At 64.9% G+C, this 57671-nt stretch carries 56 protein-coding genes and 2 pseudogenes (1 of these 58 running past the window's edge); 33 read left to right on the top strand and 25 right to left on the bottom strand.

From position 1 onward, the window contains the following. A protein-coding gene (locus F6B43_RS19105; protein ID WP_150450643.1) for a DEAD/DEAH box helicase crosses the window boundary here: on the top strand, positions 1-451 show its 3' end. It extends 911 nt beyond the left edge of the window; only the last 451 of its 1362 coding nucleotides appear in the window; its start codon lies beyond the left edge, outside the window; it ends in the stop codon at positions 449-451. 413 nt (positions 452-864) lie between these two features. On the opposite strand, the gene F6B43_RS19100 is transcribed toward F6B43_RS19105, so the two are convergent. From F6B43_RS19100 to F6B43_RS19090, 3 genes are read right to left on the bottom strand one after another with little or no spacing between them, the layout of a single operon-like run. After that, positions 865-2274, bottom strand: a complete 1410-nt coding sequence (locus tag F6B43_RS19100) for a DUF2079 domain-containing protein (protein ID WP_150450641.1) — start codon at positions 2272-2274, stop codon at positions 865-867. Continuing rightward, entirely contained in the window at positions 2271-2738 is a 468-nt protein-coding gene (locus F6B43_RS19095; RefSeq protein WP_150450639.1) for a hypothetical protein, read from the bottom strand. Before F6B43_RS19095 ends, F6B43_RS19100 begins: the two co-directional genes overlap by 4 nt. Further along, positions 2735-3331: an RNA polymerase sigma factor gene (locus F6B43_RS19090; protein ID WP_170285756.1), complete on the bottom strand. Its 597-nt coding sequence runs from the start codon at positions 3329-3331 to the stop codon at positions 2735-2737. The genes F6B43_RS19095 and F6B43_RS19090 overlap by 4 nt, the downstream gene beginning before the upstream one ends. Before the next feature lie 184 nt (positions 3332-3515). Between F6B43_RS19090 and F6B43_RS19085 the strand changes: the two genes are divergently transcribed. Next, on the top strand, positions 3516-4082 hold the full coding sequence (locus tag F6B43_RS19085) for a beta/gamma crystallin family protein (RefSeq protein WP_170285755.1): 567 nt from the start codon (positions 3516-3518) through the stop codon (positions 4080-4082). Beyond that, complete coding sequence (locus tag F6B43_RS19080; protein ID WP_150450634.1) at positions 4079-4591, top strand: hypothetical protein; 513 nt, start codon at positions 4079-4081, stop codon at positions 4589-4591. Before F6B43_RS19085 ends, F6B43_RS19080 begins: the two co-directional genes overlap by 4 nt. Before the next feature lie 131 nt (positions 4592-4722). Here the strand turns inward: F6B43_RS19080 and F6B43_RS19075 are convergent, their stop codons facing one another. Both F6B43_RS19075 and F6B43_RS20060 read right to left on the bottom strand, forming a co-directional pair. Continuing rightward, positions 4723-5235: a hypothetical protein gene (locus tag F6B43_RS19075; RefSeq protein ID WP_150450632.1), complete on the bottom strand. Its 513-nt coding sequence runs from the start codon at positions 5233-5235 to the stop codon at positions 4723-4725. Positions 5236-5245: 10 nt separating this feature from the next. Next, positions 5246-5371 carry a hypothetical protein gene (locus tag F6B43_RS20060; RefSeq protein ID WP_281349574.1) on the bottom strand — a complete coding sequence of 42 codons (126 nt, stop codon included), beginning with the start codon at positions 5369-5371 and terminating at the stop codon, positions 5246-5248. 1074 nt (positions 5372-6445) lie between these two features. Here F6B43_RS20060 and F6B43_RS19070 point away from each other — a divergent pair. Beyond that, complete coding sequence (locus F6B43_RS19070) at positions 6446-7624, top strand: sensor histidine kinase (protein WP_170285754.1); 1179 nt, start codon at positions 6446-6448, stop codon at positions 7622-7624. Further along, positions 7621-8286, top strand: coding sequence for a response regulator transcription factor (locus tag F6B43_RS19065; protein WP_150450628.1), 666 nt, complete (start codon positions 7621-7623; stop codon positions 8284-8286). Before F6B43_RS19070 ends, F6B43_RS19065 begins: the two co-directional genes overlap by 4 nt. A gap of 338 nt (positions 8287-8624) precedes the next feature. On the opposite strand, the gene F6B43_RS19060 is transcribed toward F6B43_RS19065, so the two are convergent. After that, on the bottom strand, positions 8625-10790 hold the full coding sequence (locus F6B43_RS19060) for an MMPL family transporter (protein ID WP_246160062.1): 2166 nt from the start codon (positions 10788-10790) through the stop codon (positions 8625-8627). 681 nt (positions 10791-11471) lie between these two features. On the opposite strand from F6B43_RS19060, the gene F6B43_RS19050 reads away from it, so the two are divergent. Continuing rightward, positions 11472-11870, top strand: coding sequence for a hypothetical protein (locus F6B43_RS19050; RefSeq protein ID WP_150450624.1), 399 nt, complete (start codon positions 11472-11474; stop codon positions 11868-11870). Positions 11871-11990: 120 nt separating this feature from the next. Here the strand turns inward: F6B43_RS19050 and F6B43_RS19045 are convergent, their stop codons facing one another. The 4 genes from F6B43_RS19045 to F6B43_RS19030 form a co-directional block, all read right to left on the bottom strand. Further along, on the bottom strand, positions 11991-13244 hold the full coding sequence (locus F6B43_RS19045; protein WP_150450621.1) for an alpha-hydroxy acid oxidase: 1254 nt from the start codon (positions 13242-13244) through the stop codon (positions 11991-11993). A 66-nt stretch (positions 13245-13310) separates the two neighbouring features. Then, positions 13311-14297, bottom strand: a complete 987-nt coding sequence (locus F6B43_RS19040; protein WP_211368213.1) for a transketolase family protein — start codon at positions 14295-14297, stop codon at positions 13311-13313. 2 nt (positions 14298-14299) lie between these two features. Further along, a complete protein-coding gene (locus F6B43_RS19035; RefSeq protein WP_150450617.1) occupies positions 14300-15181 on the bottom strand; it encodes a transketolase in 882 nt (293 codons plus the stop codon). Continuing rightward, positions 15181-16332: a glycerol dehydrogenase gene (locus tag F6B43_RS19030; protein ID WP_150450616.1), complete on the bottom strand. Its 1152-nt coding sequence runs from the start codon at positions 16330-16332 to the stop codon at positions 15181-15183. The genes F6B43_RS19035 and F6B43_RS19030 overlap by 1 nt, the downstream gene beginning before the upstream one ends. A gap of 168 nt (positions 16333-16500) precedes the next feature. On the opposite strand from F6B43_RS19030, the gene F6B43_RS19025 reads away from it, so the two are divergent. The 3 genes and pseudogenes from F6B43_RS19025 to F6B43_RS19965 all read left to right on the top strand — a co-directional run bounded on the left by F6B43_RS19025 (position 16501) and on the right by F6B43_RS19965 (position 18238). After that, entirely contained in the window at positions 16501-17433 is a 933-nt protein-coding gene (locus F6B43_RS19025; protein ID WP_150450614.1) for a 2-hydroxyacid dehydrogenase, read from the top strand. After that, a pseudogene (locus F6B43_RS20150) lies at positions 17430-17936 on the top strand (glycerate kinase); the annotation flags it as partial. The gene F6B43_RS19025 and the pseudogene F6B43_RS20150, both read left to right, overlap by 4 nt. Further along, positions 17885-18238, top strand: a complete 354-nt coding sequence (locus F6B43_RS19965; protein ID WP_343030109.1) for a glycerate kinase — start codon at positions 17885-17887, stop codon at positions 18236-18238. The pseudogene F6B43_RS20150 and the gene F6B43_RS19965, both read left to right, overlap by 52 nt. A gap of 176 nt (positions 18239-18414) precedes the next feature. Here F6B43_RS19965 and F6B43_RS19015 read toward each other — a convergent pair whose 3' ends face one another. Further along, complete coding sequence (locus tag F6B43_RS19015) at positions 18415-19275, bottom strand: alpha/beta fold hydrolase (protein WP_170285753.1); 861 nt, start codon at positions 19273-19275, stop codon at positions 18415-18417. A 254-nt stretch (positions 19276-19529) separates the two neighbouring features. Here F6B43_RS19015 and F6B43_RS19010 point away from each other — a divergent pair, with 254 nt between their 5' ends. The 5 genes from F6B43_RS19010 (at position 19530) to F6B43_RS18990 (ending at position 24515) form a co-directional block, all read left to right on the top strand. Further along, the gene (locus F6B43_RS19010) at positions 19530-21050 is read left to right on the top strand and encodes a sugar ABC transporter ATP-binding protein (protein ID WP_170285752.1); all 1521 of its coding nucleotides are present in this window, start codon (positions 19530-19532) and stop codon (positions 21048-21050) included. 1 nt (position 21051) lies between these two features. Beyond that, positions 21052-22125 carry an ABC transporter permease gene (locus F6B43_RS19005; RefSeq protein ID WP_150450607.1) on the top strand — a complete coding sequence of 358 codons (1074 nt, stop codon included), beginning with the start codon at positions 21052-21054 and terminating at the stop codon, positions 22123-22125. Between the two features lie 31 nt (positions 22126-22156). After that, on the top strand, positions 22157-23173 hold the full coding sequence (locus F6B43_RS19000) for a substrate-binding domain-containing protein (protein ID WP_150450605.1): 1017 nt from the start codon (positions 22157-22159) through the stop codon (positions 23171-23173). A gap of 70 nt (positions 23174-23243) precedes the next feature. Then, positions 23244-24002: an SDR family oxidoreductase gene (locus F6B43_RS18995; protein ID WP_150450604.1), complete on the top strand. Its 759-nt coding sequence runs from the start codon at positions 23244-23246 to the stop codon at positions 24000-24002. Between the two features lie 93 nt (positions 24003-24095). Further along, entirely contained in the window at positions 24096-24515 is a 420-nt protein-coding gene (locus F6B43_RS18990; RefSeq protein ID WP_170285751.1) for a winged helix-turn-helix transcriptional regulator, read from the top strand. Between the two features lie 924 nt (positions 24516-25439). On the opposite strand, the gene F6B43_RS18985 is transcribed toward F6B43_RS18990, so the two are convergent. Beyond that, positions 25440-26204 carry a TetR/AcrR family transcriptional regulator gene (locus F6B43_RS18985; RefSeq protein ID WP_150450600.1) on the bottom strand — a complete coding sequence of 255 codons (765 nt, stop codon included), beginning with the start codon at positions 26202-26204 and terminating at the stop codon, positions 25440-25442. Between F6B43_RS18985 and F6B43_RS18980 the strand changes: the two genes are divergently transcribed. Next, on the top strand, positions 26194-27552 hold the full coding sequence (locus F6B43_RS18980; RefSeq protein WP_150450598.1) for an MFS transporter: 1359 nt from the start codon (positions 26194-26196) through the stop codon (positions 27550-27552). The two genes, F6B43_RS18985 and F6B43_RS18980, sit on opposite strands and share 11 nt — an antisense overlap. 84 nt (positions 27553-27636) lie before the next feature. On the opposite strand, the gene F6B43_RS18975 is transcribed toward F6B43_RS18980, so the two are convergent. The 3 genes from F6B43_RS18975 to F6B43_RS18965 all read right to left on the bottom strand — a co-directional run bounded on the left by F6B43_RS18975 (position 27637) and on the right by F6B43_RS18965 (position 30436). Further along, positions 27637-28101 carry a winged helix-turn-helix transcriptional regulator gene (locus F6B43_RS18975; RefSeq protein WP_150450596.1) on the bottom strand — a complete coding sequence of 155 codons (465 nt, stop codon included), beginning with the start codon at positions 28099-28101 and terminating at the stop codon, positions 27637-27639. 52 nt (positions 28102-28153) lie between these two features. Then, positions 28154-29011 (bottom strand): LuxR C-terminal-related transcriptional regulator, encoded by an 858-nt coding sequence (locus tag F6B43_RS18970; protein WP_170285750.1) that lies wholly within the window; start codon positions 29009-29011, stop codon positions 28154-28156. A gap of 138 nt (positions 29012-29149) precedes the next feature. Continuing rightward, positions 29150-30436, bottom strand: coding sequence for a zinc-binding dehydrogenase (locus tag F6B43_RS18965; RefSeq protein WP_211368212.1), 1287 nt, complete (start codon positions 30434-30436; stop codon positions 29150-29152). 119 nt (positions 30437-30555) lie between these two features. On the opposite strand from F6B43_RS18965, the gene F6B43_RS18960 reads away from it, so the two are divergent. The 8 genes from F6B43_RS18960 to F6B43_RS18930 all read left to right on the top strand — a co-directional run bounded on the left by F6B43_RS18960 (position 30556) and on the right by F6B43_RS18930 (position 38841). Then, complete coding sequence (locus tag F6B43_RS18960; protein WP_150450592.1) at positions 30556-32469, top strand: acetate--CoA ligase; 1914 nt, start codon at positions 30556-30558, stop codon at positions 32467-32469. 280 nt (positions 32470-32749) lie between these two features. Next, complete coding sequence (locus tag F6B43_RS18955) at positions 32750-33019, top strand: P-loop NTPase fold protein (protein WP_150450591.1); 270 nt, start codon at positions 32750-32752, stop codon at positions 33017-33019. 80 nt (positions 33020-33099) lie between these two features. After that, entirely contained in the window at positions 33100-33684 is a 585-nt protein-coding gene (locus F6B43_RS20145) for a P-loop NTPase fold protein (protein WP_150450589.1), read from the top strand. Positions 33685-33923: 239 nt separating this feature from the next. After that, on the top strand, positions 33924-34076 hold the full coding sequence (locus F6B43_RS19710) for a hypothetical protein (protein WP_170285749.1): 153 nt from the start codon (positions 33924-33926) through the stop codon (positions 34074-34076). A gap of 39 nt (positions 34077-34115) precedes the next feature. Further along, a complete protein-coding gene (locus F6B43_RS18945) occupies positions 34116-35207 on the top strand; it encodes an MFS transporter (RefSeq protein WP_150450587.1) in 1092 nt (363 codons plus the stop codon). Between the two features lie 100 nt (positions 35208-35307). Next, complete coding sequence (locus F6B43_RS18940) at positions 35308-36234, top strand: alpha/beta hydrolase (protein ID WP_150450586.1); 927 nt, start codon at positions 35308-35310, stop codon at positions 36232-36234. Positions 36235-36238: 4 nt separating this feature from the next. After that, entirely contained in the window at positions 36239-37855 is a 1617-nt protein-coding gene (locus tag F6B43_RS18935; RefSeq protein ID WP_150450584.1) for a GMC oxidoreductase, read from the top strand. An 11-nt stretch (positions 37856-37866) separates the two neighbouring features. Continuing rightward, a complete protein-coding gene (locus tag F6B43_RS18930) occupies positions 37867-38841 on the top strand; it encodes an MDR family oxidoreductase (RefSeq protein ID WP_150450582.1) in 975 nt (324 codons plus the stop codon). An 82-nt stretch (positions 38842-38923) separates the two neighbouring features. Here the strand turns inward: F6B43_RS18930 and F6B43_RS18925 are convergent, their stop codons facing one another. Further along, positions 38924-39628, bottom strand: coding sequence for an SDR family oxidoreductase (locus F6B43_RS18925; RefSeq protein WP_150450580.1), 705 nt, complete (start codon positions 39626-39628; stop codon positions 38924-38926). Positions 39629-39715: 87 nt separating this feature from the next. Further along, positions 39716-40429: an SDR family oxidoreductase gene (locus F6B43_RS18920; RefSeq protein ID WP_150450579.1), complete on the bottom strand. Its 714-nt coding sequence runs from the start codon at positions 40427-40429 to the stop codon at positions 39716-39718. 224 nt (positions 40430-40653) lie between these two features. Here F6B43_RS18920 and F6B43_RS18915 point away from each other — a divergent pair, with 224 nt between their 5' ends. The 3 genes from F6B43_RS18915 (at position 40654) to F6B43_RS18905 (ending at position 43428) form a co-directional block, all read left to right on the top strand. Then, on the top strand, positions 40654-41265 hold the full coding sequence (locus F6B43_RS18915) for a TetR/AcrR family transcriptional regulator (protein ID WP_150450578.1): 612 nt from the start codon (positions 40654-40656) through the stop codon (positions 41263-41265). Between the two features lie 249 nt (positions 41266-41514). Then, positions 41515-42510: an NADP-dependent oxidoreductase gene (locus F6B43_RS18910; protein WP_150450577.1), complete on the top strand. Its 996-nt coding sequence runs from the start codon at positions 41515-41517 to the stop codon at positions 42508-42510. A 57-nt stretch (positions 42511-42567) separates the two neighbouring features. Beyond that, the gene (locus F6B43_RS18905) at positions 42568-43428 is read left to right on the top strand and encodes an alpha/beta fold hydrolase (RefSeq protein WP_150450576.1); all 861 of its coding nucleotides are present in this window, start codon (positions 42568-42570) and stop codon (positions 43426-43428) included. A gap of 199 nt (positions 43429-43627) precedes the next feature. Here the strand turns inward: F6B43_RS18905 and F6B43_RS18900 are convergent, their stop codons facing one another. Next, a complete protein-coding gene (locus tag F6B43_RS18900; RefSeq protein ID WP_246160065.1) occupies positions 43628-44671 on the bottom strand; it encodes a diaminopropionate ammonia-lyase in 1044 nt (347 codons plus the stop codon). A 611-nt stretch (positions 44672-45282) separates the two neighbouring features. Here F6B43_RS18900 and F6B43_RS18895 point away from each other — a divergent pair. Continuing rightward, complete coding sequence (locus tag F6B43_RS18895) at positions 45283-46020, top strand: haloacid dehalogenase type II (RefSeq protein ID WP_150450575.1); 738 nt, start codon at positions 45283-45285, stop codon at positions 46018-46020. 282 nt (positions 46021-46302) lie between these two features. On the opposite strand, the gene F6B43_RS18890 is transcribed toward F6B43_RS18895, so the two are convergent. Beyond that, a complete protein-coding gene (locus tag F6B43_RS18890) occupies positions 46303-46638 on the bottom strand; it encodes a hypothetical protein (protein ID WP_246160059.1) in 336 nt (111 codons plus the stop codon). Positions 46639-46649: 11 nt separating this feature from the next. Further along, entirely contained in the window at positions 46650-46949 is a 300-nt protein-coding gene (locus F6B43_RS18885) for a hypothetical protein (RefSeq protein WP_150450574.1), read from the bottom strand. A gap of 367 nt (positions 46950-47316) precedes the next feature. Here F6B43_RS18885 and F6B43_RS18880 point away from each other — a divergent pair, with 367 nt between their 5' ends. From F6B43_RS18880 to F6B43_RS18860, 5 genes are all read left to right on the top strand, one after another. After that, on the top strand, positions 47317-48702 hold the full coding sequence (locus F6B43_RS18880; RefSeq protein ID WP_211368210.1) for an MFS transporter: 1386 nt from the start codon (positions 47317-47319) through the stop codon (positions 48700-48702). A 259-nt stretch (positions 48703-48961) separates the two neighbouring features. Further along, positions 48962-49303: a PadR family transcriptional regulator gene (locus F6B43_RS18875; protein ID WP_150450573.1), complete on the top strand. Its 342-nt coding sequence runs from the start codon at positions 48962-48964 to the stop codon at positions 49301-49303. A 1-nt stretch (position 49304) separates the two neighbouring features. Continuing rightward, positions 49305-50285 (top strand): hypothetical protein, encoded by a 981-nt coding sequence (locus F6B43_RS18870; RefSeq protein ID WP_150450572.1) that lies wholly within the window; start codon positions 49305-49307, stop codon positions 50283-50285. 79 nt (positions 50286-50364) lie between these two features. Further along, entirely contained in the window at positions 50365-51018 is a 654-nt protein-coding gene (locus tag F6B43_RS18865; protein WP_150450571.1) for a hypothetical protein, read from the top strand. Between the two features lie 194 nt (positions 51019-51212). After that, entirely contained in the window at positions 51213-51719 is a 507-nt protein-coding gene (locus tag F6B43_RS18860; RefSeq protein ID WP_150450570.1) for a hypothetical protein, read from the top strand. A gap of 273 nt (positions 51720-51992) precedes the next feature. On the opposite strand, the gene trpS is transcribed toward F6B43_RS18860, so the two are convergent. After that, the gene (gene trpS / locus F6B43_RS18855) at positions 51993-52934 is read right to left on the bottom strand and encodes a tryptophan--tRNA ligase (protein ID WP_150450569.1); all 942 of its coding nucleotides are present in this window, start codon (positions 52932-52934) and stop codon (positions 51993-51995) included. A 356-nt stretch (positions 52935-53290) separates the two neighbouring features. On the opposite strand from trpS, the gene F6B43_RS18850 reads away from it, so the two are divergent. Then, entirely contained in the window at positions 53291-53938 is a 648-nt protein-coding gene (locus tag F6B43_RS18850) for a hypothetical protein (protein WP_150450568.1), read from the top strand. 832 nt (positions 53939-54770) lie between these two features. Here the strand turns inward: F6B43_RS18850 and F6B43_RS18845 are convergent. The 4 genes and pseudogenes from F6B43_RS18845 to F6B43_RS18830 all read right to left on the bottom strand — a co-directional run. Then, entirely contained in the window at positions 54771-55079 is a 309-nt protein-coding gene (locus tag F6B43_RS18845; protein WP_150450567.1) for a hypothetical protein, read from the bottom strand. A 125-nt stretch (positions 55080-55204) separates the two neighbouring features. After that, entirely contained in the window at positions 55205-56575 is a 1371-nt protein-coding gene (locus F6B43_RS18840) for a hypothetical protein (protein ID WP_150450566.1), read from the bottom strand. Between the two features lie 2 nt (positions 56576-56577). Beyond that, positions 56578-56907 carry a PadR family transcriptional regulator gene (locus tag F6B43_RS18835; protein WP_246160058.1) on the bottom strand — a complete coding sequence of 110 codons (330 nt, stop codon included), beginning with the start codon at positions 56905-56907 and terminating at the stop codon, positions 56578-56580. A 105-nt stretch (positions 56908-57012) separates the two neighbouring features. Continuing rightward, positions 57013-57671 (bottom strand): annotated as a pseudogene (locus tag F6B43_RS18830) (hypothetical protein); the annotation flags it as partial.

The raw sequence follows: 57671 nt of genomic DNA, 5'->3' as shown, positions 1-57671 counted from the left end.
AGACAGCGTGTCGCAACCCGTCACGCCCGTAACAGCCGGCGATATTGGTGAGCGAATGATCCTCGCGCCGCTCGAGATCAATCCCGACCTCAGCGCTGAAAAGATCCGCGCGAAGATCGTCAAGCTCAGCAAGACATACAACACAGTCGTGCTAGTCCCAAGCGAGAAGTGGGCCAAAGCGTGGGAGCCGGACGCAGCGATCATCGCCACGAAAGACGACATCGATGAGGCCGTCGAGAAATTGCGTGGCGAAAAGCACGTCGGTTTAGTCGTCTTGGTGAACAGATATGACGGCATCGACCTTCCGGACGACGCTTGCCGCATCCTTGTATTGGACGGCCTACCAGAGGCATTCAGCCCGGAGGAGAGGCTCGACGCACTACTGGTTAGCATGGCGAGCAGCTGCGGCGTACCAGGGTCCCAAAGACGACACTGGATGGCCACCCAATGATCGTTCACTCGAGATCGTACTGCGACGAGACGACTGGACATGGGTGCGGGCTCAACTCAATCGCTGGGAACCATACGAAGACCCAAACGAGCACTTCGTAGAACTGCGCAACCTGATCGAGGCGAATCTCGGAGGTTAGCGAGCTTCAGTTTCCGCGGCATCCCCTTAGGTGTCGTAGAACCCGCTCGATTGCGCCGAAGAGACTGCGATCTGGAGTGCCGTCCGATCGCCGCACGCGCCGGCCGTGCCGTTCGGCATCGCTGACCGCGACCGGGGACAATTCTTCACCCCATACACCGTGGCGCAGCTCATTGCCGAGATACAGCTCGCCGATACTCCCACCCCGAGCGCCCCACAACCCTGACGATCTACGAAAGGCAAGATTCTGCGTGAATGGACGTAGACGACGTCAGTCACTGGCAGGCAAGCTCGTACCCGCTCTGCGTGGCGATGGCGTGGTAGGTCGCTCCTGGATGGAGTCGGGTTGCGACGTCGAGGGCGCTGCCCCACTCGTGTGGTGTGCCACCGGCTATCCGGTCGATGAGGATACAGTCCGGGGTGGGATTGGAAATTCCGAGCCAGTAGGCGTCGTGGTCGTCGACGAGGTAGGACATGAGACCGATGTCCGTCTCAACGGAGGCACCCCCAGGTATCGCGTCAAGGATTGTGGTTGCTGCGTCGCCCCGCTCCGGCGGGTCCCACGAGTTGGGTGTGAGAAACGACCAGAGCGGGAGTGTGGGTAGGAGCACTGCTGCTGCAGTGACGGCGATCGCGGCGCCGTGGCGGCTGTAGTTGCGAAGCCAGGCCCACCGGGCGGTGGGTCCGCGGTTGATGGCGTCCAGGAGCGCGACGAACACGATCGGCATGAGTACGGCGCTGTAGTGCCAGCTTGGCCCCCAGTAGCCATGGTTGCTGGAGAGGAATCGCCACGCGAGGGTCGGCAGGAGGCCGAGGGCGATTGGTGACCGGAGGATGAGCCCGCCGCTGATCACCAGGAGCAGCGTGAGGGTGAGTCCTTTCGATGGGTGGAAGAGCGCGCCAGGACCGGCGAGGAGCGTCAGGGGGTTGGCGTTGCTGGCGTAGGCCCAGGAACCTTGGGGGTTGAGGATAGGGAGCACGATGAACACGGCGATCGCGAACCAGCCGACGCCCCAGACGGTGAGCCAGATCCCGAGCGGCTTGCGGGAGCGGTAAGCGACAAGGAGTCCGATGATCGCGACGGTGAGGCCGAGGTCTTCCTTGACGAAGACCAGGGGTGCCGCCCACAGTACGGTGGCGAGATCGCGGCGCTCGAACAGCGCACTGAGCGACAGGGTGATCAAGGGGACGGCGAGGGCGATCTCGTGGAACTGTGCTTCGGCGGCGTATTGCAGACCCCAGCTGAAGCCGAACGCGAGCCCGATAAGGACGCCGCCCGCGACGGTGCCGAGGCTATGGGTCGCGGTGCGGGCGAATACCGCTGCAGCAACCGCGAAACACACTGCTTGGACGACGAGAAGAGTGAACGCGTGAGGCGCGATCGCGTACACGGGAGCGATCAGCGCAAGAAGTGGGTGGAAGTGATCGCCTAGCAGGTTATATCCATCGCCCTTGATGTTCACGATCGGCGGCTGCACCCGGGCGTAGCTGTCGAGCAACTGGGTGAAGATACTTAGGTCCCAGGACTTCACAACGAACTGCGACCATTGCCAGGCCGCGTAGACGATGTACGTCGTCGCGACGATCACCCCAACGACGCACGGCGCAATCCATCCCGTAGCCCGGTGCCGACCGGGCATCCCGGTCACCGTCGTGGGCAGCGCCCGGATCGGGGTGATCGTCACCGGGGCGGCTCCATGCCCAGGTCGCTGCAAGCTGCGCCATTCTGCTCCGGGAAGACCGCGAGCGTCCCGTCACGTTGCGCGCAGACGAACAGCTCGGGCACGGGATGGATCCGCCCGTCGTTGGGGGGCGGTCCGTCGTTGTCCCCACCGAGCACGCCGATGCGCCACACGGATTCACACAGGCCGATCGCGCGGGCAACGCGGTCCTTTCCCACCGGGGAAGGATCCCCCACCTGCTGAACGCGGCTCTGCAATGAGGCTGATTCGTGGCAGTACGCGGAGTTGTGTCGCAGTTCCGCGGATGCAAGGGCGATCAACGCCCCACCTGTGGTGACAGCGACGAGCACCCCGGCGCCGATGAAGACGCCGACCCGCTTCCGGGTCCGGTTCCGGTCTGTGCGTCGCCGCACTTCCCGCATGAGATCGTCGCGCATTCGGTCGTAGTTCGGCTCGTCAACGGTCATCGGTCCATCTGCTTCCTCAACGCTCCGCGCACCCGGGACAAGCGGTTCCGCACGGCCGAGTGACTGGTGCGAAGGTGGTGCGCGGCCTGCTTGTAGCTGAGCCCTTCGACCATGCAAAGCCGAAACACGTCCTGGTCGATCTGCGGGAGGGCCGCAACGATCCTTCGGACCTGTTCGAGCTCCATGTTCCTCGCTGCTTCGGCGTCCACCTCGCGCGGGGAGGCGAGATCGTCTTCACTCAGGGCAGTCGTGACACGCTGCGTTCGACGCCTACTCGCCCGCTGAACGTTGAGGGCCAGGTAGTTCGCAGTGGTCAGCAACCATGGCAAACAAGATGTGCCGGCCAGGTCAACACGACGGCACTTGCGCCACAACAGCAGGAACGCGTCCTGGGTCACCTCCTCGGCGTCTGACGCGGAGTCAAGCTTGCTCCGCGCGAGCAAATACACCGCTCGGACGTGGCGCTCATGGAGTTCACTCAGCGCGGTGTCGTCCCCGTCACGCAGTCGCAGCAACAATGGCACATCGTCCTCGACATGATCAGCCGAGGCGAGGTGCTGCCGATCCTGGGACGCGCGCGCGGGCTCCACCACCTGCCACTCCCTCCGACACACGACTCTTTCTAGTACCCCATGTTCCCTCACCGGGTGGATCTGTCGGAGTGGCTGTCCGTTCGGACCAAAGGGTCTCAGTATTCGTCGAGGTCTGGCGTGTGAGCAGCGATCGTCGCAAGGCTCTGAACGAAGATCCTCGATCCGAAGGGAACAGACCAACATCATGAAACGTCCACTCGCTGCCCTCGCCGCATCCCTGCTCATGATCGGAGCCGCCGCAGTGACGGCCCCCGCGGCAACTGCCGACACCATCGACCGCACTCAAAGCTGTTGGCAGGAGCTCGACACCGGGAAGTCCCTGTGCGTCGACGCCGACGACAACCTCGCGGACGCCGTGTACGAGACCTACGGCATCGTTCTGTCCACGCCTGACGGCGCGCTCGAAGTCAGCGACGAACTCCTCAGCGACTCCGGCAGCGCTCGCTCCGACGTCACGCCGCTGGCAAGCACCGTCATCGGCATCTTCTACGAGAACAACAACTACGGCGGCGCCTCCTACGCAGCGAGCGTCACCCAGAACGGCTGCTACGGCTACGCCCACGGATACACCAGCCTCTCCAGTATCGGATGGGACAACCGGATCACGTCGTTCCAGTCGTACTCAAACTGCAAGACCGCGATCTTCGAGAACAACAACTACGGCGGCGCGTCCTACGGGTACTACGTGAATTCCAGCAACGTCGGCGCCGCGATGAACGACCGCGCCTCGTCCATCCGATGGGCAGCGTGACCCACGTCACCGCGACGGCGACGACCGTGCGCCCTCGCCTCATCGCCGCGGCCGCCGCACTCCTTTTCGTCGTCGCGTCCGTGTGGGCAGGACTCCCCGCCAGCGCATCCGTGGACGATAACCCGCTCAGCAACTTCACTCAAACTGAGCGAGACCTGTTCGAGTCCGGTGAGCCGGCGATCCTGACCGTGGACCCCACCACCGGCGACTTCGTGGCGATCGATGCCGCACCGTCGCAGGTTCAGCCGTTCGGCGTGGTGCCGAACTGCAGCGGTGACCGGGCCTGCTGGCAGGGCTACCTGTCACCGCACCTCTGGTACGGATTCGACGGTACCGGCGCCAGCGGAACCTGGCCCAACCGGGGCAACTTCAAGAGCAACAACTATCGAGCGAAGCTGTGCTGGTCGTACGCAGGCAACAACCCCTGCATGTCCGGATACAGCGGCCTCAACCAGACCATCACTTTCGGGACTGAAGTGACGGGCAAGAGCGTCGAACTCACTCGATAGCCGAGCAAGATTCGGCGGAGCGAGACACCATCGCAAGGGGTGGCCCGCTTCGCCGTTTCTTCATCGGTCACCGAATCTGATGCTGGTGACGTTGGCGGGCTGCCCGGTGACATGGATGGCGGTACGTTCCACTACGAGATCGTCCTCGAGACTACGGACTTGTTCGCGCAGTTGCGAGACGACGCGGAGCAGGTCGGCGTTCTGGGCGAGGAGTCGTTCGATCTCATTGCCGCGATGCTCATGGAGCTGACGCAGCCTCTTCTCATCCGGAGCTCGAGCTGCGCGGCAAGACCGGCCTCGAGCCTCCGATTCAACTCGCGGGCTTCACCCTTGAGTCGTTTGATCGTGTCCTGCGCGTTGACCAGGTCCGCGGCGCGGGCCGCGTGGAGGGGGCGGTCGCCTGCGGCTGGGTATCGCTCCTGGTGCCGGCGCAGCCCACCCATGATGTCAGGCTGGCTGTAAAGGACCTGACGGCTCACGCCGGCCGAGGCCGCGAGAGTCGAGACCGTGAGAGCTTGCCCGCGGTCTGCCGCGGCGTGCAGGGTCGCGACGACATCACGGCGCTTGCGGGCGCTGGCCTCGGCCCGCGCCCGGGCCAGCGCGGCGGGGTTCCCTCGGGACGGCGTGGGCGCGGTGCTGGTCATATCTCTTCAGCTACATGCGCCCGTTCGCGATGCCGACCTGCCGGCCGTGACGATCATGCGCGAGCGGGGCGAGCGTGTTGACGGCCTTCCGGCGCCGTTTCGAGCTGACCTGGTAGTAGCCCATCGTGGTGCTCAAACGAGACATGATCCATCAGATGCCGCAGCACGTCCGGGTTGGTGCCGTTGTCCGCGTGACGTTGCGCGTAGGCGCGGCGGAAGCCGCAAGCCTGCACCGTGTTCAGGTCTAAGTCGACCGGGTGCCCGTCCGCGTCGGTCACCGGGCCGAGGACCGGAGGGAGGTTCCCGGCGAACTTGTGCAGGATCTTGCCCAGTTAGCGTTCACCGATCGGCGTCGAACTGGCGAAGGACTGGCGTTCGCAGTGTTGCCAGGGCGATCACGGCCGGCATCGCCGCGGGAGTGCTGGCCGTCTATGCGGCGCCGCTCCGCGGACTGTTGAACCAGGCGTACGACCTGTGAGGTGATCACCACCCCGACCATGACCACGCCCGTAGCGGCCAACATGCCGGCTTCTGCGACGCCCGACCTAATGGCTCTGGCGCGTCCACCAGCCTGACGCGAGGCTACGCCCGAGGTCACGCCGGCACCGACTGAGTAAGAGCACTGCTCGGGGCCAGCACAAAGCTACTGACGTAGCCCGTCGCCTGTGTGCCTACCTGCAGTAGCGTGCCGGAAACGAACTCCAACAGAGTGGAGCCCGGGTCCCCCGGGCGTGGGGCAGTCGAAGACGAGGTCGGGGCGAGGGGCGAGGTCGGCATGTCGGAATCCTTCGTGAGGAGCTGGGTGAGGTTGCTTCCAGCTTCCCTGCCCGTTGGATTCGGAGCATCATGCGCACGGATGAAATCGCGTCATCCACATGTAGTACATCCTCGGTTGGCTTGCCAAGAGCTGCGACCCACGCTCCGACGCCGCAGCCAAAGGTCCTTGTACTGCATCCGCAGTAGGCGGCGCAGTCCGTCCGGACGATTCACATCCCCTCGACGCCGGGAACACTGGGCATACACTTCGCGACGGTGTGTGCTATCGGCGTCACCGTGGCGGAGTGGTCGCTGCGATCGGCACCGCTCTCGGTATCCGCAGCACCGGGGCGTCACCTGAAAACCGACATCGTAGGGAGGGCGCGGTGTACTGCGACCCTGACCCCCGCTGCCGCTCTCACTACCACGCATCGAGATGCCGGATGATTGGGCCATGAACCCCGACACCCTGCCGCCGGACGTCGCATGGCCGAAACAGTCGTGGTTCTTGCGAGGTCCCATGCTGTCCACAGCGGTGATGATCGCCGCCATCACGGCCCTCGTCACCGAGCTGTGCGTCATGCTCTTCGCCGGCGAGGAATCCCTCGGTTACGTTGGCATCGGACTGTCCGCCGCGGGGCTCCTCGTCATCTTCCGCGCCCGCTGGGTTGGACTCGCACTCACCACCGTCGGCGGGGTTGCCAGCGCCCTGTACGCCACCGAATACATCGGCGTGTGGACCGTCACCGTGTTCGCCATGTTCCTCTTCGCCAAACAGGGCCGATACGTCATTCCGGCGATGGCCATCAGCGCCTCCTCCCTGTATCTGACACTCGTTCACCGGGACGATGGTCAGTTCGACGCCCCGGTGGCACTGGTCGCGGCGACGTTCTGCGTTGCGGCAGCGGCAGCGGGAAGCGTCGTGCGCCTGCAGACCGAGTCGTGGGACGCGGCACGAAAGCGCGCCATTGACCTGGCCGCAGCGCAATCCGTGGAACTGCGTCAAGCGGTCACCGACGAACGACTGCGCATCGCCCGCGACCTGCACGACGTTGTCGGACACGAACTGGCCGTTGTGAACATCAACGTCGGCGTCGCCGAAGTGTCCCTCCCCTCCGACGCCGGCAGCGCGCGGGAGGCCCTCCGCGCTGCCCGAGAAGGACTCCAGCGCACGCTTCAAGAGACGCAGCAGATTCTGGACTTGCTGCGGGATGTGGATAGTTGGACGGCTGATCGGTCGGAGCTCGCCCTCCTCGAGCACATCCCCTCCCTGGTCGCCCGGCTCACTGGCGCTGGCGCCCAGATCGTGGCGCAGCTGGACCCCGATCCACCCGAGCTCGACGCTGATGTATCGGCAGCGGCGTACCGAATCGTGCAGGAGGCATTGACCAACGCCGGTAAGTACGCGACCGGCCCGGCGCGTCTCACGATCGGAAAGGCCGACAAACAGCTGATCATCGACATCCGTAACCCGCAGACACTGCGTCCACTATCCGGCGAAGAACGCACCGGGTACGGACTCGTCGGGATGCGAGAACGCACCCAAGCCGCCGGCGGCACCATCGAGATAACGCGGTCCGAGGACACCTTCGGTGTTCACGTGGAACTGCCAACGAAAGCGAATACACCATGATCCGGGTACTGATCGTCGATGACCAGGAGATGATCCGGGCGGGGCTTCGCACCATCGTCTCTTCCAGCCCTGAGATCGAGGTCGCCGCTGATGTCGGCGACGCGTTCGCAGCGCTGGACTATCTGGAAAACAACCCAGTCGACGTGGTCCTGATGGACATTCGGATGCCCGGTATCGACGGGGTCGAGGCGACCACCCGAATCCGGCGCACTCACACGTCTGAGCAGGTCAAAGTCATCATTCTCACCACGTTCGAACACGACGAGAACGTCTATGCCGCGCTCAGCGCCGGCGCCAACGGGTTCCTCGGCAAAGGGGTCGGACCCGTCGAGCTCATCGCGGGGATCACCGATGTGATGACCGGAGGTGGTGCCTTGTCGGCCGCCGCTGCGGCCGCGGCGATCAGCCGAGTCGCCGAGGCACCCTTACAACGCGTTGACGAATCCTTGGCGCGCCGGTTCGAAGCGCTCACACCACGGGAACGCGACGTCGTGATCGCCGTCACCCGCGGGATATCCAATGACGAGATCGCCGCCGAGATGTTCGTATCCCCGTTCACGGTTAAGACCCACGCCAACCGGGCGATGGCGAAAGTTGGGGCACGAGATCGTGCCCAGCTGGTGGCGTTCGCCTACCAGGCCGGGATCGTCGCCGACCGCTGACGCACGACCCTCCATACGCGCGGGCATACCGCCCCCGATGGTGTGAGAACGGCTCAGGTGGTCTCACGTCAGCGTGGAGGCTGCCGCGGCGCGGCCTGCATACAAGCGAACATCTTCGGAGCATTGCCGTGCTAGCGACCCTCACTGTTGTTGGGGTGGTGGATTCGGTCAGCGCTGTGCGGAGAATCGTGCTGGCCACGCGCCGAGGTCCAGCCGGATCGTCCGTTTGCATCACCCGCCGAGACCGACGTGTGGCGAAACGTCGAGACCGATGCGTGACGAAACGTGAAGAACGGGGCCCCTGCCTGGCTGGCAGCGGCCCCTTCTCCTTGTGAGTGTTAGCCGACCAGGGCCGGCTGCCTGTGTTCTTCGTCCTTCGCGTCGAGGGAGTGGCCCTCAACGTCGATGTCCGGGAGGATCTTGTCTAACCACTTCGGGATCCACCAGGCGGACTTGCCGAGCAGGGACAGCGCTGCGGGCATCAGTACCAGTCGGACGATGAACGCATCTGCTGCGACTCCGACCATCAGGCCGAAGGCGATGGACGCGCCGATCGCGAAGTGGCTGGTGGCGAACCCGGCGAATACGACGATCATGATCGTCGCGGCGGCGACCAGGACGGGGCCGGAGCGGGCGAACCCTTCCCGAATCGCGGGCTTGGGGTCCATGCCCTTGCGGTGCATCTCCTGGATCCGCGACACCAGGAACACCTGGTAATCCATTGCCAGACCGAACAACACACCCACCAGCAGCAGTGGCAGCAGACTCATCATCGGATCGCCCTGGGGGGCGGTGATAAGCGGGTCGAGCCATCCCCATTGGAACACGGCCACGCTGGCGCCGAACGCGGCGGCCACCGAGAGCAGGTATCCGAGTGTGGCGATCACCGGGATCAGTAGCGACCGGAACAGCACGATCAACAGGATGATGGAGATGACGACGATGACGACGATGTACTTGATCAGCGCCTGCATGAGTTGCTCGTCCTGATCGATACTGATCGCGGTCTCGCCGGTGACTTCGAGATGCACGCCGGAGACGGCGTCCGCGTTGTCCCTGACCTGGTGGACGAGGTCTTTCGTTGCGTCGTCGATCGGGCCGCCCTCGGGGATCACGATGATGCGCGCGTAGGTGCCGTCCGCGCTGGTCTCCGCCGGAACCACCCGCTGCACCCCGTCGAAGCCTGCAAGGTCGCTTTCGATCTTCGCGGTCTCGTTCGCGATGTCGTTGCCCTCGGCGAGAACGATGAGCGGGCTCTGGACTCCCCCGAACTTGTCCATGATGAGGTTGTATGCGGCACGTTCGGTGCTGGACGGGTCCGAGCCGCCGGGAACGATGAACGCGGTCTTCATACTGAGCATCGGCAGCGCGACGACGATGAGGATGAGGACACCGGTGAAGAGCGAGATGATCGGCCTATTGACGACGACACTGCCCCAACCGCGCATGATGCCACGCTTCTGCTTCTGGCCTTCCGTCCACAGTTCGCCCCGCTCGAGGGCGCGGCGCTGCTTCCTAGAGAGCGCACGGAACCCGAGGAACCGCATGAGCGCCGGGAGAAGCGTGAGTGCCAATAGAACTGTCACGGCGACCGCGACCGCAGCGGCGAAGCCCATCTCTGTGATGTCGCTCAGGTTCGCCACGAGCAACGCCACGAGAGCGACGATCACGGTGAGACCGGCGAAGACGACGGCCGTGCCGGCCGTGCCTGTCGCGCGGGCGACGGCGTCATCCACTGATCGTCCTCCGCGGAGCTCGTTGCGGAAGCGGGACAGGATGAACAGGCTGTAGTCGATGCCGACTGCGAGACCGAGCATCGCCGCGAGGATGATCGTGTTGTCGCCGATCGGAAACAGCGTGCCGTACGCGAGAGTCCCCACGAGACCCACACCGACCCCGAACACGGCGATCAGAAGGTTGACTCCTGCGGCGAGCAGCGACCCGAAGGTCAGTGCAAGCACCACGAACGCAATGATCACACCTACGGCCTCACCCGGCCCGGGAGCGGGCGCGCCGAGGGGAACAAGGTTGCCGCCGAGCTCAACACCCAGCGCGGGCGGCGCGTTTTCCTGGAACTCCAGGGCCGCGTCGTAATAGTCCTTCTCCTCATCTTCTGTCAGCTCCCCGAAGGTCAACGTCGCGGCTGCGAGAGTGAGGTCTTCAGAGATGTAGGGGCGTGCCGGGTCGAGGGGGTTGCTCACCGACTGCACACCGGGCAGGTCCTCCGCGTCGGCGAGAACCGATGCGATCTCGGCTGCGGTAGCGGCGGAGGTCACCTCCCCGCTGTCCGGGTGGAACACCAGCTGCAATGTTGCGCCGGGGGAATCGAGTGCCGGGAACTCCTGATTCATCCGCTCGAGGGCGAGCGATGCCTGGGAATCCGGGATGGAAGTCTCAGCCTTCTCCGTGGATCCGGCGCTGCTACCGGCGGCGAGCACGGCGATCAGGGCGGCGAAGATCACCACCCAGGCGACGACCACCACCCATCGGAATCGGGCACTCAAGCGCCCGACATGAGACAAGAACGTTGACAAGGGAGTTCCTTCGCTAGGTGGGTGGAACAAGTTCGATTTCAAGACTCCCGACGAACGCGCCGGCGGGAACCGTCTGTGCGGACGAACCTGACTACTGCGTTTGCAGTACACCTGCTGCCGTTGCAGGACCCGGATCGATCCATCCGGCCGACGCGTCGAGACCCTTCGCGAAAGCCTGGAAGTTCACTGGAGCCCAAGCAAGGAGTCGACCCACGAAGGACCGACCGCTCACCACCCACTACTCGCTCAGCACCTGGCGGAAAGACCCCACCGCCGGCCCCGCGCTCCGCGAACCACTGGCACAAGGAGGTCACGATGAGAGCAAGCCCCGGCCTGCATGGCTCCAGTCTCTCGATAAGCCCGTCGCGATTAGCAAGGGCCGATTCTCGCGGTCGCTCATGGATGAGTTGCCGCACGCGTCGGCGGCGCCGCCGCGCCTGATTCGGCTGACGATGCGACGTAGGGTGGTCGGCTACAGTGTCAGCTGCTGGTCGGTTCTCCTGCGGCACCACTATCGTCACCGGTGCCGTCCGGGTTCGGTCGCCGCACAGCCAGCCGCGTCGCCGCCGAGGGCGGGCGCGCGATCGCCGTGGACCTTTCCATCCCCGGCCTGGAAGCACCCGCCGCCGGCGTCGCTAGGTTCGACGACCTATGACGCAGCGTGTTCGCCGTGAACGTGGACGGCGCGTTTCTTCTAGGCCGGGGCAGTCCTCACGGAAACTGCTCGCCACCGGCGCGGGTTCCATCGTCAACGTCGCCTCCGGAGCAGCACTGCGAGGAAACGCCGCCGGCACTCTGCTGCAACTTTCCACCGAACGACTGGTCATGCGCGTCTCGCGCGGGCAGCAGAAGTTCGAGTCTGAAGTGCCCTCCCTGCAGGAAAACACGGCCGCCCGTGCTCTCACCGACAGGGACGATCAGACGGTACTCGACGGCCTACGACCTCGTCCCCTCCAGCCACCGGCACAACATCTGGCTCCTTGCGGCGAGCAGGTTGCTGAACGTCGCGCACACCTCACAGATGCCTTGATCGACAACGTCACCGACTAAGACCCCAGTGTCGCCGAAACCCCGCTCACCACGCTTGCAGGTAAGCGAATTCCAGTCCCTTGGCGATCACCCGGCCGCGCGTCACCGGATGCGCCGCGGCGGCGACCTGCATCGCGCCACTCATGCTCGTCGAACCCGTGGACGCATGGGCGCGAGCCGGTCGAGCTGAGTGACGTGGGCGGGAGTCAGCTCCTCGAGGCGGGTGACTCCGAGTAGGCGCATGGTGCGGGTGACCTCCGACCCGAGGATCTCGATCATCCGATCCACGCCCTCGCGCCCCCCGGCCATCAGGCCGTACAGGTAGGCGCGCCCGACCATCGTGAAGCGGGCACCGAGCGCGATTGAGGCCACGATGTCGGCGCCGGTCATGATGCCGGTGTCGAGGTGCACTTCGATGTCGTTTCCGACCTCGCGCACGACCTCGGGAAGCAGATGGAATGGGATCGGTGCGCGATCGAGCTGGCGGCCGCCGTGGTTGGAGAGAGTGATCCCATCCACGCCGAGATCGGCGATCCGGCGGGCGTCCTCGACGGTCTGCACGCCCTTCACCACCACCTTCCCGGGCCACTGCTCCTTGATCCAGGCGAGGTCGTCGTAAGTCACCGTCGGATCGAACATCGTGTCAAGAAGCTCGCCTACCGTGCCCGACCACTTCGAAAGCGATGCGAAGGCGAGTGGCTCGGTGGTGAGGAAGTTGATCCACCATGCGGGGCGGGGGATGGCGTTGACCACCGTCTCCAGGGTCAGCTGTGGCGGGATCGAGAAGCCGTTGCGCTTGTCGCGCAGTCGGGCGCCGGCGACGGGAACGTCGACCGTGACCAGCAGTGTGTCGAATCCGACTTTCGCGGCGCGGTCGACCAGTGCCATCGACCGGTCCCGGTCTTTCCACATGTACAGCTGGAACCAGTTGCGGCCCCCGGAGCCACCCGCGGCTGCGACGTCTTCGATGGCGGTGGTGCCCATGGTCGACAGGGCGAACGGGATGCCTGCGGCCGAGGCCGCTGCGGCGCCCGCGCGTTCCCCCTCGGTCTGCATCATGCGGGTGAACCCGGTCGGAGCGATGCCGAACGGCAGGGCGACTCGCGAGCCGAGTACATCCCATCCGGTGTCGACGTGCGAGACGTCGCGCAGCACGTGGGGGTGGAATTCGATGTCGCGGAACGCTTGCCGTGCGCGGGCGAGCGAGATCTCGGCCTCCGCTGCACCCTCGGTGTAGTCGAATGCCGCGCGCGGCGTGCGCGCCTGCGCGATGCGGCGGAGGTCCACAACTGTCAACGCCGACTCCAGCCGGCGTTTCTTCGCGCTCAGCTGCGGCTTTTTGAACTGCATCAGCGGCAGGAGGTCTTTCGGACGGGGGATCTGGTGCTTCACCATGAGGTCTCCGAGATTCTTCTCGAGCAGGTCGGCGGCGGGGTCGCCGCGGGGATCAGTGTCGGGTGATCAGGAGTGCGGCGCCGCGGCGGCGAGCCACGCGTCCACCGACTGCGCAATCTGTGGGGCGGTGAGTCCGAAGTGGGTGAGCAGCTCGCGGGGTGCTCCGCTCTCGCCGAACCGGTCGCGGATGCCGATGCGGTTCATCAGCGTGGGGAGTCGTTCTCCGAGTATCTCGGAGACCGCGCCCCCGAGGCCGCCGGCGATTTGGGCTTCCTCTATGGTCACGACCCGCCGCGTGCGGGCTGCGCTCGCGATGATCGCCTCGTCATCGAGCGGCTTGATCGTGGCGCAATGCAGCACATCGGCACGGATGCCGCGCTCGGCGAGGATCCTCGCGACGCTCAGCGCCTCGTAGGTCATCGTGCCGGTCGCGACGATCGTGACGTCGTCTCCGCTGTGCAACAGCAGCGCCTTGCCGATCTCGAACGGCGTGTCCGGCCGGGTGAACACTGGCGTCTTGTCGCGTGCGAGGCGAAGATAGCTGGGCATGTCGTTGAACGCGATCGCCCTCGTCGCTTTCTCCGCCTCGATGCTGTCGGCCGGAGCGATGACCACCATGTTCGGCAGCACGCGCATGAGCGCGATGTCTTCGAGCATCTGGTGCGTCGCGCCGTCCGGGCCGACGTTGACACCCGTGTGGGCACCGATGATCTTCACCGGGCGGTCGTTCAGCGCCGCGGTGGTCTTGATCTGCTCCCAGTTGCGGCCGGGGCTGAATGCCGCGTAGCTCGTGGTGAACGGGATGAAGCCCGCGTGGGCGAGTCCAGCCGCGACGGTGACGAGGTTCTGCTCGGCCACGCCCACTTGGATGAAGCGATCGGGGAACGCATCGCGGAAGAGATGCATCTGCGTGCTCTCGGTGAGGTCGGCGCACAGGGCGACGACCCGATCCGACTCCCGACCGGCCGCGAGTAGGCCGGTGCCGAATCCGCTGCGGATGGTCTGCTGCGCACTCTTCGAGTAGTCCTGGTGATCGACGTCGATGACCTGCACGATCACGCCTCCCCGGACATGCGGGACAGGGATCTGCGGGCCAGCTCGGCCTGAGCGGCATCGGGTGGCATCCCGTGCCAGCGGTGGTCGTACTCCATGAAGTCCACGCCCTTCCCCGGGATCGTGTGGGCGATGATCATCGTCGGCTGCCCGGTGACGGCGCGACCGAGAGCGGCGGCCCGAACAATGGCGTCGGTGTCGTTCCCGTCGATGTCGAGCACGTGCCAGCCGAAGCTCTCCCATTTGGCGGTTAGATCTCCCAGCGGCATGACAGCGTCGGTGGTGCCGTCGATTTGGATGTTGTTGCGGTCGATGAAGGCGATAAGCTGGCCGAGCCGGTACTTGGCGGCGAACATCGCGGCCTCCCAGACGTTGCCCTCGTTGATCTCGCCGTCGCCCATCACGATGTAGACGAATCGGTGCGGCTGGTGGGTGAGGTGGCGCAGCGCGTAGGCATATCCGGCCGCCTGCGACAGACCGGAACCCAGCGGCCCGCTCGTGCTCTCGAGGCCGGGTAGTGCGGTGCGCTCGGGGTGTCCCTGCAGCCGCGAGCCCAGCCTGCGCAGCGTCGAGAGCTCTTCAACGGGGAAGTAGCCGCTCTCGGCGAGCGCGGCGTACAGCACCGGCGCCGTATGCCCGTTGCTGAGGAAGAAGACGTCGCGCTCGTCCCAATCCGGGTCGCGCGGATCGTGGCGGAGGATCGAGAAATAGAGGGCAGCGAGGATGTCGGCCATGCCCAGGGGGCCCGCACTGTGGCCGCTGCCCGCTGCCTCGAGCATGTCTACGATGCGCACGCGGATGGTGTCGGCCGTCGCCGCCAGCTCCGCCCCGTCGAGGCGGCGCGGCAGCAGCCGGGCGGCCTCGGTGATCGTCGGCGCCGCCATCAGTGGCGCCGCTCGTACTTCACGGGAGCAGGCAGGCCTTCGCGCTCGCGCACCGCCCGGGAACGCCGCTCGACCTTGGTGAGCGCGTCGATGATGATCTGGGGGGTGACGGGAAAGGGCATGTTGTGGACGAATTCGCCTTTAGCGGTCGTCGCGGCGGCCACTGCCTGCAGCGTTGCGGTGTCGTCGACGCTCAGCCCGAGCTCGGTGAGTGAGGTCGGTAGGCCGATGCGCGCCGTGAAGGCGATGAAGTCGTCGATCTCGTCATCGGGGGCGCCGTCGAGGATGAGCTGCACGATCGATCCCACGTTGACCTTCTCGCCGTGTTGCAGACCGTGCGTCTGCTCGGCCACCGTCAGACCGTTGTGCACGGAGTGTGCGACGGAGAGCCCACCGGCTTCGAAGCCCATGCCCGAGAGCAGGATGTTCGCCTCGATGACGGCGTCCAGCGCTGGGGTCACGGTGTGCCGCTGCACGTCGTCGACGGCCTGTAGGGCGTTCTCCCACAGGATCTTCCAAGACAGTTCGGCCATGGCCAGTCCGGTCGCGGGCGCTTGGAAGCCCGATACCAGCGCGTGCCCGGCCCCTCCGGCGGCCCGAGCCTCGAGCCAGGTGGACAGTGCGTCGCCGATGCCGGCGATGAGAAAGGATGCCGGTGCGTTGGCGACGTATTGGGAGTCCACGAGCACGAGCGTGGGGTTCTTGCCCAGGATCCGGAAGTAGTGCAGCACGCCTTCATCCGTGTAGATCACCGACACGCCGGTGCCCGGCGCGTCGGTGGAAGCTGTCGTGGGCACCGTCGCCCACAGGATGCCGGCGTCCGACCCCGCGGCTTTCGCCGTGTCCAGGGTTGAGCCCCCGCCGAGCCCGACGACCAGGTCGGCCCCAGCTTGGGTGAGCTGGGCGGTCACGGCGGCGATCTCGCGGTCGGTGACTCTGCCGCCGAAGGCGATCCGGTTCACGGTCAGGCCGGCGTCCTGCAGAGAGGCGGTCACGGCATCGCCTGCGAATCCCCAGACGGTGTCGTCGGCGAGGATCACGGGCTTCGTCGATAGGGGTGCGATCAAGTCGCCGAGCAGAGCGATCGCCCCGGCTCCCTGCACGTACCTCGGCGGGCTGACGAAAGACCGGAATGGACGTGGTTCTGACATCAGAGTCTCCTTTGACTGGGCACCGGCAGGATGGCTGCCCTGTCGCTGTTGGTGCGTGATTGACAAGAGGCTACCAGGTGGATTGGATATTCCTATCCACTAGTTTCCCGCATCCGGATGATGTCGTTCGCATCACCGTCCGAGTGCCGTTCGATGGAGGTCGATGTGATGACGGAACCAGCTCACGCGGGTCCGGTGACGGTGAGCGTCCCAGATGGGCCGCTCGTCGAGGCAGTGAGCACCTTCGAGCACGCCACCGTGACGGTGTGGGATATCGACCGGCCGGCCGAGGGTCACATCGACCTCGTCGTGCTTCCGTACATGAATCCGCGCATGCGCCTCAGCCTCCTCGCCACGGCGACGCCGCGACTCGTGCAGACTCAGACGATCGGCGTCGACGACGTGCTGGCCGGTGCGGCGGCAGGCTTCCCGGTCGCCAACGCGGCGGGTGTGCACGAAGCCTCCACCGCAGAGCACACCCTCGCCCTCGTCCTGGCGTCGCTGCGACGCATCCCGGAGTTCCGTGACGATGCCCGACGGGTCGGCTGGCGTCACGAGGTCACTGACAGTCTCATCGACAAGCGGGTTCTCCTGGTCGGCACGGGAGGTGTCGGGCGAGCCATCGCGTCCCGGCTGGGGCCGTTCGGCGTGCACCTGACCACCGTCGGGCGAACGCGAAGAACCGTCGAGGGGGCGGTCGTGCACGCGGTATCCGAACTCACCGAGCTGGCTGCCGAGGCCGATGTGCTCATCATCGCGGTTCCCCTGAGCGAACTCACAAGGGGGCTCATCGATGCGACGGTCCTGGAGCGGATGCCTGACGGCGGCCTCGTGGTCAACGTCGCCCGAGGACCGGTGGTGGACACTACAGCCCTGCTGGGCCAGGTTCGCACGGGCAGGCTGCGGGCTGCGCTGGATGTCACCGACCCCGAGCCGCTGCCGCCGGATCACGAACTCCTTCGGCTCGCAAACGTGCTGGTCACCCCGCACGTCGGAGGCGCCTCCTCCGCGATGCTCCCGCGCATGATCGCGCTCGTGCGAGACCAGATCGCACGGCTCGCCGAGAATCGCCCCCCTTTCAACGTCGTGCACACACCGTGACCGTCGGGCGTGGCCAGCGGTCGATCTCCGTCGAGACCGTCATTCTCATCGCTCCGAACAAGTTCAGCGGAAGCATGACAGCGCCGGAAGCAGCCGATGCGATTACCGGCATACACCGGGTACTGCCTGCAAACCGGCTTCCTATCGCCACTGTCGCCGACGGCGGCGAGGGCACTGTCGATGAGTTCATGCACGCCCGCGGCGAGCGTCGACTCGCGCAGGTGCGCGGCCCGCTCGGCACGGAGAGACTCTCGCCGCGTACGGTCTACGTCGGCGCAGCGCACTGGTCGAGGCGTCGGAGGCGGTCAGCCTGCGACTGGTCGATCCTTCGGCACGCGGAGTCGCCCTCGACCGACGTGACCGTAGCCCTCGGCGGCACGGCCACCAGCGACGGCGGCATCGGCATGACCGCCGCCCTCGGCATTGAACTGATCGGGCGTGACGGCTCTCTATTCGACGACACACAGTCCGACCTGCTCGAGGTCGCCCGAATCCGCGCCACCGAAGCCACCGCTCCGCGAGATGTCGAAGTGATCGAGGCGCGCGCCTGCGCACGCAGACACGCACGGGTGCCGAGCCTGTACTGGACTTGCTCGGAATCGACGGACTGCCGAGGGAGGCCGATCCGGTCGTCACCGGCGAAGGGTCGCCGGACGCGCAGACCCTCTCGGGCATGGCCCCCGCAGAGGTGGCGCGACGCGCGCACCTCAGGCGACTGCCCGTCTTCGCGGTCGGCGGAATCGCCGAACCGGCGTCAGGGCGGTCGCTGGCCTCTTCCCCACGATCCACCAACTGCATGCCCTGACGCGAGACGGCGAGGACTCGTTCCGCGATGCGATGATCCCCGCCCGGCGCGCCAGGGTGCTCATCGCCGAGATATTGCCGCCGGGCGAGCGACGGCGAGCCTGGTGCCGTGACTCCGAAAGCGCCGCGCACTTAGCCCGGGGGTGCACGTGCGAGGCGCTCCTGCACCGCGAGGCGTCAGTCGGCAAACGTGTCGTCGTCGAGGAATTCCTGGGTGAGCTTCGCGAACAGGTCGGGGTACTGGAAGAGGAACGCGTGACCCGAGCGGCTGAACAGCGTCATGACGGCGTTCGGGAGCTTGCGCACCATCTCGAACGACTGCACTGAGTCCTCCATGATGTCGTGCGAGCCGTTGGCCACAAAGGTCGGCTTGGTCAACTCCTCCAGTCTGTTCCAAGCGGAGTTCTCACCGGCGTTCCATGCGTCGATCGCGATCGCCTGGTTGCGCCACGACGATTCCTTGGTGAACCTCACCTCACCGGATTCGTGGTGGTAAAACCGCTCGGTCGCTTCCCGACCGACGCGGCGACCGTCTTCGTCGTCGGGATAGAATAGAAGCAACGTCTCCTCCAGCAGCGGCGCGACCTTCGGCCGGATCTCGAGCGACCTCGGGTCCTCGGGCGGGCGGATGCTGGGCTCGCCCGGTCCGGAGCCGGCGACGACGATGCGCCGTACGAGCTCGGGGTGGTTCAGCGCGACCATCTGCGTGACGAATCCGCCCATCGACCAGCCCAGCAGGTCGACGGTGGCAAATCCCGCCGCGCGCAGGAAGTCCGCCACGCCGTCGGCCATCGCTGCGGCGTTGTCGGGCGCGTCTCCTGTCGAGTAGCCGACACCGACGTTGTCGACGGCGATCACGTGGCGGTCGGCCGACAGCAGGTCGAGCAGCTTCGGATCCCAGTCATCGAGCGTGCCGCGATAGCGGTGGAGGAGGACGAGGGGCACCCCCGTGCGCGGCCCGAACTGCCGGTATCCGTATCGGGCCTGTTCGCCGTCGACGTACTCGACGTCGACTGTTTCTGAGATGTAGGTTGCCACGTTCAAACTCCTCCTCGAGTGGATGACCGAGTGGATTTGCTATTCATACCCAGTCGTTCGTTGACCATAAGCGGCTGAAGGGGCGCCCGTCAAGCGCACGGTCATCGGCGAGGGCGAGGTGCTGCCGAGTCCGCTCAAAATTGGCCCTTGGCGCCGATCGACTTCTGCCCTATAGTGAGTCCGCAAGTCCAACCCACTCGCCGGAATCAACCCGTCGAATGGTCCCTGAACGTCAACGTCGACGAGAGACAGGCATGACCAGCGACACGCTCACGCCCGCACTGCACCTCACAGGCATCCAGAAGTCCTACGGCGCCACCCGCGCACTCCGCAACGGAAACCTCACCGTCTACCCCGGCGAAATCCACGCGATCGTCGGCGAGAACGGCGCCGGCAAGTCCACCATGATGGACATCATCTCGGGGGCGGTGGCACCCGATGGCGGCACGATCCTCATCGACGGTCGAGAGGTGTCATTCCCCGGTCCCCGTGACGCGACTTTCTCAGGGATAGCGATCGTCCACCAGGAACTGGCGCTGTGTCCTGACGTCTCGGTCGCCGAGAACGTCTTCCTCGACGACATCCCCACCCGGGGAGGATTCGTGCGCTTCGCGGAGATCAATCGGCGCACGCGCGAGCTCCTCGCCCCTTTTCGCGCCCAGATCAGCCCGCGGGCCCGCACCGGCGACCTGCCACTGGCCGACCAGCAGGTCGTCGAGATCGCCCACGCGTTGGCGCACGACTGCCGGGTTGTTATCTTCGACGAGCCGACGTCGAGTCTGACAGAGCCCGAGACCGTGGTCCTGCACGCTCTGATCCGCGATCTCAGTCGCCGCGGCATCGCCTCGATCTACATCAGCCACCGACTGAGCGAGGTGTTCGATCTCGCCGACCGGGTCACGGTCATGCGTGACGGATCATGGGTCACCACCATCTCCGTAGCGGAGACCTCTCCCGACGCCCTGGTGGAGCGGATGGTCGGGCGTTCCGTCGACCACCTCTATCCACCGAAGGCGCTCACCGCCGGCGACGAGGTGCTGACCGTCGAGAACCTCTCCGGCGCGAGGTTCGACGACGTGTCCTTCACCGTTCGCTCGGGCGAGATCCTTGGCGTGAGCGGACTCATCGGCTCAGGGCGCACCGAGCTCATGCGCGGCGTGGCGGGCATTGACAAGCGCAGCGGCACCGTAACACTCGCGGGGCGTACGGTCGCCGGCTCCTTCCGGGCATCCATCCGCTCCGGGCTGTCGTACATGTCGGAGGACAGGAAAGAAGACGGCCTCTTCCTCAACCTGTCGATCCAGAACAACGTGATCGTGACGATCCTCGATCAGGTCTCCCGCCTCGGGCTCATCGGCGGGGGCGGCGCCCGAAAGCGCGCGCTGAAGGCCACCCAGCAGTTGGGCACAAAGATGGCCGATCCCGACGAGCCGATCTCGGCGCTCAGCGGCGGCAACCAGCAGAAGACGATGATTGCGAAATGGCTCGTCGCCGGCCCCAAGGTGCTGATCCTCGACGAGCCCACCCGCGGAATCGATGTCGGCGCGAAGTTCGAGATTCACAAGCATCTGCGGAGCCTCGCCGCGGGCGGGATGGCTCTGGTCATCATCTCCAGCGACCTCGAAGAGGTCATCGGCCTGAGCGATCGCATCCTCGTGATGCGTGAAGGTCGGCTTGCCGGAACCCTCGACGGAGAAATCGACGAGGCCGACGTGATCTCGCTGGCCGCCGGTGCCGCTGGCGCCACCCCCCGCACGACCGATTCCAAGGAGTGACATGGCCATTTCCACCGTTCCCCCGCAGGCGGCTCCAGCGGGCACCGTCGTCGAGCCGCAGAGCCCGCGTCGCATCATCCGCCGCCTCTTTGGCCGGAACGAGATTCCGGTCCTGGCGATCATCATCGTGATCATCGTCGCGATGTCGATCACCTCGCCGGCCTTCCTGACCGCCACCAACCTCACCACGCTGCTCATCGGGCTCTCCGCGCAGGGGATCGTCGTGGTGGGCATGACGATCGTGCTTGCGTCGGGGGGCATCGACCTGTCGGTCGGTACGGTGCTTGGGCTCAGTGCGGTCGTCACGGCGATGGCCTACACCGCCGGGGTCAACATCTGGCTCGCCGCCCTCGGCGGACTGCTCGCGGGCGGGTTTGTCGGTCTCGTCAACGGCCTCCTCATCAGCCAGCTCAAGATCGATCCGCTGATCGCCACGCTCGGTACCCTCACGGTCGGCGGCGGAACAATCTACGTCCTCACCAACGGCGCGCAGATTTCCGTCATCTCGTCCCCGGCGGGGTTCCTCAACCTCGGTGTCGGACGCATCTTCGGAGTCCTTCCGATCATCGTCGTGCTCTTCGTCGTCGTGGCGGTCATTGCCGACATCCTGATGCGTCGTTCGGCGGCGCTGCGGCGCGTGATCTACGTCGGCAGCAACCAGAAGGCCGCCCGGCTGTCGGGAATCTCCGTCACGCGGGTGCAAATCGCCGTGTATATCACGGCCTCCGTACTGGCCGCCCTCGCCGGCGTGCTGTCGCTCGCCCGCTTCGGCGTGGCCACGCCTCAGATGGGCGTCGGCATCGAACTGCAGGTGATCGCCGCGGCCGTGATCGGCGGAGCAGCCATCGGCGGCGGATCCGGGTCCATCCTCGGGTCCGTCCTGGGCGTCGTGCTGCTGAGCCTCATCAACAATTCGCTCGTGCTCCTCGGGGTGTCCGTGAACTGGCAGAACGTCGTCTTCGGCGCCATCCTCCTCCTCGCGGTCTCCATCGATCAGCTCTCCCGTCGTCGCCGCACCACCCGTCTGGCGTCCCGCAAACCGGAAGCAGTCGGGCCTGCCCAGGCCTCGCGCTGACTCACCGGCCACATCTACAAAGGAGTACACAGTGCCTCGCAAAAAGTTCCTGCGCTCGGCCATGGCAGCCACCGCAGCCCTGGCCATCGTCGGCCTGATCTCAGCCTGCACGGGTGGAGACACCTCGAACACGGCCTCCGGAGACTCGGAGAATCCTTGGGTCGGTGACAAGTCGGAGGTGTATCAACTGATCGATTTCGCCCCCAGTTACACGTTCTTTGTAGATGTCTACGCCGGGTTCCAAGCCGCGGCCGATCAGCTCGGCGTATCGGTCGAGCACGGCGGAGGACAGCAACTCGACGTCGGCGTGCAGGTCACCGCCTTCGAGCAGATGGCGGCGAAGAACCCCGCTGGCATAGCCGTGTCGCCGTTCGACGCTCAGGCCTTCACCGGTCCGATCAACACGGCGATCGAAGCAGGGGTGCCGGTCGTCACGTTCGACTCCGATGCGCCCGACAGCAACCGCTCCACCTACATCGGCACCGATTCCTATGCCGGTGGCGTCGCGGCGGCCGACGCTCTCGCGCAGTTCTACCCCGATGGCGCGAACATCGGTATTGTCACCCTCGTCGGGTCCACGAACTTCGAGACGCGGTTCCGCGGCATGCAGGACAAGATCGCCAGCGACTACCCCAACCTCAAAGTCGTCGCGACGGCCAATGGGGGGCCCGACGCGAACTCGTCCGCTGCCGCGACGCAGAGCATGCTGCAAGCGAACCCTGACATCGACGTCATCGTTGCCGGCACGACCTCGTTCCTCGTCGGAGCGCTGCAGGCGGTCAAGGAAGCCGACCTGTCCATCAAGGTCAACACGTTCGACGGGGTCGAGCCGACAATCGACTCGATCCGCTCGGGTGTGACCGACTTCGCCATCTCGCAGGCGCCGTGGAGCATGGGGTACTGGTCGCTCATCAACCTCTATGCGCTCAAACACGACCTGGTGAATCCCTTCCCCAACGGCGGGGACTTCGGCATCTCGCCTCTTCCCGAGTTCACCAACACCGGCATCCAGACGATCACGAAGGACAACCTGGACGCTTTCGAGTGACCCCTCAGCGCGCCGGGCACAGCCTGTGTCCGGCGCGCGCCACCGTGTCGAGCAATGAAAGGCATCACCCATGAGCACCACATCCTCCCTTACCCGCGTCGCCCTCGTGACGGGGGCCGGCCAGGGAATCGGCCGCGGCATCGCCCTGCGCCTCGCGACGGACGGCTTCGATGTCGCGGTCAATGACATCGCCCGCTCGGCCGACAAAGCCGAGGCGGTCCGTGACGAGATCCGCGCCACGGGACGTCGAGCAATCGCAGTCGTCGCCGACGTGAGCGACACCGACGAGGTCGCGGCGATGGTGGCCACCACGGTCACCGAGCTCGGCAGGCTTGATGTCGCCGTGGCCAACGCCGGCATCGCGCAGGCCCAACTCCTTCTCGACACCACCGTGCAGGAATGGGATCGGATGTTCGCGATCAATGTGCGCGGCGTGTTCCTTACCTGGCAGGCGGCGGCCCGCCAGTTCATCGCTCAAGGGAGAGGAGGCAAGCTGGTCGCGGCCGGGTCCAACGCTTCCCACCGCGCGGCCGGTTTTCTTCCCGCGTACTCCGCGGCGAAGTTCGCCGTACGCGGCTTGACGCAGGCGGCTGCCATGCAATGGGCAGAACACGGCATCACCGCGAATTCCTACGCGCCGGGAGTGGTCAACACTCCGCTGTGGGCCGGCGACCCCGAAGGCTTTGCGCGCGAAGCCGCGAAGATCCCCCTCGGGCGTGTTCAGGAACCAGCGGATGTCGCGGCGCTGGTGTCCTACTTCGCCTCTCCGGACTCCGACTACATGACAGGTCAGACCGTCATCATGGACGGTGGTCTGACATACAACTAATCGCGCGCGCCCTTCGGCGCCGGGAGAGACTAACCTGTTGCCATGAGGAGTCCGCGCGTTTCAAACCCACGTCTGTGCTCGATCAACGATGCAATGGCGATTCTCGGACGCAAATGGGTCGTCGTCATTCTTCGAGAGCTTCTCTTGAGTGAGACGACCCGATTCGACGACATCGTCTACGAGACTGGCATCCCACGCGACATCCTCAGCGGTCGTCTGCGCGATCTGGAGGAGATCGGCCTGCTGATGAGGGAGCAGTACTCCGAGCACCCCCCGCGCTACGAGTATCGCCTCACCGAGCAGGGCAAAGATCTGTACGGCGTCGTGCAGTCGATCCGCGCGTGGGGAGACAAGCACCTACGCGCCGATCCGGAGTTCGTGTCGGAGTTCGTTCACGACTGCGGCGAGGTGTTTCACGCGCTGATCGTGTGCTCTGAGTGTGGCCGTGAATTGAAAGCGGGCGACTCACGCGTCGACAACTCGTTCCATCGATCGGACGCGCTCGCGCACTGACGGCTCCAAATCGTGAACGCCGCGCGCGGGCGATTTCGCCAGGGCACGGTCACGGCCGGCCTGGTTGCCCTTCTTGGTCTCGAGGTGGCGGTCCCGCCTACTCGAGACGGTTCAGCTCGAACAGGCGCCCACACGTCGAATGATCTCGGGACCGCTCGCGTGACAATCGCGGATCTCCTGTCGCACGACCAGATGGAGCCTGGGCACCTCGAGCGTGGGGGGCCGCGAGTTGACCTCCGAACGCGGCCGCCTCGGTCACCGCCCCCGAGCAGATCCGCGCCAGGATACCCGGGCCCACACCGACAACAAGCGATCCCGGCGTTCGCTCGCGCCCGTCCGGCACTGGAGGAGACCTGGTCAGCCGGATGGTACTTTCCCTCGCTGAATTCGCTGGCGTGGAGGTAACAGCACCTCACCGCCCAACCGGCGGCGCTCGACGTCGAGCTCAAGCAACTCGCGGCCCCACGCAAACCCCGCTCTCTACCAGGTCAAGGTCATTGGAACGGTCGCCGGCTCAAGTCAGAAGCCTCCTTTGCAGCGCTCTCCGGCACCAACCTGATCCCCGCCAGCGGCAAGCTCACCGCCTACGAAACCTGGCTCAACCCGACGCCTTGACAGCATAGGAGCATCAGCACACGCAAAGTATGGTCAGCACCGGGCTGGTGTCCGCATCCGTCGACGTACCCCACGCACTCGATCAACCCGCTGCCCGTACCGCCCCGGCCGCTACGATTCGATCGGTTCGGGCGCGCCATCCTTACCTTGCCAGCTTGGGCATCGGACTTCTCCGCCTCCACCTCACCAGATCGGCATGCGGAACCGCGTTTACCACCTGCCAACCGCGGAGTGTCTGTGCAAGCAGCCATTGGGGGGAGACTTCGAACAGAGCCTTCCCTCCACGTGGTGAATCGGGTCAACGCACCTTCAAACGACCGCGGCTTCGCGTGCCGCGTGAGCGAGTACGGAGAACAGGTGCGCAATGTGCGCCGCCATGTCAATGTCGGGGTCGTACAGCCAGCGAAGCTGCAGGCCGTCCTGAACGGCTGCCAGGATCACGGCGAAAATCTCGGGATTCAGAGATTCGGGCAGCCGGTCCGCGGCCTGCATGCTGGAGAGAAGGGCAGCTGATGCCTCACGGTTGCGGTCGTAGCGATCGCGGAAGAACTCGTGCGCCGGGTTGGTCTCGTTCGTGGCCTCCGCCGACAGCCGAGTGAACAGCTGCACCAATCCGGGAACCTTCGCGTTGTCGCGGATGAAGCCAGTGATGAGGTCCGCGCCGTCCACGTCCGGATTGCCCTGCTCGCGCATCCATTTGTCGGTGGCGAGTTCGTCACGGCGGCGGAGCACTTCCACGAACAGGTCTTCCTTTTTGCGGAAATGGTGCAGCAGCCCGGCCTTGCTCAGGTGCGCGGCGTCGGCGACCTCCGTGATTGTCGCGCCGTTGTACCCGCGCTCGGCGACCACCTGAAGCGCGACCTCGACGAGCTCCTGCTGCTTCGCGGCGCCTTTCGGATACTTGGTGGCGGGTTGCATGACCCGATGGTAACGGACACATCGGAAGAAACCGACCGTAGTGTTGGAATTTTCCTTCGAAGCGCTTGTCCTGCGAAACCGACCCGTGTACGGTATCTCCAGATACCGACCCGTTTCTGGTTTTATCGACAAGGGAGTCTTGGCAATGGAGCCCACCCAGCAGCCTCACGAGCCGCACCCGACCGATCCTCAGGCCGTCAAGGCGCAGCCGAGCATCGCTCTGACCAACACGATCCCCGCGAACATGGCCGACGCGGCGGGAAAGACACGCCTGAAGTCGTCCAAGGAGAAGTTGCCGCGCAACCTCCGTCGACTGTTCGGGTGGATCTTCTTCATCGCGCTCGTCCCGAACATCGCGTACGGGTTCACCGGGTTCATGTCCGCGGTGCAGGCGCAACAGATCGACCCCGAAGGCAAGGTGCAGGCACTCGCGGTGATCTCCGCGATGGCGGCTTTCGCGGCCATGCTCGCACAGCCGATTGTCGGTGTGCTGTCTGACCGCACGCGCGGTCGGTTCGGATCCCGGCGCCCGTGGATCCTGTTCGGTGGCCTGCTGGGCGCGACCGCGCTGATCACCGCCGGTCTCGCCCCCTCGATCGCGTGGCTGACTGTTGCGGTGGTATTCGTGCAGTTCGGCTACAACGCCATGCAAGGGCCCTTGTCCGCCATTCTCCCCGACCGTGTGCCGACCCGGTTCCGTGGCCGCTACTCCACCCTCGCCGGCCTGGGAGGCCTGATGGGCAGCGTCCTGGGCAGCGTCGTCGCCTCGCTCCTGACCGGCAACATCGCACTCGGCTACGCCTGCTTCGCCGGAGTGCTGCTCCTGATCGTGGTGCTGTTCATCGTGAGTGTTCCCGAGGCCGACAACCGGGGCGTAGAACGACCAGCGTTCTCCCTCCTGGCGTTCCTGAAGGCCTTCTGGGTCAACCCCGTCCGGTATCCCGACTTCTTCTGGGGCTTCACCGGGCGCTTCCTTATCTTCGGCGCCAACGCCCTGCCTTCCACCTACGGGCTGTACATCCTGCAGGACTACATCGGGCTGCCACTACAGCAGGCCATCCAGCTCGCCCCACTGGTAGGGCTAGTCACAGTCCCCTTCATCCTGATCTCGACCGTAATTGCCGGGCCACTTTCGGACCGCATCGGGCGTCGCAAGCCCATTGTGCTTGTCGCCGGGCTGATCATCGCCGCCTCCGCAGTCATCCCGCTGATCTTCCCCACCGTGCCAGGACTCCTGGCTGCTGGCGCCCTGATCGGTATCGGCTTCGGTGCGTTTATCTCCGTGGACCAGGCGTTGATGAGCCAGATCCTCCCCGACAAGGAGAAGTACGGCACCGACCTCGGTGTGCTGAACATCGCCGCCACATTGCCCCAAGTCCTCGGACCGGCCGCCGCCGGAGCGATCATCATCATCTTCGGCACCTACGGGGCGCTCTACGCAGCGGTAGCGATCATCGGCCTCATCGGCGCCCTCGCCGTGATCCCCATCAAGGGCGTCCGCTGACCATAGCCCACCGGCCCCCGCACGGCGCAGTTCTCCATGTCGGGAGAGCGGAGCGACGCTATTGGTGGGATGCCGACGACACAGTTAGCCGATGCTGCTAACTGACTGCGACGCTAAGAGGCTCATCGATTCGTTGTCATCGAGATGGCCGTTCTGGCATCGGACGATAACGTGCCGCTCGGCACCGCACCAGCACAGAGGCGGATCGACGAGTGTCATTTCTGCCGTCGCCTGATGGCGTTTTCCCCAGTCGTACAGGGCGACGAGCGTGGGCGCGAGCTCCCGCCCCGCGTCCGTCAGCACGTAGCGGTGACGAGTCCGCTCACCGGGAACGTGGTGCTCCTCGGTCCTGAGCACTCCGCAGTCGCAGAGCAGCCTGAGCCGCGCCGCAAGGAGGTTCTTGGGGCAGCCGAGGGCGGCGTGAAACTCCGAGAATCGCTCCCGGCCGCGCATACTCTCCCGTACGATCAGCAACGTCCATTTCTGTCCGAGGACATCCAGGGAGAGACCGATCGGGCATGTCTCTTCCGTCGACCCTGACTTTTGCATGACGTGATCTTAGGACGGATGCGCGAGAAGTAGGGCGGGAACGGCGGCCGCGCTAGGGCAGGAGGCCACGTTTCCGGGCCGCCGCGACCGCTTCGAATCGGCTCGACGCATGGAGTTTGCGCATGGCGTCGTTCATGTAGCTCTTCACCGTCGCTTCGGTTACCCCCAACGCGCGACCGGCCGCAGCGTTTGTCCACCCGAGCGCCACGAAGCTGAGAACGTCTCTCTCGCGGTTGGTGAGAAGCACGTTCGCGCCCGCGTCCTGCTCCGACGATTCCACGTCAGTCGCGATGCCCGCTAGACGCTCCTCGACGGCGAGGAGCCGCTTGCTCGCGTGTTCGTCTTCGATGGTGCTAGCGATCAGTCTGATTTCCGCGTAAAGGTCTCGCAACTGCTCTTTCTGCGCGTCCGACAACCCCACCTTGCCGTCTCGGACGGACTGCGTGGCGGGGCGCGAAGCGGATACCGCCAGATCCTGGCCGAGCTTGCGGGCCACGCGAGTTGCCGGTTCGACCGAGACCCCTCCGAGTACGGTGGGTTCACGGAGCCCGCCGTAAAGCACCGCACGGACACGTTCGTTGTCGATAGCGGGTACCGCCAGCAGGGTGCTGATTCCCTCTGCGAGCACCGATCTGTCGTAGTCGTGCGTGATGGACCGGGAATGGGCGTAGTCGACGGTGAATCGAGGTCGTCGTTCTGCAAGCGCGAGACCGCCGAGGCCGCTGCCCGCATGAACGTCCAGCCCGCGCAGGGCGTCGTTCCTGTTTCCGACCAGGTGGGTAACCAGCACCGCGCCCCCATGGACGAACCCGCCGAATACCACCGGGAACCGAGTCATCCGCGCGAACTCGAGCAGCGACTGCTCAAGGAGCAGGTCATCATCAGGACGTGCTGGCATTGTGAGATTCATGGCGACTACTCCGCGCTGAGTACAAAACTGAAACCTTCGAACTGACCGTACCTCTGCACTTGTCCGCATGGAAGGCACGCGGCCAGATGCCGTCCGTGCGGTGGCGGCGGATGCGGACATCCGCCGCCACCGCGACCCTCAGGGAACGACGACCAGTCTCACCGGATTGTCGACCTTGTACTCGAGGTGCTCGATGGCGGTCGAGATCTCCGACAGCGGGAATCGTCCGCTGATTGACGTACTGAAGTCCAGTCGACCAAGCCCCAGCAGGCGCAGAAGGTCCGGCACCGCTGCCGGTCCGCTCGCGTAGTGGCCCCTGATTTGCTGACGGAAGAACAGCAGGATGCCCGGGACGTCCAGGGTGAACGGCTTGGAGTTCGCTCCCACCCAGATGGTCCGCCCGAACGGCGCCGACGCCGCGAGCAACTGCAGTTCGATCGAGGAAGTCCCCACGAAGTCGAACGCCACGTTCACACCTGTGCCGCCCGTCAGGCTCTTGATCTTCTCGACCGCATCCTCGGCGCACGGGTCGATCACGAAGTCTGCACCCAACCGCAGCGCACGATCTCGTGCCTCGGGGAGAGGATCCACGGCAATGATCGGAGCCGCTCCCACGAACCGCAGGATCTGGACCGCGTGGGTGCCCACCCCGCCCACACCCCACACGGCAACCGATTCGCCGGGGCGGACTGCTGCTGTCTCCGTGATCGCGGCCCAGGGCGTCGACACGGCATCAGGGACAATCGCGGCAACGTCAAACGGCAACGAGTCGGGGATCGCAACGAGCGTGGAGGCAGGCACCACGACATACTCCGCCCAGCCACCGTCGAAGTCCACTCCAACGGTGAACTCACCGCCGTCCTTGTAATGCAACAACGCGATCGCAACACGATCACCCTGCCTCCAAGTGTCCACACCCTCACCGAGCAGGTCGACTTCGCCGGCGATCTCATGCCCAAGAGTGAGGAGACCGTCTTGCCGGTGGATGCCGCGCAGTTCTCCTTTGAGCATGTGGAGGTCGGTGAGGCACACCCCGCACGCGCGGACCTTCACTCGAACCCACCCTGGCTGGGGATCGGGAATGGGGACCTCATTCACACCGAAAACTCCGGTTCCGAGGTCGAGTTGGGCTGCAAGCATTTCAGTTTCCTTTGCTGTATTTCGAGAGGACCGGGACGGTGGCAGACGCTCCACAGACGGAGTCAGCGGGAGTTCTGCCGTCGGCGTAGACGCCCCGAAAGCGAAGCCGAATTCGACAGTGTTGTCATGTGCCTGGTCACCTCCATGTGACGCCTGCCGCACGCCAGACCCGCGCCGCACGTGGCCTACCAAGAGATCACGCGATGTGCGTTGATGACCCAGCGACAACAGCCCGGGCGACTGCTGGCTTGACTGTAAAAGTGCTGAGTTCGGAAAGTCAACCACTCCGGTCCTCGCGCCTGGGGTTTCGCACTCAGTGCCCCAACTTTGGTTGGTGTGCGCATGCACGAGAGGCCGGTTTGATTGCTGAAGGGGTCACCGCCGACCTCTCGGAGGGAGCAACCATGACCGACGCGATCACGCGTTACCGTGCCGACTGGCAGCGCAGTCACCACGATCGCGACGCATTCTGGCTGCGCGCGGCCACCGACATCCACTGGTCAGCGCCTCCTCAGCGCGCGATCGACGATCGCGGATCAACGTGGACCTGGTTTCCAGATGCGAGGCTCAACGTCTCGTTCAACGCTGTAGACCGACATGTGCTCGCAGGCCGAGGCGAGGACCCTGCTCTCATCTTCGATTCCGCGATGACACGCGAATCTCGCACCATCACCTACCGCGAACTCCTTGAGAGCGTCAGCCGATTCGCTGGTGCGTTGCGTGCGCACGGTGTCAACGCCGGCGACCGTGTTGTCGTGTACATGCCGATGATTCCGGAGGCTGTCGTCGCCATGCTTGCGTGCGCTCGAATCGGAGCGGTGCACTCCGTCGTATTCGGCGGGTTTGCGGGAGCCGAGCTGGCTGCACGCATTCGTGACGCCGGGGCGACGACCGTCGTCACCGCCTCGGGCGGGCTGGAGCCGGGCAAAGTCGTCGACTACATCCCCATCCTGCAAGAAGCTCTCGACCTCAGCGGTGGCGACGTTCGGACGGTGATCGTGAAAGACCGCGCTGGATTCCCCACTGCCCTTCCATCTTCCACGGGCGCCGGTGCGCGGTGGGTTGACTGGGACAACGCGCAAGAAGATGCGCAACCCGTCGGGGTGGTCCAGGTCGCGTCGCAGCATCCGCTCTATGTCCTCTACACATCAGGCACCACTGGTAACCCGAAAGGCATCGTGCGCGACAGCGGCGGCTACGCAGTCGCCCTGACTTGGTCGATGCGGAACATCTACGGAATCGGGCCGGGCGATGTGTTTTGGGCGGCAAGCGACGTGGGGTGGGTGGTCGGGCACTCCTACATCGTTTACGGGCCGCTGCTGGCCGGCGCGACCAGCGTGATGTACGAGGGCAAACCGGTCGGAACCCCCGACGCGGGCGCATTCTGGCGGGTGATCGCCGAGAACAAAGTGTCAGTGCTGTTCACCGCACCCACAGCCATTCGCGCCATCCACCGCGTTGACCCAGAACTCGACCTGCTGGAACAGTACGACACCACATCGCTACGAGCGCTCTTCCTCGCCGGAGAGCGCCTCGACCCGGAAACCTACCATTGGATCGGCGAGGGTCTCCAGGTACCGGTCGTCGATCATTGGTGGCAGACGGAGACAGGGTGGGCGATCGCGGCCAACCCGCTCGGGTTCGGGGCGGTGCCTCCCAAAGCGGGGTCCAGCAGCATGCCGATGGTCGGCTACGACGTCCTCATCCTGGACAGCAAAGGACGCCCCGTCCCCACTGGCAAGGAGGGAAACATCGTCATCAGGCTGCCTCTTCCACCCGGCAGCACGAACGAGGTGTGGGGAGACCGCAGACGATTCGAGGATGCTTATCTGTCCGCGTTTCCGGGCTTTTACGCAACAGGCGACTCCGGATATCTGGACTCGGATGGCTACCTTTTCGTGATGGGCCGGACGGACGACGTCATCAATGTTGCGGGTCACAGACTGTCGACTGGGGCTTTGGAGGAAGTCATCGCCTTGCACCAAGACGTCGCAGAATGTGCGGTGGTGGGAATCCGGGACGCACTGAAAGGGCAGCGCGCGATGGCTTTCGTCACCCTCAAGGTGGGGGTGGCAACACCCGAGCAGCAACTTCACACACAGCTCGTTGAGCTGGTGCGCACGCGAATAGGCCCCGTGGCCGCGTTCCGCGATGTGCTCGTCCTGGATCGCCTTCCCAAGACCCGGTCAGGCAAGATCCTGCGGCGCACAATGCGGCAGATCATCGACGGTGAGCCATTCAAGACTCCGGCGACCATCGAGGACGTCACCGTGCTAGATGCAATCATCGCGTCGCGGTCCGTTTCAATAGCGACCTGACCCGAGTCTCTACCGCTGCATGGGAGCCCGCGCCCGGTTCCTCATCGGCGAGCACAGTGGCCCTGCCTTTCGGGATGGCGACACAAGACAGGTGTCGACGTGTGGGGAGCATCGGGATGCCCAGTACGGTCATAAGGGGGAGGTGGCTGCGCTTGGGGTCCACAACGGGAACGCGTCAGCTGAACAGATGAGCACTCCGGACACTGCTGCGGACCGCGGGGAACTGGCATCGGACGACTAGGTACCAGACGAGTCGCTTCGCGGTGCCGGGAAGAACCCGATCGCCGACAGCCAGGACCTCCTCCATCACCGGGTCATTGCCCGGAAGGTCGCTGAGCTCGCGAAATCAGCGAACGGCAAGGTGAACATCGCCCTGTTCGGCCCGTGGGGCGCGGGAAAGAGCAGCTTCAACGAATTGCTCAAGGAAGAGCTGAAGGTCATCGACCCCAAAGCCCGCCACATCACCTTCGACGCATGGAAGAACGCCGGCGAAGGGTTCCGCACAAATTTCCTCAGCGAACTCGCGCGTCCGATATCCAAACCCCGATGACATGATCTCCGATCAACTGTTCGAGGCCGCAACGAAAGTCACGCTCCCGTTCGCAACGTGTACAGAGGTGACCACGGCGGGTGGCGGGTGGCCGGTTTCGGTGCGCTGCTGCTGGTAACACTGTTCCTTCTCCTCCCGCTCGGCTGGACAGTGATCGGACACCTGTTCGAGCCCGTGGCGGACTTCATAGCCAGTGGGGGAAGAACGTCGTAGCGTGGTCCGGGTTTGCGGCGAGCTCCACATTCCTGCTCGTCGTCATCGCGGGTCTGCTGGAAGTGTCGACGGTGACCGTCTCCAGGTCCACCCCCAGTCACGTCGCACAGTTCAGCGTCCTGTTCGACAAACTCCATAACACCGACTCCAAGCGCCGCTATGTGATCTTCATCGACGATCTGGATCGGTGCGGGAAAAAGGACATGGTGGCCACCCTCGAGCGCCTTCGGACCTTCCTCGGCCACGACCGGTGCGTGTTCGTGGTCGCATTTGACCGTGATGCGATCGCAACCACCATCGCTGAGCAGATGCAGCACTCCGTCCCGACCCAGGCGCGTTCACGGTACTACCGGACAAGTGCTCCTTCTTTATGCTGGGCGCCTACCGCATACCGGTCATCGGAGTGCGTCCCGTCAGGGTCACGTCCCTGTCCCTGTCCACGTCCACGTTGAGGAATGGGCCCCCGACCACGTCGCCCGGGGGCGATTCGGCGGTGGCCCGCGGCGCTTGGGTGTGGGTGGTGGTCCAGCGCCATGCGTGCGGGCAAGTTCGCGCCCCAACTTTGGTAGGTGGGCGAGTATCGGCTCCCGGCTGTTGGATATCCACCAGCTCCCACCCCACCGTCGGTGAAGACGATCGGGCAGCGAGTTCCAGCTACCACCATCGCAAGAGACAGAGAGGTCTCCACACCATGATTGCGACTCCGCCAACGCCTGCTGCCCGCCGGACTCCGAACCGCCGGTGGCTGGTCTTCACCGCCATGCTGGCGCTCATCTTCGGGGCTGGGACGTTGAATGTGCTGTTCAACGTCGCCGCCGTGCCCATGATTGACGAGTTCGGATAGACGCTTGCTGATTTCACCAACGGGGCGTCGTTTGCCACGGTGGCGGCGGGCGTGAGCGCCTTCGCGATCGGCATCCTGGTTTCCCGCTACGGGCCCCGGATCCCCACCGTGCCCGTCTCCTTGGCGTTCGGGGGTGCAGTGATCCTGCTGGCCAGCGCGAACGGCAGCGTGGGGTACTGGTACTTCCTCTGCATCCTCCTGGGAGCTGTCGCGGGGGCATCAACGCCTGTAGCCCATGTCACCGTCGTGACCGCATGGTTCTCCGACCGACGCGGGCTTGCCCTCGGACTTCTGGCCGTCGGGTCCGCCCTGGGCACCATCCTCATGCCTCCGATCGCCACGGCGATCGAGACGACCTACGGGTGGCGTTCCGTGTACATCGCGGTCGGCGTCCTATGCGTGGTCATTCCCCCGGCGGTGTACGCGTTCGTGACCCGGTTGCCAGCCGGAACTGCAATGCGACGCTCGGACGGCGGCGACGGAGCGGGCACCTCCAGCATCCGGCCTTTGACCAGCCAGCGACAGTTCTGGCTCCTGATGGGCGGGATCTTGCTGGTGTCAACGGCACTGTTCGGTCTGCTCAGCCAGGTGTTCCCCATCGCGGCCGGACATGGCTACTCCCCCGAGACGGCCGCGCTGATGCTGTCATCTCTGGCAGTGAGCTCCTTGCTCGTTCACGGTGTCGTCGGGTTCCTGCTGGACCGGCTCTACGCCCCCGGTATTGCCGCCGTCCTCTTCGTTCTCGGCGGGGTTGGGACAGTACTGCTGTTCACGGCCACGACACTGCCGCTGTCCCTTCTGGGCGCGGTCCTGGTCGGAGTGGCCTTCGGGGCAGAGAGAGACGTCGCGTCCTACATCGTCAGCCGATTCTTCCCCCTCAGCGCCTACTCCCGAGTGGGCGGTCTGGTGTTTTTCATGCTCACCATCGGCGGCGCGATCGGCATCTTCTTGATCGGACAGCTGTACGTCGCGACCGGCGGATACGACGTACCGATGGTGGTCCTGGTCTGCCTCGTCGGGGCAGGCGTGGGGTGCTTCCTCGGGTTCGGTCGCTACACCTACCGTCTGGACGGCAGCCCGGTGAGCCGACGCGTTGACACGGCGCCGGCACCAACCAAAGTTGGGCTTTGATCGCCCACCCCCCCTTGCTCAGTTGATTTTCTGTACTCAGCGTCCGTAGGGTCGCACCACCGTCGCGAAAGTCGCGACCCGTCACAGAGAGGTGGCTCCCATGTCATCCGCACCCGCCCCACAGCTCAGCGCAGAAGCGCTCCAGTTCGAGCAGTTCCTCGCCGCCAGCGCAGACACCCCGTCAGAGATCGATGTGCTCCGTGCTCTGTCCGAACGGCTTCACCATGCCGCCACCGAACCGGAAAAGGTCACATACCGCGACGTGAACGCGAACGGAGTGCCCGCACTATGGGTACAGCCCGAACGTGCTGACACTTCGTTCGTGCTGCTCCACGCTCACGCTGGAGGAAGCGTGACAACATCGGCCGCTGTGGACCGCAAACTCGCCGGCCACATCGCCTCGGCCGTGGGAGTGCCGGCGCTCGTCGTCGATTTCCGCCGGGCACCCGAGCACAAGTACCCCGCTCAGCTGGACGATGTCGAGGCGGCGTTTGACTGGCTGGTAGCCGAGGGATACGCACCGTCGAACATCATCACTATCGGTCACTCTGTCGGCGGGTTTCTCGCGATCGCAGTTGCATTGCGGTTGCGGGACACCGGAAAGGCACTCCCCGGTGCGATCGTGTCCATCTCACCATGGGCTGACCTAACGATCACGAACGCGGCCATCGAGGCGAATGCGGCCACCGACAAGCTGCTGAGCCGCACCGTGCTCGAGTTCTTCCGCGACGCCTGGATCGGTGGCACGCAGATCGACGCGGACGACGCGCGAATCAACCTGAACCGTGCCGACCTGTCCGCCCTGCCCCCCACTCTGGTCTCCTGGGGCACCTACGAAGTCCTCGCCGGCGAGGACGCCGAACTTGCCGAGCGCCTCGAAGCCGCAGACGTGGTCACCGAGGCACTGCCGGTCGAAGGCGGCCAGCACTCCTACGTCTGGGCGGCCGGAAGAGTGCCCGAAACCGACCAGGCAATCTCACAGATCGGCGAGTGGGTCCGCTCCACGCTCCCGATCGAGTCGCGCTGACCTCATGCCCACCAATGCCGCGGAGCCCGCCCAGACACACACCAGCGACTTCGACTGGGTAGTCATCGGTTCCGGTTTCGGCGGCAGTGTCGCAGCGCTCCGCCTGACAGAGAAGGGCTACCGGGTCGCAGTCTTCGAGCGAGGACGACGATACGAAGACGATCAGCTGCCCCGTTCCGCCTCCGACCGGGAGCGATACACGTGGAATCCCTCCAAAGGGCGCTACGGAATCATGCGACCCACCCTGTTCAAGCATGTCGTCAGTGCGGCGCAGACCGGTGTCGGAGGCGGAAGCCTCATGTACGGCGGTGTTCTCTTCCGCGCCCGGGAGGCGTTCTACGACGACCCGCAGTGGCGCCGGCTCGGCTCCTGGGCGCGCACGCTCAGCCCGCACTACGCCGCCGCGGAGCGAATGCTGGGAGTGAGGACGGCACCATGGGAGTCAGCCACGATGGCGTTGACGAAGAAGGTAGCGCACCAGTTCGGTACGCCCGACTCGTACTCCCTGTCCCCTACCGGTGTGTTCTTCGGCGAGCCTGGCAAGACCGTACCGGACCCCTATTTCGGCGGAGAGGGACCCGACCGCACCGGCTGCCGTCGCTGCGGCGAATGCATGATCGGCTGCCGCACCGGGGCGGCGAATCGTCTCACTAAGAACTATCTCTGGTTCGCCGAGAAGGGCGGTGCGCGTGTCATCGCCGAGCAGGAAGTCGTCGATGTGGTGCCCCTGGGTGCGCTCGACGGCGGCGACGGATACAAGATCACCACGGAAGCGCGAAGCGCGGGACGTAACGGGGTCCGGTCCACGTTCACCACCAACGGTGTTGTGTTCGCCGCTGGTGCCATCGGCACCAATGAACTCCTTGCCGACTGCAAACACCGTGGGTCGCTGTCACGCGTGAGCGACCGGCTCGGTCATCTGGTGCGCACCAATAGCGAGACCGTGCTGAGCGTTCTCTTCCCCGAGGACATCGACACGTGGCGCGACGTCACCGCCAGCAGTCGGGTGATCCTCGACCAGGATGCACAGATCGAGTTCCTCACCCTCGGGCCGAACGCTGATGCACAGCAGCGACTTTTCACCCTGCTCACCGGTCCGGGAAACCAGCCGCAGCGAATTGCCCGCTGGATCGGAAACGCCCTGCGGCAACCGCGAAAACTGTGGGCGATTCGACCACAGAGCGGCTGGAGCACCCGCACGCTGCAAATCCTCGTGATGCAACCACGCGACAACGCGCTCCGCCTGGCCGCCAAGAAACGGCGGGGAGGCGGTTTCCGCCTGACCAGCGCCGTTGACCCCACCCGCCCCGCCCCCACCTATCTGGAAATAGGACACCGGGTGGCGGCGTGGGTGGCGGAGCAAAACGGTGGGGTGGCCCAGAGCAGCATCTTCGAAGCGTTCTTCAACATCCCGCAGACCGCGCATATGCTCGGCGGCGCTGTCATCGGCGCGGACCCGTCAACCGGGGTGATCGATCATCGGCAGCGCGTGTTCGGCTACCGAAACATGATCGTCTGCGACGCTGCAGCGCTGCCAGCAAACCCGGGCGTCAACCCTGCGCTGACCATCACCGCTCTCGCGGAGCACGCGATGTCCCATGTCCCCGCCCACGAAAGATAGGAGAGCTGCGAATGCGCGCCATCGTCGCTCACACCGAGAACCAGCCCGCCCGTCTCACAGAAAAGGATGAGCCGGAGCCGGGCGCGGGGGACGTGCTCATAGACGTGTCGTATTCCAGCGTGAACTTCAAGGACGCGATGGCTCTGACCGGCGCCGGTATCGTCCGACGATGGCCGGTAACGCTCGGCATCGATGTTGTCGGCACGGTCGCTGAGTCCTCATCGAACCGCTTCGCCGTCGGAGACCGGGTGACTCTGAATGGGGCGGGCGCGGGCGAGACCATCGACGGAGGCTACGCGGAGCGTGCACGCGTCTCATCGCAATCTCTGGTGCATATCCCCGAAGAGATTTCACTGTCCCGGGCAGCGGCGATAGGGACCGCCGGATTCACCGCAGCGATCGCCGTTCTCGCCCTCGCCGATCATGGCGTGGTTCCCAACAGCGGAGACGTGCTGGTGACGGGAGCGGCAGGTGGCGTGGGGTCCGTGGCGATCAACCTTCTGGCCCGCCGCGGCTACCGTGTGGTGGCTTCGACCGGCCGCGCCGCGGAACAGGGAGTATTCCTAACTGCCCTCGGCGCGAGCGAAGTCGTGGATCGTGCGCAATTCTCCGAACCGATCAACCGGCCGCTCCAGTCGGAACAGTGGGGCGGGGCTGTGGACTCGATCGGATCACACACGCTCGCCAACGTTCTGGCACAGACCCGCTATGGCGGAACCGTTGTCAGCAATGGCATGGCGCAAGGCATCGACCTGCCCGTCACCGTGCTGCCGTTCATTCTTCGCGGCATCACCCTGCACGGGGCGAACTCGGTGGACGCGCCACGCGAGCTCCGAGAGCGCGCTTGGGCGATGCTCGCTGACGAACTGGACCTAAACGCGCTGGACGCGCTCACTACCACCATCGGACTGGACGACACCTTTGAGGCGGCCGACGCCATTCTCAAAGGACACGTCCGAGGACGCACCGTCGTGCAGATCTCCTAATCCCCCGCGCGGCAGCGCGTCCCCGCAGGTGCGGTGCGGTTCGCGTCCCGTCCCCCTCCCAGCGACGATGCCTCGCCCTCCCTCAGCTGCGAAGCTCCGGGTACAGCGACTCGATCGGTCCGGCAAGCGATGCCTTAACGTGACCAGTCACGTCGTCGGCCACCACCTCGAACTGCCCTGCCTCGACAGCGTTGTACACCTGCGTGACCAGGTCTGCTGGCGTGAGCTTGGGTCCGGACGCGTGAGCGGCCATGGGCGTGTCGACGTAGCTCATGTGCACGCCGATCACGTGCACGCCCTGCGGAGCGAGTTCTAGACGGAGCGAGTTGGTGGCCGACCACATCGCCGCCTTCGAGGCGCTGTATGCGCCGCCGTACGCGTACCAGCTCGCGATGGAGTGAACGTCGATGAGCGCTGAGCCGGTAGCTCGAGTAAGCACGGGAGCGAACGCACGCGCGAGCAGCACCGGGCCGAAGAAGTTCGTCTCCATGTTCGCCCGCAGGTTCGTCTCGGACACCTCCAGCAGACTGGCTGTTTCAGGATTCGTTCCCGCGTTGTTGATGAGGACCGTGATGTCGGATGCCGCGCTCACTACTCGACGGATCGAATCGGAATCGGTGACGTCGAGAGCAAGTGGAACGATGCGCGGATCATTCCACTCGATCGGGGACCGTGCGGTGGCATAGACCTTCAGGGACCCGCGTGCGAGCGCCTGGTGCACGAAGTGCCGGCCGATGCCCCCGTTCGCGCCGGTCACAAGCACGGTGGCTTCATCAAGTGTCGGCATTTCGGAGGTCCTGTCTTCGGGCAGTCCGAGTGTGTGGGAGACGATGAAACCCTCGTCGGGAGCGATCATCACCGTGGCACGGTCAGATTATTCGCCGGATCGGACCAGCTGGGGGTAGAGATCTTCGAGCGGGCCGCTTAGCGCAGCCTTCAGGTGCACCGATGTGTCATCGGCGAGCACCTCGTAGTCTCCGGCTTCGGTCGCATCGAACACTGCACGCACCAGAACCGCGGGGTCGAGCTTCGGGTCCTTCGAGTGCGCGGCCATTGCCGTGTCGACGTATCCGACGTGCACCCCGACGACCTGTACGCCCGCCGGGGCGAGTTCGATGCGCAACGAGTTGGTCGCTGACCACAGTGCTGCCTTCGTGGCGCTGTAGACCCCACCCACAGCGAACCAACTCAGTGCTGAATGGATGTCGATGAGCGCCGTGTCACGCTTAGCTGACAGCACCGGCGCGAAGGCGCGTGCAAGGAACAGAGGGCCGAGGAAGTTCGTCTCGACGTTGGCACGGATCTCTTCGTCGGTGTGCGAAAGGATTCCCGGCGTGCTCGGTGATGCGCCGGCGTTGTTGATGAGGACAGTCACGTCCCGTGCCGCCTCGACCGCAGCACGGATGGAGGCGGGGTCGGTGACGTCCAGGGCGAGCGGGACCACGCGCGAGTCAGCCCAGGTGCGGGGCGACCTGGCGGTGGCATAGACCTTCGCCGCCCCGCGTGCCAGGGCTTCGTGAACGAACTGGGTGCCGATCCCGCCGTTCGCGCCGGTAATGAGGACGACAGCACCGCTGAGTGAGGTCATGGTTGCGTTTCCGCTTTTTGTCTGTGTGGCGGATAAGAGAATGAGGGGGCAATCCCGGTGCCGACCAGCTGGCCAGCACACCCGAAGGCGAGCACATAGCGGTCGTGAGTCAGCCCCGCCGTGGTGAACGTGCGCGTTCCCTGCCGTGCAGCGCTCCTGGTTCGAACATTGATGACTACGCTCGGAACTGAGTATGATCGGATTCTATTCCCGGGAGGAGAGTGATGGTCAGTTCGTCTCCTGCCGTGCCGGTTCCCACGGGTCGCCGTGAGCGGAACAAGCGCGAGAAGCTCGAGCGCATCCTCGCCGCGGCCAGCGAGCTGTTCGCCGAACACGGTGTAGATGAAGTGACGACTCAGCAGATCGCGGATCGAGCTGACATCGGCTCCGGGACCCTGTTTCTCTACGCGAGGACCAAGGCTGAGCTCCTGCTGATGGTGCAGAACTCGCACTACTCCGACGCACTCCGGCGGGGGGTGGCGGCGGCAGATGCGGAATCGTCGCCACTCGATGCTGTGCTCGCCATCGTCGGGCCGATTGTGGAATGTAACCGCGCGCAAATCGACAACGGACGCACCTACCTGCGGGAGATGGTGTTCGGCGACCCCACCGAACCCCATCACGCCGAGGCGCTGAGAATCGTGACGGATGCCGAGGCGGCGATGGCACGGGCCTTCTTGTCGGAACCCGGCACGACGCCGACTCAGGCAGGGACGCTGGCCCGCACGGTGTCAGCGATCATGTTCCTCGCCATGGCCGCGAGCGTGAACACCGAGCTCAGCGTCGAGGCGATCATCGCCGACATCCGCAAACAGACAGCCCTGCTCACCCGCTGATCTAGACAGCCATTCTTCGCGCCCCGACTGCTCGCCCTTCTCAGTGAGTCAGCCACACGCTGTCCATCGCGGCCGCGCTGCGCTGGACAGTAACGACGACGCCGGGCGGTCACCACCGTGCATGCGCCGTACCGCGACACATGCGACTATCGGCACCCCTTCACAGATATAGTGAGTACACTCATAGTTGAGTGCACTCGCTCACGCACGTGGCGAGTGAGCCCCCCCCCCCCCGTTGAAGGAGTCGCCTTGCGCGCGTTCGGTTTCGATACATACACACACCCCTTGCGGGAGGTAGACATCGCCGAGCCCACGGTCGGCGACCACGACGTGCTCATCCAGGTCGCAGCCGCCGGAGTGAACCAATTGGACGAGATGATCCGGACGGGCAAATTCAAGGCGATCCTCCCCTACAAGACGCCCGTGACACTCGGTCACGATGTCGCTGGCACCGTGATCGGGGTCGGGCGCGCGGTGCGGCGTTTCACACCCGGCGATCAGGTGTACGCGCGGCCACGAGACCACCGGATCGGCACCTTCGCAGAACGGATCGCGATCGACGAATCCGATGTCGCTCACTCCCCCGCCACCGTGACACAGGCCGAAGCCGCATCGCTCCCACTGGTCGCGCTGACCGCCTGGCAGGCCCTTGTCGAAAGAGGAGCCGTGAAGGCGGGTGACAGAGTGCTGATCCACGCGGGCGCGGGCGGCGTGGGCACCATTGCCATCCAGCTCGCGAAGCACCTCGGCGCACACGTAGCGACCACCGTTTCTGGCGCGAACGCGGACTTCGCCCGCGAGTTGGGCGCGGACATCGTGATCGACTACCGCACGCAGGATTTCGAGCAGGAGCTCAGCGGCTACGATGTGGTCCTTGACTCTCTGGGTGGAGAGAACCTCGCCAGATCACTCCGAGTGCTCAAGCCCGGCGGCAAAGCGATCGGAATCTCCGGCCCGCCGACCCCCGCATTCGCGAAAAGTGCAGGCTTGAACGCACTCCTGCGTTGGGCCTTTTTCGGGCTCAGCCGCGGTGTTCGTCGACAGGCGAGGAAGCTCGGCGTCGCGTACGAGTTCCTGTTCATGCGCGCCTCCGGCGACCACCTACGCACGATCGCCGACCTTGTCGATCAGGGCAGCATCCGCCCCATCGTCGGTGCAACCTTCTCTTTCGCTCAGACGCCAGACGCCCTCGCGTCCCTCGGAAAGTCCGGATATCGCGGCAAGGCGGTGATCACCGTCCCCTGAACAGGCCTACCCATCCCGAATCAAACATCATTGACCGACCAGCAAGGACCCGCAGCCATGAACAGCATCAACGAACCGCTCATCACCTCCTACGCCCAGGCGCCGACCAAGACCCTCCAGGCTGGAGGTATCACCTTCGCGTACCGGGAACTCGGACCCAGAGAAGAGATACCCGTGGTGTTCTTCGTCCACCTTGCCGCGACCCTGGACAACTGGGATCCCCGGATCGTGGACGCGATCGCGAAAACCCGTCGAGTGATCACCTTCGACCAGCAGGGTGTTGGCGCGTCCACCGGCACGGTGCCGGCCACCATCGAGCAGGCAGCCGACGACGCCCACACCTTCATCACCAAGGGTCTCGGCTACGACAAGATCGACATCTTCTCCTTCTCCCTGGGCGGGATGATTGCACAGGACCTCATCGTCAAACACCCTACGCTGGTTAGAAAGCTCGTTCTCACCGGCACCGGTCCCCGCGGAGGAAAGAACATCGACAAGGTGGTCGGCGTCACCTACTGGGACATCCTCCGAGCCACCCTCACCAGGTCAGACCCGAAAGAGTTCCTCTTCTTCAACCGCGATAACGCCGGAAAACGCGCAGGCAAAGCGTTCGTCGAACGGCTGCAAGAGCGCACCATCGACCGCGACAAGAACGCCAGCCTGAAGGCGTTCCGCACACAATTGAAGGCCATCCAACGATACGGTCGCTCTCCATCCGCAGACCTATCCGTCATCACACAACCGACACTGATCGCCAACGGCGACAACGACCGAATGGTGCCCACCGTTCTATCCACCGACCTGCAGCAGCGGATCAAGGGCAGCGAGCTAATCATCTACCCCAACTCCGGACACGGCGGCATCTTCCAGTACTGGGAACAGTTCGCACCCGTCGCGGCAAAGTTCCTCAACGACTGAACAGAATGCAAGGAAACTGGCCGGTGACAAGCAGCCCGCGCCTGAATTTCGGTGGTCCAGACCAACGACAGATGTCGCTGCCGCGCTCACCTGCGTGTAGTTCCTGAGAGTCCTTTCGCACTACGAGGAATGAGCTCTCCACATCTGATCGGCTCCGCCGATGAAACGTCTCCCCCTCAAGCGGGCACTCGCTCGGCGATCAGCGTGCGAAGGTCTTGGGGTTGGCGGCCCGCCCTTCAGTGTTGAGCAGAACGACGACCGCATCATTGCCGACACCCAGTTGTGTGCGGCGCTCCGGGTCGGCGAGGACACGGCGAGCGCCGGCAAGTGTCGCTGCCCCGCACGGGCCAGCGTCGATGCCGAAGGCGTCGAGCGCGTTCATGGCGTCGAGCGCGTCGCGGTCTGTCACCGTCACTGAGGCGTCGAGTCCGCTGCTGAGTACCGGCCATGCGATCTCCGAGACGGTGCCGCAATTCAAGCCGGTCATCACGGTATCGCCGGTGGGCACCGGGCAGATCTGCCCGGTGTTGAGGGACGAGGTGACGGAGGCGGCGGTATCAGGTTCAACCACCATCAGTGCGGGCCTGTGTCCGTTCGTGCGGTAGTGGGCCACGACTGCCTGTGCGAATGAGCCGACTCCGGCGGGAACGACTACGAGGTCCACGCGGTCACAGCCCGCATTCTCAAGCTGTTCGTCCACTTCTGCCAGAAGCGTGTCGTACCCGGCCACGATCCACTGTGGGATGTCCCGATAGTCCTCCCAGGAGGTGTCTTGGATGAGGACAGCGTCACCACCGGACACTGCTGCCGCATGAACCACGACGGCGTCATACGGTACGGCGAGTTCAACAAGGTGCGCGCCCTCTGCTCGGATTGCGTCCTTCGCGGCTTCGGATACCTCGGTGGGGACGTAGATGGCGGCGGAGATGCCGAGCAGGTGTGCCACGCGCGCGACAGCACGACCGTGATTCCCGTCCGTCGCAGCAACCAACGACACCGTGGAACCGGCAATGCGCGCTCGAAGCTCATCGAGTGGGTAGGCCGCCGAGGGGCGACCTAATCGGGCGGAGACTGCTCGAGAGATGGCGTAGGAAGCGCCCAGGATCTTGAACGCCGGGAGCCCCAGCCGATCAGATTCGTCTTTCACGAATACTGCCCCCACTCCCAGCTCAGTAGCAAGGTCAGCGACCGGCGTCAGCGGGGTCGGCGCGTATCCTGGCAGGGAACGATGGAAGTCGTGCACGTCCACGGCAACGACTGATGTAGACCACTCTTTCGCGCCGGAATTGTGATGCCAGTCGAACGCGCTCGCGGACGAAACGGGAATCAATCGCGGTCCCTCCTATCGATGACGGGACGAGCAGCAGCGGAGGCCCGTTGATGACATCGCAGTTCTCAGGTCACTAGAGAACTCCCCCATCCTGGCGGATTTGCGGCCTGAGTCGTCGCGTCGTCCTTCTCTTTCGAGCTCGGAACGCACACACCGGGGTCAGCACCGGGGTAGAGGATCCCACGAAACGCCCGGGACGGGTCCGCGTCTCATCACCGCGGAGATCGGAGCAGACCGGTTCCTGGAATGCGGCGTCCGTCCACGCGATGTTGCCCTGGTCATATGATCGCATCGTGCCGACTGCCGCAGACTTCTTGACCTCAACAGGTTCTCGCATGCCGGCGCTACTCGGCCGCCTTCGATGGCAGCACGAGAGCTTCCGAGCGAAGGCAGGCGCCCGTAGCCCACACCGGGACAGCACGGTGTGTAGTGCGCGGACGGTGCAGCCCTCGTTCTCCCCCGGCGACGACCGGGGTCGATCGACGCGGATCGACGATTGCGAACAAGTGGATGGATGAATTCGGATGATCTACGTCGCCCCGTCTACATCTCAGCGCGTTCGCGCGGTGATCTTCGACACGTTTGGAACACTCGTAGATTGGCGCACGGACGTCGCCGCCGCCGCAGACGAGTTCGCTGATGCTGCCGGCGTCGAATGGGATCCAAGATCGTTCGCGGATGCCTGGCGCGCGCAGTACCAGCCCTCGATGGCACCGATCCGGGCGGGTTCTCGTGGCTACGTCACTCTGGACACGCTGCACCGCGAGAACCTCGATACTGTCCTCGGCCAGCTCGGCATCGCCGCGAACACATTCGACCCGAAGCACCTTGATGAACTGTCCTCTGTCTGGCGACGTCTGAGACCGTGGGCAGATGTCACTGAAGGCCTGGATCGAATCCGCGCCGGCTACCTTGTCGGTCCTCTCTCAAACGCGAACACCGCGCTTCTGGTCGCGTTGTCACGACACGCAGGACTGCGCTGGGACGTGGTGCTCGGTTCCGATGTCTTCGGGACATACAAACCCGAGCGGCGCGTCTACCAGGGCGCAGCATCGTTGCTGGGCCTGGAACCCGGCGAAGTGATGCTCGCCGCCGCCCACAACGACGACCTCGCCGGCGCAGCGGCGGCAGGGCTGGCCACAGCGTTCATCGCCCGACCCCTCGAGCACGGTCCGGACCAACAAACAGACCTCTCCGCGGACGGACCCTGGGATCTCACCGCCGACAGCGTGACGGACCTGGCCTCGCTCCTAGGCTACTGAGCTTGAACCCGCGCAGATCCGAGCGCGAACCAGGGACCAAGGACCGCCACTCAGCAACCACAAGAGTGTGGTCGACGACGTCCAGAACAGCGCCCGCGGTACTCCGCAAGACTGCTAACGCTGTGGACGGGGTGGGCGTGGCCCGCCACGCTGGCCCACCCTCAGCCATTTCCACACACGTCGGATATCACGAACTCGGGGAAGGTCGCAGGGGCAAGGGAACTTCCCTGATCGCGAGCCGGGTCGTGACACCGGGTCGGGGCCACGCTCCAGGGCAGGGTGTCAGTTGGTCTGCCGTCCCAGATTCGCGATGGCGCGCTGATATGCGTCGAGATTTGCTCGGCGGCCGACGGCGACGGCCTCGAGCGCAACCGCCGTGATCTCGTCTGGCGTGTAGCGGTAGACGAGACGAAATCTCGGTTTGTCGCTGCCGTCTGGGTCGAAGTAGAGCTTGTAGCAGTCCCCGAGATTGCCGGTGGCCACGCGGGCGTCCAATTTCTCACCGCGTACCTTGCCCTCCCGGACGAGAACGAGCATGTCCAGGGCCATTTTGCGGGTGCGGAAGTCCGGGAGCGCGTCGATGTCTTGCTGAAAACCTGGGCGGGCTGTCAGCTTCAACGGCGATGCCACTACTGGTAGTCGTCCGGGTTGAGTCCGATCGCGGCGGCGACGTCGGCGAGCGGGACAGAAGCACCGGCTTTGTCGCGTTCCCGCACGAGGTGGGCGATCTCTACGTCCTCGATCACCGGGAGGAGCTCTGCGTAGAGCTCGAACGGGATCACCACACCCTCCGGCCTCCGCTGGGCGCCGAAAACGACGGGGGCGGCCAGCGCGCCCCCCTCGCGGAACCTTCGTAGCGCGCTCGAAAGCTGACCGCGCGCCTCGGAGGTGGGCAGAACGGGGATTGGGAGGGCCGCTGAGGAAGACATGGACCAACTCTAACCGGCCGGACCGCAAACATGTACAACTAATTGCGCAGAAAGGTGATCCGAAACACGAGCGAAATGGTGAACCCCAAGGAGGGTCGCGGATAAGTGGGCAGCATGACTACTACTGCCGCGGGACTCACTTCGTAGGGTTCGACGAGATGTGAGATGAGTCACACCCCAAGGGTTGGTGTAGTTTCGCGGCTCGGGTGTCACGTCGTTGACGTGCTGAGCCATCGTGCGGTGGTTAGTGGGAACTGTCTAGGAATCTCACGGAAGGATACAAACGCACGGTGGCTCTTGACCAGTCTGCCGTACTCGACCTGCTCGGGGAACTGAAACTCACCGACGTCAACCACCGGATCCGGAATTGCGCAAAACCTCCAGGCGAGGTTTTTCGCAGGGTGAGGTTTCGACAAGGGTTCTCAGCATCCGAGCTTCCGCGGATATTTGGGAGGCGAGCTGGGATCGATCAGCTCTGCTCAAAACCGATCAGTTTCGAGCGATTGCGGAAACTTACGATATCGGCCATGTGAGTGTCGGCGGCCATGGGTATCGTCCGGCCATGGTCGAAACCAACATGCCTTCGACGGTTAGCGAACTCGCAGGACGACGCGCCCAAGTGGGAGTCGTGACGGTGTTCTTCGCCCACGGCCTACTCTTCGCGTCGTGGACGGCTCACATCCCGGTCGTCAAGACGCATATCGGCATGGATGACGGCATGCTCGGTATCGCTCTCCTCGGCGTCCCAGCCGGATCGCTGCTGGCTGTCGCTGTCAGCTCCGTTGTCATACCACGCCTCGGCAGCCGACGACTTGTGCAACTCGCCCTCGTTGGCTCGTGCCTCGCTGGCCCCTTCGTCGGTCTAACCGGTTCCGTGTGGGCACTGTTCGGCGCACTTCTCGTCTGGGGCCTGTTTCAGGGGCTGCTCGATATCGCGATGACAACCCAAGCAGTAGCGGTCGAGAAGGTGCGCGATCGACCGATCATGAACGGCATGCAGGCCAGTTGGAGCATCGGCGCATTTGTCGGGGCCGCAACCGGGACAGCCGGGGTAGCGCTCGGCACGTCCCTCACAACTCAACTGATCATCATCGGCGTGCCTGCGCTCGTCGTAGGCCTGTGGCTCAGCACCCGCATGCTGTCAGACGTCGACCCCGCGTCGGAGTCCACGGCCGATCCCGGCCAGAAGGTTCAACGCCAGCTGTCACCCGTCATGCTGATTCTTGGTGGGATCGCCTTCGCCACTCTCCTTCTGGAAGGAGCTGTGGCCGACTGGTCGTCGGTCTACCTCCGCGAATCCCTCGACGGCGGACCCGTCGCCGCCGGCCTCGGCTACACGAGCTTCGCGCTCGCGATGGTCATCGTCCGCCTATTCGGTAACCGCCTCATCGCTCGATTCCCCGTACACGTGCTCCTGCCGATCCTCACCGGAGTTGCCGCCATCGTGTTCGCCAGCTCACTCCTGATTGGAACCGTTCCCGCCGCGATCGTCGGCTTCTTCATCCTCGGTCTCGGCTGCGGCACCGTTGTCCCAACCGTATTCAGCGCAGCCGGCAGGCTCCACGGGACGCACCCCGGGTTCGCCGTCACCGTCGTCTCCGGCATCGGGTGGATCGGAATCTTCTGCGGCCCGCCGCTCATCGGCCTGCTATCTCACGCCACCTCCCTTCCCGCCGCGCTCTGGCTCATCCCGATCTTGACCGCACTCATCGCAGTTGGCTGCCGATACGTAACAGCCCTTCGCCGCGGCTGACACACACGCCCGAAACGAGAACCGCCCGAAACTCCGTGCCGAAACCGATCGCCCCGGAATGAGGTACCGAGACGGCAGAGGTTTTCGGTGGCAGGGAAGGCCGAGCGCGCGACCCCTTCAGCAAACGATCGTTTGCCGGCGCGGTAGGGCCCCGTCCTCGCTCGGCGCGCCGAACCGGATCTGTGACCGCGCAGCGTCATGCATGCGCACCAATCTCGATCATTTGCTCTACTGTGTAGGTCTATGTACTGTGTTACTCATGGTAGATAGCCCGACACCGCTTGGTCGGCTGGAGCAGGACCTCCGCAAGGGTGTCCTCGTGCTCGCCGTCCTCTCCCAGCTGCGCACACCGCAGTATGGCTACTCCCTGCGACAGGCCCTTGCTCAGCGCGGGATGCCGATCGAGGAGGGCACGCTCTATCCGCTCTTGCGCCGGCTGGAGGGCCAGGGACTGCTCGCTTCGCAGTGGCAGGCCGACGATGGGCCTCCACGTCGGTACTACGAACTCAGCGCGCTCGGCACGGGTGCGTACACAGATCTGACTTCCGCATGGGGGTCGCTGGCGTCGGTGATAAACCGGCTCCTAACCGAGGAGGACTGACGTGGACCCCACCGCCATCATCGACAGCTATGTCGCCGACGTTATGCGGCACCTGCCCCGACGCCAGCGTACCGACGTCGCTCTCGAGCTGCGCTCGCTGCTCGACGACGAACTCGCCGGTCGGGCAGCGGATGCCGGTCGCCCCGCCGACTCCTCGCTCGCCATGCAACTACTGACAACTTTCGGTGCACCGCGGGACGTGGCCGACCGCTACCGGCCCGCCGGGTTCACGATCATCCGCCCCTCAGACGCCCCTCGCTTCACCTGGATCGCACTTGGCGGCGTCGCGCTGATCTGGGCGATCACCCTGCCGGCCATCATGCTAGGCGTCATCCCGGTCACTGGCTGGGACTACGGCGCCAACACCTGGTGGGGTCGCCTCACCGTGTGGTGGCTCGGCCCCGGCATCGGCGCCCTGTGGTGGCCCGGCGCGGTGATCACCTACACGCTCATCGGAGCACTGGCCGAACACCGCCGCGAATCCAGGCCGAAGGCCTGGACGCCAACCCCACCCCAGACGATCGACCGCGACCTAATCAGTCGCCCAGGCACGGTCGGCGCAATCGCGGCCGGGGTGCTTGGCGCCACCGTCGTCATCGCCCTGCCCTGGCTCGCCTCGTGGGCACCCTGGCTCCCCGAACCCGCAATCACAGCCCTCACACTCGACCCCGACTTCCTGCAATGGCGGGCGCCTTGGATCCTTCCCCTATGGGCTGCAGACCTCATCCTGTACGTGATCGTGCTCATCACCGGACGATGGACCGTGCCCACTCTGCGCACCCGCAGCCTGCTATCCCTGGCAGGGGCCGGCCTCCTGTTGTGGTGGTCCCTCGTCGGGCCCGTATTCGTCTCACCAACAACGGACACCACAGCAAGAATCCTCCTAGCCGCACTCGCCGTACTTACCGCCACCGACGCTGTCCTCGCCTTCCGCCGCAGCAAATCGACATCCCGAAACCGATCGTTTCCGGCGATGCACTGAATGAACCGTTTGCAACCGAGCGGACATCTACATGGTGAGCCCGCCCTGGACTCTTGGTACAACGAGTGAGGAGAACGAAATGAGCCCCAGACGATGGAGCGCAACCCTGTCGGCGGCCACAATGGCCGCAATACTCACGCTCGGCGGGGGGACGGCTGCTAACGCGGCGGTCGTCTCGCCGCCCGCCGATGATGTGTCTGTTTCCGCGGCGGAGATCGATAGTGAGCAGACTCACACGCGCGTCGAAACGACGATGTACGTGACGGGGTACGACGAGGATGTTGCTCAAGCGAACGGCTATGAGATCGTCACCTACCACGACGGGTCGTGGGAATCTGTCGCGGTCACCGAGGAAGCCAAAGCAGAGAACGCTGAGACAGGGATCATGACGCCACAGCCTGGCGATGGCTCGACGGCTGCTCGAGGCACCGTGTACGGCCCCTGTGGCTCGTCCTTCGTGGACGCAAGCGCGAGTGGCCGTCTCGTGAGCGCGGTGACGGGCTACACCGTGACGGGACCAGTGTCGAACCGGATCTACTGGGACGTGACCTTCTGGACGGGCTACGGTGCGACGACTCTCAGCTGGCCGTCGGGGCCGTCGCCGGCAACGTGGACGGGTGCAGGAAGTGTGCTCTACGCGAGCTCGACAGGCGGGACGGCGATCGCCGGCGGTGCGGTCATCCTGACCACCGGCACAGTCTGCGGCGCTGGCCTGCCGTCAGACGGCTTCTGACCCACCAGGGGTGGGGAGTCGGCCGCACGAGGCCGGCTCCCCTCGCACCGCACGGCAGACAAGTCACCATTGGGACGGGCTTGACGCTGGTGAACTAAGTCCCATGGACTACCGACGAAGGAGATCGCGCAATGGAATTTCTAGGGCAATCCAACAGGGTGGCGACGACACCAGAGATTGCAGGAACGGGACCGATGCTGGTCTGGGGTGACGACGTTCCGCATCGGCTTCTGTACCTGCGGAAGATCTGGGACCTCAGCCTCGCGCCAGAGGATCTGGCACGCACCATCGAGAGTCCGGGGAGCGTACTTCCTCGACAAGACTCCCGCGAGCAGATGTGGCTGGAAGCCTGGCAGCAGTCATGGGAGTGCAACGAACTGCTTTACACGCGCCCAACCGCTCAGGACGTCGACATTCCCGATCAGCAACCGGCTGAATGGTTCACCGCCGCAGGGCCGGAGGGCGCGTGGGGTGAGAAGTATCGAAGCTGGCAGGCAGAGATCTCGCAGAGAGGCAACCTCAGCGATCGTCAGACCGCGCTCATCCTCCGCGCCGAGGCCGCTGCCGCACGAGGGCTCGCATCCATATACGTGGTTCCCGTTGAAGGGCGCTGGGCAGCATCAAGAGAAACCATTCTCGTGGTCTCGCCCGACACGTTCGGCTCAGATGCTGCGCTCACCGCGGCTCTGGACCGTGTGTAGCCGGACTGTGTGTCGGGCAAGACGCCGGCGGAGCGCAAGCTGGTCGCGATCAGCACGTCGGCGACCACAACGATTCCGCCCACCGGACTTCAGATGTGCTGAATGGACTCGGCCCGCCCCAGCTCGGGCAAGGGAAGTTGAAGCCGGGACCCCTCTCTCCCTTCGCCCATTGGTTAGTTCGGCGTCCCACAGCCGGTAGCGTCTGGCCGCTGAGGAACCGATAGTTCTAAGCGCGCTCTCTAGCTCATGCGGTCGCATAGTCCACCCTTTCTCCTAGTCCTCGATGGTGAGCGCTGACCGTCGAGCACGGTGCTCGGCAAGGAACTCGTTCACGGCCTCGGTGGTGAGACGTTTGAGCGCGCCCGCGCCGGCGTCTCCTACCTCGTCGGCAAGATCGGCTGGGGTGCGGCCGAGTACGACGGCGGCGGTGGCGAGCAGCCCGGATACTTCGGGACGGTTCTCGGGGTCGTAGGTAATGGTGCGCTCCGAGTCGGTGCGGGCGCGTTTGATCACGGCGGCGGTCTCGTCGGCCGTCATCCCTAGCGCGATCGCATTGCCGTAGCTTTTGGACATCTTGCGGCCGTCCAGACCCGGCAGCTCGGGCGCATCGGTGACCAGCCCGGCCGGCTCGGGAAACACGTACCCATAGCGTTCGTTGAATCGGCGCGCGATCGTGCGGGTGACCTCCACATGCGGCAGGTTGTCTTTCCCGACCGGCACGAGGTTGCCCTTGCAGAACAGGATGTCGGCGGCCTGGTGCACCGGATAAGTCAGCAGAAGCCCTCTCAATGCTCGACCGGATGCTGCGAGCTCCGCTTTCACGGTCGGGTTGCGGTGCAGCTCCGCTTCGGTGACCAAGCTGAGGAATGGGAGAAGGAGCTGATTCAACGCGGACACGGCGGAGTGAGTGAAGATCGTCGTCGATCGCCGGTCCAGACCTGCCGCTAGGTAATCAAGCACGGCCGCGTAGACGTTCTCGCGAATGTTTCCCGCAACGTCACGGTCGGTGATGACCTGGTAGTCGGCCAGGACGACGAACGTCTCGACCCCCAGCCCTTGGAGCCGGACACGCTCTCGAACGGTGCCGAAATAGTAGCCGAGATGCAGCCGGCCCGTGGGGCGCTCCCCGGTCAGCACCCGGAATTGTTCGGGGTGCTGGGCGATCTGTGCGCGCAGCTCGGGCATGCGCGCGGTGGTAGCGGTGAATGAGTCCATGTGTGCTCCTAGATCGGGGAGCTGCACGGACCGAGAGTTGCCGCGAGGAGATTCGCGGGCTGCCGTGCAGCCCGCGCGTGAATGCGTTACGGCTGCCTGTGCAGCAACCACCAGGACGAATCGGTGAAACGCATGCGCTCAGACTAGCGGCCTCCCGAAACTCCGATCCGAAACCATCTGTCCCGTAAGTGGGTTTCGAGACGGACCGCGTTTGCGGCGGGCCCTCGCTCGACGATGGCCGCCGTGCCGGAATCGATCGTTTCCGGCGATGCACCGAATGAACCGTTTGCAACCGAGCGGACATCTACATGGTGAGTCCGACCTGGACTCTTGGTACAACGAGTGAGGAGAACGAAATGAGCCCCAATCGATGGAGCGCAATCCTGTCGGTGGCCACAATGGCCGCAATACTCACGCTCGGCGCGGGCACGGCCGCTAACGCGGCGGTGGCCTCGCCGCCCGCCGATGATGTGTCTGTTGCCGACAGCAACGAGGCGGCGATCGATGCGACCCTGGCTACCATCGACGACCCGGCGCAGCAGGCAAGCGTTCGGGCTTGGATGGAAAAGTCCACGGCGGACGGGTCGGAGATTATTACTGCACAAGCGGGCGATTACCAGAGCTCAGGGAGCGAGGGCGCAGCGCAGCGCGCGTATCCGAGTGGCTGCGGCCTGTACGTTCTCATCCTCCGCAATGGCCAGAAGATCACGAACGACACGCTGACCTCGTGTGTCAGTGGCCCGTACCAATTCCTCACTCACCAGATGCGGGTCACCGCCTATCACGGCGTCCTTGGTACACCCAACGAGGTGACGGGGGTGAGGACCTACAACTACGGCGGTGGAAGTTCACAATCTCAGCAGCTCTCGTGGACGTGCCCTAACCACAATCAAACGTCATTCCGAGCCATCAGTCTGGGTGTGATGGCCAAGAACGGCCAGGAATACACCACACCCACGGTGTACGACACGTTCGATCAGGGCAACATCGACTGCGGCTGGTGACCGCATCTGCGCTTCGGCCCGTCCTTCTGGCGGGTCGAAGCGCAGGCCGTTGCAGCTAGGCGGTTGGGAAGTGATCGCCAATCGTCAGAGCGAGTCGCAACTCGGCTGGGGGCACCCCGTGTCCCTGGATGCGTACCGCTCGGTTCTGCGCGTCAGTTGTGACGGCAACCCACTCCCCACCTGTCTGAACGAGTTCCGCGTCGCGGACAAACCTTCCGTCGATGTAAACCTTCGCCCATCGGTTGGTGCGTCGCCCCATAGCCGGTATTGTGTGGCCGCTCGGGTAGGTGGACACCCGCACTTCGAGGTCCTGACCGTCTTGGATGCCCTCTTGGAAGGAGCACACGGCGACCGGACCCTCATCGAGTACCGGCCCCCAGCTGTAGGTGGAATCCGTGTCGAGGACCATTCGGTAGAAGGGACCGATAGCGCTCAGCGCGCTCTCTAGCTCGTGCAGTCGCACTGTCCACCCTCTCTGCTGTACGCCTCGTATTCTCCGAGGAACATCACTCGTCGATTCCGTTGCCGGCAGGGTGCACGATTTGGCTCGAAGAACGATGCCCCAGTGTTCGTTCCTCGCATCAGATCGACTCTTTCCCGAGAATGCGCGCTAGCCTGCCGCGTTCGGTCACTATCTCGACGTAGATCACGATCGATCGGCCGGCCTTCCGCACGCGCAGTGGCCCAGTCAAGGACTTCATGGAGGTCTTCGGCACCTTCGATGCGCCACTCATCGCTCTACGAGTCGCCCGTCCAGAGGTCGACGCGGAGAGGGGGTGCTCGTCGATGCCGGTGGCGTAGCGAGGGTCGACAGTGGTTGCGGAGAGAGCCATCATCGGTCCGGGAAGGTGCCGCCGTAGTCCTGCCACGTCCCCGCGAGTCGTTCCATCGCTGAGCGTTGCGTGGCCGGCGAGGCGCTGTCTTTTCCGGTGAAGTCCATGGCGATGTAATGCACGGCGAAGCCGTCATCGATCGAAGCGACGTATTCGGTGGCCGCATCTTGAGTGTTGAACCGGTAGTAGTTCGCTTCGTCGGTGCTGTACGCCTCGATGCAATCAAGTTCTTCCGTGCAGGCGGTTTCGGTGATGTTGACGGGGTTGGTGGTCACATCGGTTTCGTATCCCTGGTCGTCCATCAGCATTGCGATCGTGAGCTGCGAATGACGGTCCAGCAGCGCACACCCGGCCAGAAGGGTGCCGGTGAGAGCGAGAGCTGTAGCCGCGGCGAGGAGCCATGGTGCTCGAGCGATATGAGGCAGTTGCGTCATCAGCTCAGCCGGGGCAATGGGCCGCTCGACGCGGGCGAGGACATGGCGTGCGAGGGGCGTGGTAGCCGGCCGGGGGTCCAGATCGCGAATGCGGCAGCGAGCACGGGGAGGATGAAGGCCAGCATCGGTGCGATGAGTATCCCGAGGAACGCTGCGTAGACGACACCGATCAGCACCGCGACCGTGACACGCGTTCTCACACTGCCTGGCAACCGAAATGCGCTCCACCAGGCTATTGCCCCTCCCCCGAGCACGGAACCGACAGCGAATCCGGCGGCCATGTTCTCCCAGGCCGGCGCACCCCGATAGGCGACTGCGACTGCCGCGACCGCGAGCACGGCCAGCATCAACGGCCCCCAGGTCTGCAACGGAGTTACCCGGCCGCGGGCGACAGCACTGATGCCGATCGCGGCGATCAGCGGGAGCGCAGCGATCAGAGACAATGAGATGCCTTGCGCCATCGCCTCCGTCCCATCGCTCGCCGGCCCCCAGGCGGAGCCCGTGACGGCAAAGACCGCTCCGAGCCCGCTCGCGACCGCGGAGATAGCAGCGAGAAGGCGCGCGGCACCGCGAGTTCGGGCAGGGACAACCTTCGTCTCCGCGGGCGGAACGGCCGCTCGTCGTGGCGCGGGGACGACGGTACGCCTCCAGACGACAGCGACGGCGAGCACGCTGGCGGCGATCGCGACGGTGTATGGCGAAATCAGGCTCAGGCCTACCGCCGGCGCCAGGAGGGCCCCTGCGACGACCGCGAGGATGACGAGCACGACCGCAGGTATGCGGGTGCGTCGCAGCAGCGCGTCGACGACGAACCCGATCGCGGCAGCTCCGATCGCCCATGCCCCGACGAACAGCCACAACCATGCTGCGGCCAAACCGGTGGCCCGCACACCCTGGTCCGCGGCATCAAAGCCGAGGCTCCAGGAGATCTGCGCGAGCGCCGCGACGGCCAGAGCCAGAGTGGCGAGGAAGATCGTGATCACGGCTCGGGGCTCGGTCAGGAGCCCGCGATCGCGGGCCAGTGCTGACACGGCGGCCACGACGAAAACGAGGCCGACGAAGACCGCAAGTGCCGGGAACAACCAGGAGCCCGTCGCGGTCGCGAGGAAGCTTGTGCCCCAGACGGTGAAGACCCCAGTGGCGGCCGCGGTTACGAGGGCGAGGATCGTTGCGGCGAACGCGACGCGTCGGTCCAGTCGGGTGCCGAGCCCATGGGTGATCACTGACCATCGCTCCGGCAGGGTAGGGGTGTTGCGGCCAGTCTGCTCGGCGGCGTCGAGCATGACACCGAGTAGGACGTCACCGTTGCGGTCCCGCCATGCTCGCGGATACCAACGCAGCAGTCGCCGAAAAGGGTCCTGGTTCACCATGCTCACACCATCGCAATCCGCGGCGTCACTGGCGCCGCCTGCCCCGCTGCGAGTCGGGCACGTGCCGCCCGCGCGGATCGTTCGATTAGCTCGACCTCTCCCCGCAATCTGACAGACCCCTCGTCGGTGATTCGGAAGTAGCGGCGAGCCCGACCATTCACGACCTCGTCCCCATCGGGAATCACGAGCCCCTCGCGTTCGAGACGATCGAGGGCCGCGTAGAGAGTGGTCGCTTTGAGGATCACTTGTCCGCTCGATTCTTCAGCGGCCTCCCGCATGATGTCGTACCCGTGCCGGCGTCCGCCCGCCAGGCTCGTAAGGATCCAGAACATGGGTGAAGTCAACGAGGTCATTCCTCAGTTATATTCCCATTCATGGCATATAGCAAACAGAGGTGTGCCCGGTCGGGCTGGACGATCCCGACCGGGCCGGCCCTCTTAGTACTGGTTAGGGGTCGTCCAGTTGCAGTGGTGAACAGCGACCCCGTAACTCCAGTGCACTGTCCGGTTCGGGCGGAACTTCTCGAGGTTCCACGTCCCCGCGAACGGCGATCCGAGCGAGTGGCACTCGAACTGCTGACGCTGACTGTCTTTGCTGAGACCGGAGCGCACGGTGCTGTTCCAGTTCCAAGCTTCGTCCCAGCCAGCCGTGTTCATCACGACCTGGCCTCCCACCGAAGCCCACTGAGCGGCACCCCAGGGACTGGGCTGCAGGTTGACGCGAGGCTGGCTGTTGTAGGAGTCGACGGTGATCCAGGAGAACAGATTGATGCCCAACCACGGGTCGGCGACGATCGGGTAGGCGTAGCTGTCCGCGTCGTGAGCGACCACCTGCACCAGCGAGGAGCCCTTGATCTCGTACCAGGTCTTCACCGGTGTCCCCGCGGCGTCATACGCCCACGGGGCCACCACACCGCCCAGATAGGCGCCGTCCGTACCTTCGATCGCCACGCTGCCGTCTTCGAACAGACGGAGTGCTGCCCCGTCTGCCCCACCGATGCTGTATTCATATGCTGTGGGAGCGTCGGCGTTTTCGATCACGGTGGTGATCTGAACGGAACCGTCGGATTTCGCGGTGGGCACCGTGCTTGACCCGT

The organism is Microbacterium rhizomatis, from assembly GCF_008710745.1.
GTDB classification, from domain to species: domain Bacteria; phylum Actinomycetota; class Actinomycetes; order Actinomycetales; family Microbacteriaceae; genus Microbacterium; species Microbacterium rhizomatis.
Note: the sequence above shows the minus strand (reverse complement) of the source record. Positions and strands in the feature narration are given on the sequence as shown.

Excerpts from the sequence above, each read along its gene's own strand:
- F6B43_RS18975 (WP_150450596.1), bottom strand. The coding sequence starts at position 28,101 with ATGCAAAAGTCAGGGTCGACGGAAGAGACATGCCCGATCGGTCTCTCC.
- F6B43_RS19095 (WP_150450639.1), bottom strand. The coding sequence starts at position 2,738 with ATGACCGTTGACGAGCCGAACTACGACCGAATGCGCGACGATCTCATG.
- F6B43_RS19005 (WP_150450607.1), top strand. The coding sequence starts at position 21,052 with ATGGCCATTTCCACCGTTCCCCCGCAGGCGGCTCCAGCGGGCACCGTC.
- F6B43_RS19050 (WP_150450624.1), top strand. The coding sequence starts at position 11,472 with ATGACGCAGCGTGTTCGCCGTGAACGTGGACGGCGCGTTTCTTCTAGG.
- F6B43_RS18905 (WP_150450576.1), top strand. The coding sequence starts at position 42,568 with ATGAACAGCATCAACGAACCGCTCATCACCTCCTACGCCCAGGCGCCG.
- F6B43_RS18875 (WP_150450573.1), top strand. The coding sequence starts at position 48,962 with ATGGTAGATAGCCCGACACCGCTTGGTCGGCTGGAGCAGGACCTCCGC.
- F6B43_RS18860 (WP_150450570.1), top strand. The coding sequence starts at position 51,213 with ATGCTGGTCTGGGGTGACGACGTTCCGCATCGGCTTCTGTACCTGCGG.
- F6B43_RS18850 (WP_150450568.1), top strand. The coding sequence starts at position 53,291 with ATGAGCCCCAATCGATGGAGCGCAATCCTGTCGGTGGCCACAATGGCC.
- F6B43_RS18915 (WP_150450578.1), top strand. The coding sequence starts at position 40,654 with ATGGTCAGTTCGTCTCCTGCCGTGCCGGTTCCCACGGGTCGCCGTGAG.
- F6B43_RS19010 (WP_170285752.1), top strand. The coding sequence starts at position 19,530 with ATGACCAGCGACACGCTCACGCCCGCACTGCACCTCACAGGCATCCAG.
- F6B43_RS18925 (WP_150450580.1), bottom strand. The coding sequence starts at position 39,628 with ATGCCGACACTTGATGAAGCCACCGTGCTTGTGACCGGCGCGAACGGG.
- F6B43_RS18930 (WP_150450582.1), top strand. The coding sequence starts at position 37,867 with ATGCGCGCCATCGTCGCTCACACCGAGAACCAGCCCGCCCGTCTCACA.
- F6B43_RS18990 (WP_170285751.1), top strand. The coding sequence starts at position 24,096 with ATGGCGATTCTCGGACGCAAATGGGTCGTCGTCATTCTTCGAGAGCTT.
- F6B43_RS19030 (WP_150450616.1), bottom strand. The coding sequence starts at position 16,332 with ATGTCAGAACCACGTCCATTCCGGTCTTTCGTCAGCCCGCCGAGGTAC.
- F6B43_RS18895 (WP_150450575.1), top strand. The coding sequence starts at position 45,283 with ATGATCTACGTCGCCCCGTCTACATCTCAGCGCGTTCGCGCGGTGATC.
- F6B43_RS18845 (WP_150450567.1), bottom strand. The coding sequence starts at position 55,079 with ATGCTGATGGACGACCAGGGATACGAAACCGATGTGACCACCAACCCC.
- F6B43_RS18960 (WP_150450592.1), top strand. The coding sequence starts at position 30,556 with ATGACCGACGCGATCACGCGTTACCGTGCCGACTGGCAGCGCAGTCAC.
- F6B43_RS18935 (WP_150450584.1), top strand. The coding sequence starts at position 36,239 with ATGCCCACCAATGCCGCGGAGCCCGCCCAGACACACACCAGCGACTTC.
- F6B43_RS18940 (WP_150450586.1), top strand. The coding sequence starts at position 35,308 with ATGTCATCCGCACCCGCCCCACAGCTCAGCGCAGAAGCGCTCCAGTTC.
- F6B43_RS18970 (WP_170285750.1), bottom strand. The coding sequence starts at position 29,011 with ATGAATCTCACAATGCCAGCACGTCCTGATGATGACCTGCTCCTTGAG.
- F6B43_RS18840 (WP_150450566.1), bottom strand. The coding sequence starts at position 56,575 with ATGGTGAACCAGGACCCTTTTCGGCGACTGCTGCGTTGGTATCCGCGA.
- F6B43_RS19065 (WP_150450628.1), top strand. The coding sequence starts at position 7,621 with ATGATCCGGGTACTGATCGTCGATGACCAGGAGATGATCCGGGCGGGG.
- F6B43_RS18980 (WP_150450598.1), top strand. The coding sequence starts at position 26,194 with ATGGAGCCCACCCAGCAGCCTCACGAGCCGCACCCGACCGATCCTCAG.
- F6B43_RS19035 (WP_150450617.1), bottom strand. The coding sequence starts at position 15,181 with ATGGCGGCGCCGACGATCACCGAGGCCGCCCGGCTGCTGCCGCGCCGC.
- F6B43_RS19045 (WP_150450621.1), bottom strand. The coding sequence starts at position 13,244 with ATGGTGAAGCACCAGATCCCCCGTCCGAAAGACCTCCTGCCGCTGATG.
- trpS (WP_150450569.1), bottom strand. The coding sequence starts at position 52,934 with ATGGACTCATTCACCGCTACCACCGCGCGCATGCCCGAGCTGCGCGCA.
- F6B43_RS18885 (WP_150450574.1), bottom strand. The coding sequence starts at position 46,949 with ATGTCTTCCTCAGCGGCCCTCCCAATCCCCGTTCTGCCCACCTCCGAG.
- F6B43_RS19025 (WP_150450614.1), top strand. The coding sequence starts at position 16,501 with ATGACGGAACCAGCTCACGCGGGTCCGGTGACGGTGAGCGTCCCAGAT.
- F6B43_RS19075 (WP_150450632.1), bottom strand. The coding sequence starts at position 5,235 with ATGACCAGCACCGCGCCCACGCCGTCCCGAGGGAACCCCGCCGCGCTG.
- F6B43_RS18995 (WP_150450604.1), top strand. The coding sequence starts at position 23,244 with ATGAGCACCACATCCTCCCTTACCCGCGTCGCCCTCGTGACGGGGGCC.
- F6B43_RS18835 (WP_246160058.1), bottom strand. The coding sequence starts at position 56,907 with ATGTTCTGGATCCTTACGAGCCTGGCGGGCGGACGCCGGCACGGGTAC.
- F6B43_RS19085 (WP_170285755.1), top strand. The coding sequence starts at position 3,516 with ATGAAACGTCCACTCGCTGCCCTCGCCGCATCCCTGCTCATGATCGGA.
- F6B43_RS19070 (WP_170285754.1), top strand. The coding sequence starts at position 6,446 with ATGAACCCCGACACCCTGCCGCCGGACGTCGCATGGCCGAAACAGTCG.
- F6B43_RS19710 (WP_170285749.1), top strand. The coding sequence starts at position 33,924 with ATGATTGCGACTCCGCCAACGCCTGCTGCCCGCCGGACTCCGAACCGC.
- F6B43_RS18865 (WP_150450571.1), top strand. The coding sequence starts at position 50,365 with ATGAGCCCCAGACGATGGAGCGCAACCCTGTCGGCGGCCACAATGGCC.
- F6B43_RS18920 (WP_150450579.1), bottom strand. The coding sequence starts at position 40,429 with ATGACCTCACTCAGCGGTGCTGTCGTCCTCATTACCGGCGCGAACGGC.